At 64.1% G+C, this 57671-nt stretch carries 50 protein-coding genes (1 of these 50 running past the window's edge); 17 read left to right on the plus strand and 33 right to left on the minus strand.

Annotated features, from left to right (window positions below; translation table 11 throughout):
• Window positions 1–193 precede the first annotated feature (193 nt).
• Window positions 194–1447: an allantoate amidohydrolase gene (locus J7548_RS18240; protein ID WP_290977398.1), complete on the minus strand. Its 1254-nt coding sequence runs from the start codon at window positions 1445–1447 to the stop codon at window positions 194–196.
• A 157-nt stretch (window positions 1448–1604) separates the two neighbouring features.
• Here J7548_RS18240 and J7548_RS18245 point away from each other — a divergent pair, with 157 nt between their 5' ends.
• The 5 genes from J7548_RS18245 to J7548_RS18265 all read left to right on the plus strand — a co-directional run bounded on the left by J7548_RS18245 (window position 1605) and on the right by J7548_RS18265 (window position 6972).
• Window positions 1605–2918, plus strand: a complete 1314-nt coding sequence (locus J7548_RS18245) for a C4-dicarboxylate transporter DctA (RefSeq protein ID WP_290977400.1) — start codon at window positions 1605–1607, stop codon at window positions 2916–2918.
• 95 nt (window positions 2919–3013) lie between these two features.
• Complete coding sequence (locus J7548_RS18250; protein ID WP_290977402.1) at window positions 3014–3700, plus strand: GntR family transcriptional regulator; 687 nt, start codon at window positions 3014–3016, stop codon at window positions 3698–3700.
• 182 nt (window positions 3701–3882) lie between these two features.
• Window positions 3883–5211 (plus strand): MFS transporter, encoded by a 1329-nt coding sequence (locus J7548_RS18255; RefSeq protein ID WP_290977404.1) that lies wholly within the window; start codon window positions 3883–3885, stop codon window positions 5209–5211.
• Window positions 5212–5280: 69 nt separating this feature from the next.
• A complete protein-coding gene (locus J7548_RS18260) occupies window positions 5281–6114 on the plus strand; it encodes an isocitrate lyase/PEP mutase family protein (RefSeq protein WP_290977406.1) in 834 nt (277 codons plus the stop codon).
• Between the two features lie 102 nt (window positions 6115–6216).
• Window positions 6217–6972 (plus strand): hypothetical protein, encoded by a 756-nt coding sequence (locus tag J7548_RS18265; RefSeq protein WP_290977408.1) that lies wholly within the window; start codon window positions 6217–6219, stop codon window positions 6970–6972.
• Between the two features lie 10 nt (window positions 6973–6982).
• On the opposite strand, the gene J7548_RS18270 is transcribed toward J7548_RS18265, so the two are convergent.
• The 14 genes from J7548_RS18270 to J7548_RS18335 all read right to left on the minus strand — a co-directional run bounded on the left by J7548_RS18270 (window position 6983) and on the right by J7548_RS18335 (window position 22920).
• Window positions 6983–7756 carry a DeoR/GlpR family DNA-binding transcription regulator gene (locus tag J7548_RS18270; protein WP_290977410.1) on the minus strand — a complete coding sequence of 258 codons (774 nt, stop codon included), beginning with the start codon at window positions 7754–7756 and terminating at the stop codon, window positions 6983–6985.
• Between the two features lie 120 nt (window positions 7757–7876).
• Complete coding sequence (locus J7548_RS18275) at window positions 7877–8329, minus strand: DUF4440 domain-containing protein (RefSeq protein ID WP_290977412.1); 453 nt, start codon at window positions 8327–8329, stop codon at window positions 7877–7879.
• A 39-nt stretch (window positions 8330–8368) separates the two neighbouring features.
• Entirely contained in the window at window positions 8369–9574 is a 1206-nt protein-coding gene (locus J7548_RS18280; protein ID WP_290977414.1) for an exo-alpha-sialidase, read from the minus strand.
• A 48-nt stretch (window positions 9575–9622) separates the two neighbouring features.
• A complete protein-coding gene (locus tag J7548_RS18285; protein WP_290977416.1) occupies window positions 9623–11053 on the minus strand; it encodes a sodium:solute symporter family protein in 1431 nt (476 codons plus the stop codon).
• A 101-nt stretch (window positions 11054–11154) separates the two neighbouring features.
• Window positions 11155–13485 carry a 4-hydroxythreonine-4-phosphate dehydrogenase PdxA gene (pdxA, locus tag J7548_RS18290; RefSeq protein WP_290977418.1) on the minus strand — a complete coding sequence of 777 codons (2331 nt, stop codon included), beginning with the start codon at window positions 13483–13485 and terminating at the stop codon, window positions 11155–11157.
• Window positions 13482–14651 carry an iron-containing alcohol dehydrogenase gene (locus tag J7548_RS18295; RefSeq protein ID WP_290977420.1) on the minus strand — a complete coding sequence of 390 codons (1170 nt, stop codon included), beginning with the start codon at window positions 14649–14651 and terminating at the stop codon, window positions 13482–13484. The genes pdxA and J7548_RS18295 overlap by 4 nt, the downstream gene beginning before the upstream one ends.
• Before the next feature lie 40 nt (window positions 14652–14691).
• Window positions 14692–15579 (minus strand): 4-hydroxy-tetrahydrodipicolinate synthase, encoded by an 888-nt coding sequence (gene dapA, locus J7548_RS18300; protein WP_290977422.1) that lies wholly within the window; start codon window positions 15577–15579, stop codon window positions 14692–14694.
• Between the two features lie 462 nt (window positions 15580–16041).
• Window positions 16042–16908 (minus strand): SMP-30/gluconolactonase/LRE family protein, encoded by an 867-nt coding sequence (locus tag J7548_RS18305; protein ID WP_290977424.1) that lies wholly within the window; start codon window positions 16906–16908, stop codon window positions 16042–16044.
• A gap of 129 nt (window positions 16909–17037) precedes the next feature.
• On the minus strand, window positions 17038–18060 hold the full coding sequence (locus J7548_RS18310; protein WP_290977426.1) for an ABC transporter substrate-binding protein: 1023 nt from the start codon (window positions 18058–18060) through the stop codon (window positions 17038–17040).
• Window positions 18061–18089: 29 nt separating this feature from the next.
• Window positions 18090–18881: an ABC transporter permease gene (locus J7548_RS18315; RefSeq protein WP_290977428.1), complete on the minus strand. Its 792-nt coding sequence runs from the start codon at window positions 18879–18881 to the stop codon at window positions 18090–18092.
• A complete protein-coding gene (locus tag J7548_RS18320) occupies window positions 18871–19710 on the minus strand; it encodes an ABC transporter ATP-binding protein (RefSeq protein ID WP_290977430.1) in 840 nt (279 codons plus the stop codon). The genes J7548_RS18315 and J7548_RS18320 overlap by 11 nt, the downstream gene beginning before the upstream one ends.
• Window positions 19711–19789: 79 nt before the next feature.
• The gene (locus tag J7548_RS18325; RefSeq protein WP_290977432.1) at window positions 19790–20971 is read right to left on the minus strand and encodes a CaiB/BaiF CoA-transferase family protein; all 1182 of its coding nucleotides are present in this window, start codon (window positions 20969–20971) and stop codon (window positions 19790–19792) included.
• A complete protein-coding gene (locus tag J7548_RS18330) occupies window positions 20968–21894 on the minus strand; it encodes a hydroxymethylglutaryl-CoA lyase (protein WP_290977434.1) in 927 nt (308 codons plus the stop codon). The genes J7548_RS18325 and J7548_RS18330 overlap by 4 nt, the downstream gene beginning before the upstream one ends.
• A 294-nt stretch (window positions 21895–22188) precedes the next feature.
• Window positions 22189–22920 (minus strand): IclR family transcriptional regulator, encoded by a 732-nt coding sequence (locus tag J7548_RS18335; RefSeq protein ID WP_290977436.1) that lies wholly within the window; start codon window positions 22918–22920, stop codon window positions 22189–22191.
• A gap of 284 nt (window positions 22921–23204) precedes the next feature.
• On the opposite strand from J7548_RS18335, the gene J7548_RS18340 reads away from it, so the two are divergent.
• Together J7548_RS18340 and J7548_RS18345 are read left to right on the plus strand one after the other, a co-directional pair.
• A complete protein-coding gene (locus J7548_RS18340; RefSeq protein WP_290977438.1) occupies window positions 23205–24050 on the plus strand; it encodes an ureidoglycolate lyase in 846 nt (281 codons plus the stop codon).
• Between the two features lie 115 nt (window positions 24051–24165).
• Complete coding sequence (locus J7548_RS18345) at window positions 24166–24918, plus strand: SDR family NAD(P)-dependent oxidoreductase (RefSeq protein WP_290977440.1); 753 nt, start codon at window positions 24166–24168, stop codon at window positions 24916–24918.
• Window positions 24919–25019: 101 nt separating this feature from the next.
• On the opposite strand, the gene J7548_RS18350 is transcribed toward J7548_RS18345, so the two are convergent.
• The 8 genes from J7548_RS18350 to pstS all read right to left on the minus strand — a co-directional run bounded on the left by J7548_RS18350 (window position 25020) and on the right by pstS (window position 34010).
• A complete protein-coding gene (locus tag J7548_RS18350) occupies window positions 25020–26654 on the minus strand; it encodes a methyl-accepting chemotaxis protein (RefSeq protein WP_290977442.1) in 1635 nt (544 codons plus the stop codon).
• Between the two features lie 339 nt (window positions 26655–26993).
• Window positions 26994–28304 carry a phosphate regulon sensor histidine kinase PhoR gene (gene phoR, locus J7548_RS18355; RefSeq protein ID WP_290977444.1) on the minus strand — a complete coding sequence of 437 codons (1311 nt, stop codon included), beginning with the start codon at window positions 28302–28304 and terminating at the stop codon, window positions 26994–26996.
• 80 nt (window positions 28305–28384) lie between these two features.
• Window positions 28385–29062: a response regulator gene (locus tag J7548_RS18360; RefSeq protein WP_290977446.1), complete on the minus strand. Its 678-nt coding sequence runs from the start codon at window positions 29060–29062 to the stop codon at window positions 28385–28387.
• A 114-nt stretch (window positions 29063–29176) separates the two neighbouring features.
• Complete coding sequence (gene phoU / locus J7548_RS18365) at window positions 29177–29893, minus strand: phosphate signaling complex protein PhoU (RefSeq protein WP_290977448.1); 717 nt, start codon at window positions 29891–29893, stop codon at window positions 29177–29179.
• A 130-nt stretch (window positions 29894–30023) separates the two neighbouring features.
• Complete coding sequence (gene pstB / locus J7548_RS18370; RefSeq protein WP_290977450.1) at window positions 30024–30824, minus strand: phosphate ABC transporter ATP-binding protein PstB; 801 nt, start codon at window positions 30822–30824, stop codon at window positions 30024–30026.
• Between the two features lie 32 nt (window positions 30825–30856).
• On the minus strand, window positions 30857–31756 hold the full coding sequence (pstA, locus tag J7548_RS18375) for a phosphate ABC transporter permease PstA (RefSeq protein WP_290977452.1): 900 nt from the start codon (window positions 31754–31756) through the stop codon (window positions 30857–30859).
• Window positions 31753–32763, minus strand: a complete 1011-nt coding sequence (gene pstC, locus J7548_RS18380) for a phosphate ABC transporter permease subunit PstC (RefSeq protein ID WP_290977570.1) — start codon at window positions 32761–32763, stop codon at window positions 31753–31755. Before pstC ends, pstA begins: the two co-directional genes overlap by 4 nt.
• Before the next feature lie 197 nt (window positions 32764–32960).
• The gene (gene pstS, locus J7548_RS18385) at window positions 32961–34010 is read right to left on the minus strand and encodes a phosphate ABC transporter substrate-binding protein PstS (protein ID WP_290977454.1); all 1050 of its coding nucleotides are present in this window, start codon (window positions 34008–34010) and stop codon (window positions 32961–32963) included.
• A gap of 415 nt (window positions 34011–34425) precedes the next feature.
• Between pstS and ppk1 the strand changes: the two genes are divergently transcribed.
• Window positions 34426–36537 (plus strand): polyphosphate kinase 1, encoded by a 2112-nt coding sequence (gene ppk1, locus J7548_RS18390; protein WP_290977456.1) that lies wholly within the window; start codon window positions 34426–34428, stop codon window positions 36535–36537.
• A 48-nt stretch (window positions 36538–36585) separates the two neighbouring features.
• Complete coding sequence (locus J7548_RS18395) at window positions 36586–37065, plus strand: histidine phosphatase family protein (RefSeq protein WP_290977458.1); 480 nt, start codon at window positions 36586–36588, stop codon at window positions 37063–37065.
• A 114-nt stretch (window positions 37066–37179) separates the two neighbouring features.
• On the opposite strand, the gene J7548_RS18400 is transcribed toward J7548_RS18395, so the two are convergent.
• From J7548_RS18400 to J7548_RS18420, 5 genes are all read right to left on the minus strand, one after another.
• Window positions 37180–38925 (minus strand): methyl-accepting chemotaxis protein, encoded by a 1746-nt coding sequence (locus J7548_RS18400; RefSeq protein ID WP_290977460.1) that lies wholly within the window; start codon window positions 38923–38925, stop codon window positions 37180–37182.
• Window positions 38926–39273: 348 nt separating this feature from the next.
• A complete protein-coding gene (locus J7548_RS18405; RefSeq protein WP_290977461.1) occupies window positions 39274–40995 on the minus strand; it encodes a methyl-accepting chemotaxis protein in 1722 nt (573 codons plus the stop codon).
• 456 nt (window positions 40996–41451) lie between these two features.
• Entirely contained in the window at window positions 41452–42501 is a 1050-nt protein-coding gene (locus J7548_RS18410) for a glycosyltransferase family 1 protein (protein ID WP_290977463.1), read from the minus strand.
• A 28-nt stretch (window positions 42502–42529) separates the two neighbouring features.
• The gene (locus J7548_RS18415; RefSeq protein ID WP_290977465.1) at window positions 42530–43408 is read right to left on the minus strand and encodes a UDP-2,3-diacylglucosamine diphosphatase; all 879 of its coding nucleotides are present in this window, start codon (window positions 43406–43408) and stop codon (window positions 42530–42532) included.
• Window positions 43405–44172 carry a GNAT family N-acyltransferase gene (locus tag J7548_RS18420; protein WP_290977467.1) on the minus strand — a complete coding sequence of 256 codons (768 nt, stop codon included), beginning with the start codon at window positions 44170–44172 and terminating at the stop codon, window positions 43405–43407. Before J7548_RS18420 ends, J7548_RS18415 begins: the two co-directional genes overlap by 4 nt.
• A gap of 230 nt (window positions 44173–44402) precedes the next feature.
• Here J7548_RS18420 and J7548_RS18425 point away from each other — a divergent pair, with 230 nt between their 5' ends.
• Together J7548_RS18425 and J7548_RS18430 are read left to right on the plus strand one after the other, a co-directional pair.
• On the plus strand, window positions 44403–45185 hold the full coding sequence (locus J7548_RS18425) for a 3-hydroxybutyrate dehydrogenase (protein ID WP_290977469.1): 783 nt from the start codon (window positions 44403–44405) through the stop codon (window positions 45183–45185).
• A gap of 129 nt (window positions 45186–45314) precedes the next feature.
• Window positions 45315–46070 carry an AraC family transcriptional regulator gene (locus J7548_RS18430; RefSeq protein ID WP_290977471.1) on the plus strand — a complete coding sequence of 252 codons (756 nt, stop codon included), beginning with the start codon at window positions 45315–45317 and terminating at the stop codon, window positions 46068–46070.
• Window positions 46071–46149: 79 nt separating this feature from the next.
• Here the strand turns inward: J7548_RS18430 and katG are convergent, their stop codons facing one another.
• A complete protein-coding gene (gene katG, locus J7548_RS18435) occupies window positions 46150–48330 on the minus strand; it encodes a catalase/peroxidase HPI (RefSeq protein WP_290977473.1) in 2181 nt (726 codons plus the stop codon).
• Between the two features lie 165 nt (window positions 48331–48495).
• Here katG and J7548_RS18440 point away from each other — a divergent pair, with 165 nt between their 5' ends.
• From J7548_RS18440 to J7548_RS18465, 6 genes are all read left to right on the plus strand, one after another.
• Entirely contained in the window at window positions 48496–49716 is a 1221-nt protein-coding gene (locus tag J7548_RS18440) for a helix-turn-helix domain-containing protein (RefSeq protein WP_290977475.1), read from the plus strand.
• A gap of 59 nt (window positions 49717–49775) precedes the next feature.
• Entirely contained in the window at window positions 49776–50426 is a 651-nt protein-coding gene (locus tag J7548_RS18445; RefSeq protein ID WP_290977477.1) for a hypothetical protein, read from the plus strand.
• 84 nt (window positions 50427–50510) lie between these two features.
• The gene (locus tag J7548_RS18450; protein WP_290977478.1) at window positions 50511–51269 is read left to right on the plus strand and encodes a thioredoxin family protein; all 759 of its coding nucleotides are present in this window, start codon (window positions 50511–50513) and stop codon (window positions 51267–51269) included.
• 27 nt (window positions 51270–51296) lie between these two features.
• A complete protein-coding gene (locus tag J7548_RS18455; protein ID WP_290977480.1) occupies window positions 51297–51833 on the plus strand; it encodes a hypothetical protein in 537 nt (178 codons plus the stop codon).
• Between the two features lie 73 nt (window positions 51834–51906).
• Window positions 51907–52464 (plus strand): DUF4337 domain-containing protein, encoded by a 558-nt coding sequence (locus J7548_RS18460; RefSeq protein ID WP_290977482.1) that lies wholly within the window; start codon window positions 51907–51909, stop codon window positions 52462–52464.
• A gap of 164 nt (window positions 52465–52628) precedes the next feature.
• Complete coding sequence (locus tag J7548_RS18465; protein WP_290977484.1) at window positions 52629–53573, plus strand: DMT family transporter; 945 nt, start codon at window positions 52629–52631, stop codon at window positions 53571–53573.
• A 71-nt stretch (window positions 53574–53644) separates the two neighbouring features.
• On the opposite strand, the gene tcdA is transcribed toward J7548_RS18465, so the two are convergent.
• From tcdA to yajC, 4 genes are all read right to left on the minus strand, one after another.
• Window positions 53645–54523 carry a tRNA cyclic N6-threonylcarbamoyladenosine(37) synthase TcdA gene (gene tcdA, locus J7548_RS18470; protein WP_290977486.1) on the minus strand — a complete coding sequence of 293 codons (879 nt, stop codon included), beginning with the start codon at window positions 54521–54523 and terminating at the stop codon, window positions 53645–53647.
• An 82-nt stretch (window positions 54524–54605) separates the two neighbouring features.
• On the minus strand, window positions 54606–55550 hold the full coding sequence (gene secF, locus J7548_RS18475) for a protein translocase subunit SecF (protein WP_290977488.1): 945 nt from the start codon (window positions 55548–55550) through the stop codon (window positions 54606–54608).
• A 65-nt stretch (window positions 55551–55615) separates the two neighbouring features.
• Complete coding sequence (gene secD, locus J7548_RS18480) at window positions 55616–57520, minus strand: protein translocase subunit SecD (protein ID WP_290977490.1); 1905 nt, start codon at window positions 57518–57520, stop codon at window positions 55616–55618.
• Window positions 57521–57640: 120 nt separating this feature from the next.
• A protein-coding gene (gene yajC / locus J7548_RS18485) for a preprotein translocase subunit YajC (RefSeq protein WP_290977492.1) crosses the window boundary here: on the minus strand, window positions 57641–57671 show its 3' portion. The gene runs 302 nt beyond the window's last position; 31 of the gene's 333 nt are visible here — the last part of the coding sequence; its start codon lies beyond the right edge, outside the window; the stop codon is at window positions 57641–57643.

Raw genomic sequence — 57671 nt, forward strand, 5'->3', positions numbered from 1 at the left:
ATCCAGGTGCTTTCGATGTAGTCGCGGCTTTCCTTGAGCGCGGCGCGCGAGGAGTCCGCCAGCGCCACTTTGAGGTGCGGTGCGCGCGCCACATTGATGACTTGCTGCGCGGTCAGGTTTAAGCCGTCGATGGTGATGGTTTGCATGCGTATTCCTTTTGAGGTGATGTTCTTGTGAAGTACGGGCCGGCGCCTCAGGCGCCGAAGTTCTCGACGAAGCGGCTGAACACCTGGGCGGCGACCGCGGCGTCGTCTTCGGTCATGGTTTCGTCCGGATGGTGGCTGATGCCGCCGTTGCCGCAGCGGACGAACAGCATGGCGACGTCGGCGATGGCTGCCATCGCCATGGCGTCGTGTCCGGCTCCCGACGGCAGGAGGCGCACCGGCAAGCCGCTGGCTTCGATGGCGTGCGCCAGCCCGACCTGCAGATGCGGCGCGCACGGCACGCTGGATGCCTCATGGGTTTTGCGCAAGCGGATATCGACGTTGCGGCGCACGGCGATGCGCTCGATCTCGGCCACCACGTCCGCCACCGCGGAAACGCGATCGGCGTCCTGCTCGGCACGGATGTCGATCGAGAAGCCGGCATTGCCCGGCACCACGTTGGCGGCGGCGTTGGCCACTTCCAGGATGCCCATGGTGCCCACCAGCCCCGGCTTGATGCCGCAGCGGCGTTCGATGAACAGGCCGACCTCGGCCGCCGCCATCGCCGCATCGCGCCGCATGTGCATGGGCACCGTGCCGGCATGCCCAGCCAGGCCGCACACCTCGGCCATGAAACGGGTCGCGCCGGAAATGGCGGTCACCACGCCGACCGGGATCCCTTCATTGAGCAACAGCGGCCCCTGTTCGATATGCACCTCGACGAAAGCCGCCACCGATTCGCGCGGCCAGGCCGAACCGGCGATGCCGGCGCCGCTGAATCCGGCCGCCTGCAATGCCTCGCGCATGCTGATGCCGGCGGCGTCGCGGTTCTCCAGCACCGACTGGTCGAAGGTCCCGGCGACGGCCCGGCTGCCCAGCAGCGTCGCCTTGAAGCGCACGCCCTCTTCTTCCGAAAATCCGATCACGTCGATCGGGAAGGCAAAGCGCCGGCCCTGGCGGTGCCACTCGGCGATGCATGCCAGCGGCAGCAGGATCCCGAGGTTACCGTCGTATTTGCCGGCATTGCGGACCGTATCGAAATGGGAGCCGGTCACCAGCGCCGGCGCATCTTCCGCACCGGGTTGCGCGGCATAGCGGCCGATGACGTTGCCGGCGTGGTCGCGCCGCACCGTCATGCCGGCCTGCAGCATCCACCCCATCAGTTGTTCCGCCGCCGCCTGGTGTTCCTTCGTCAGGTAAGTGCGGGTGAGCATGTCCGGCGATTCGCTGTGCAGGGCCAGCTGGTCGGCCCACTGCATGCTTTGCCGGCCACAGCGCCGGAATTGCTCCTGGGCATCTTTCATTGTTGTCTCCTTCAAACAAAGCGGTAGGGGTGGATTATTTTTGTATATTTTTATTGTATTCAAAAATTGTATGCAATATATTGGACTTGTTCCAGCGCCTAATCAAAATATTCCCCGCCGCTGCAACACTTCATGAAAACAACATCAGGAGACCGTGGTGAGCAAACTATTCAAGTCCTTGTTCGGGCAAGTGGTACTTGCCCTCGTCGTCGGCATCGTGATCGGGCTGGCGTGGCCCGACTTCGGCCAAAGCCTCAAGCCGCTGGGCGACGGCTTCATCAAGCTGATCAAGATGATCATCCCGGTCATCGTGTTCTGCGTCGTGGTGCAAGGCATCTGCGGCGCGCGCGACCTGAAGAAGGTCGGCAGCGTCGGCGTCAAGGCCATCATCTATTTCGAAGTGGTGACCACCATCGCCCTGCTGCTGGGGCTGGTGCTGGCCCTGGTGTTCCAGCCCGGCGCCGGCATGAACATCGACCCGCATAACCTGGACGCCAGCAGCCTGGGCAGCTACGTGGCCAATGCCGGCAAGGTGAAGGAAACCGGCTTCGCCGAATTCGTGATGAAGCTGATCCCGGCCACCGCGGTCAGCGCATTTACTTCCGGCGACGTGCTGCAGGTGCTGCTGATCTCGGTCACCTTCGGTTGCGCGCTGTTGCTGATAGGTGAAAAAGGCGCGCCGGCGGCGGCGCTGATTTCCTCGCTGTCGGATGCCTTCTTCAAGTGCATGTCCTTCTTCATCCGCCTGGCGCCGCTGGGCGTGCTGGGCGCCATCGCCTTCACCGTCGGCAAGTACGGCGTGGGTTCGCTCAAGCAGCTGGCCCTGCTGGTGCTGCTGTTCTACGGCGCGGTGATCTTCTTCGTGCTGGTGGTGCTGGGCGGCATCCTGCGCTGCTCCGGCCTGAGCATCTTCAAGCTGATCCGCTACCTGCGCGAGGAGCTGATCGTGGTGCTGGCCACGACCTCGTCGGACAGCGTGCTGCCGCAGATCATGAAGAAGCTGGAACACATGGGCATCAAGAAGTCGACCGTGGGCCTGGTGATCCCCACCGGCTACTCCTTCAACCTGGATGCCTTCTCGATCTACCTGACCATGGCGGCCCTGTTCATCGCCCAGGCCACCAATACGCCGATCTCCATGGGCGACCTGCTGGCCATCCTGGCGATCGCGCTGGTCACCTCCAAGGGCGCGCACGGCGTGCCGGGTTCGGCCATCGTGATCCTGGCGGCGACACTGACCACTATCCCGGCCATTCCGGTGGTGGGCCTGGTGCTGGTGCTGTCGATCGACTGGTTCATCGGCATCGCGCGCGCACTGGGCAACCTGCTGGGCAACTGCGTGGCCACCGTCGTCATCGCCAGCTGGGAAAAAGACATCGACAAGGCCCGCGCCCGCGCCGTGCTCAACGGCGAGCAATTGGCGCCGCTGGCCGGCGCCCTCCCCATCGGCGGCCAACAGGCCGAGGGGTAAGCCGGAATGGAGACGGGAATGGATGACGCGCGCACCAGTGGTTACCATTTACAATTGGCTCAACCGCACCACGATTTGACAGCCAGTCCATTCCCATGACCGAACCAGTGCCCGCCCCCGACAGCTCCGAAGCCATCGCGAGCGATATCGCCGCCAACATCGCCGAACAGCGGCTTCCTCCCGGCGCCAAACTGCCCGAGGAAGCGCTGGCGCGCGTCTACAAGGTCAGCCGCACCAAGATCCGCTCGGCGCTGGTCATGCTGGCCAAGGACAAGCTGGTCGACCTGATTCCCGACAAGGGCGCCTTCGTCAGCAAGCCGACGGTAGAGGAAACGCGCAACCTGTTCTTCGTGCGCCGCACGCTCGAAATGGCCATGGTCAAGGAATTCGTGGCGCGCGCGACGCCGCAGGATTATGAGCGGCTGGAAGCCCACCTGCAGGCCGAACACCAGGCCATCAAGGACAACAATATGCAGATGCGCTCCGCCCTGCTGAGCGATTTCCACATCCTGCTGGCCCGCGTCGTCGGCAACGACGTGCTCACCGACATCCTGGAAAAACTGGCCGGCCGCAGCGCGCTGATCACCATGCTGTACCAGTCCACCCGCGACGCCGCCTGCTCGACCGAAGAGCACAGCGCCTTCATCGCCGCCGCGCGCGCCGGCGACGTCGCGCGCGCGGTGGAGTTGATGGAGCACCATCTGCTGCATGTGGAACAGGCGTTGATGTTCGAACCGCCTTCCGGCCCGCGCAAGGACTTGCTGCGAGAACTCCTGCTGTAAAGCCCCGCCTGCGGCATGCGTGCCGCTTTTTTCTTGCCCCGATGACTGGTAAGACCTTGTTACCTCTCAAGTGATCACCGTATAATCCCTTGCCCGGCGCATCCCCAGCAACAGCGCCGACACAGGCAGGACCGCGCTGGCGACGTCTGCCTGACAACAATCATCAAAAACAAGGAGACAACATGTCCTACGCCAATCCGGCTGCCGTCGCGCAGCCGCTGGACGGCGAATCGGCCATCGGCCGCCGCGTCATCGGCAAGCTGCACCGCAAGATCGTCTGGTATTGCTTCTTCCTCTTCATGATCAATTACCTGGACCGGGTCAACGTCGGCTTCGCCGCGCTGACGATGAACGCCGATCTCGGGCTGTCGGCCAAGGTCTACGGGCTGGGCGCGGGGATCTTCTTCCTCGGCTACATCGCCTTCGAGATTCCCAGCAACATGATCCTGCACCGGGTCGGTCCGCGCATCTGGATCGCCCGCATCATGATCACCTGGGGCCTGGTGGGCTGCGCCATGGCCATGATCCAGGGCGCCTGGAGCTTCTATGCGCTGCGCTTTTTGCTGGGCCTGGCCGAAGCCGGCTTCGCGCCCGGCGTGCTGCTGTACATGACCTACTGGTTCCCGAAGAAGGAGCGCGGCAAGGCGGTCGCCGGCTTCATGCTCGCCACCGTGCTGTCGTCGGTGGTCGGCGCGCCGCTGTCGGGCTGGCTGCTCAGTTCCACCCACGGCTGGGCCGGGCTGGCCGGCTGGCAATGGATGTTCATCCTGGAAGGCCTGCCGGCGGTGATCATGGGTGTGGTCACGCTGTTCTACCTGGTGGATCGTCCGGAACAAGGCAAGTGGCTGGATGCCGAAGAGCGCCGCTGGCTCACCGCCACCCTGGCGGCCGAGCAGGAAAGCAACGCCTCGCATGCCCAGCATGATTTCGCCGCCATCTTCCGCGACCCGCGCATGTGGATCCTGACGCTGATCTACATGTTCAACGCCGTGGCCATCTATGGCGTGGTGCTGTGGCTGCCGCAGATCGTCAAGAGCCTGGGCGGCCTGAACAACTTCCAGACCGGCCTGGTCGCCGCCATTCCCTTCCTGTGCGCAGCCGCCGGCCTGATCCTGGTGGCGCGCAGCTCGGACCGCACCGGCGAACGCAAGATGCACACCGCCTGCGCCGGTCTGTGCGGCGGCGTATTCTTGGCCGCCAGCGCGCTGGCGCCCTCGCCGCTGCTGGGCCTGGTGCTGCTGTGCATCGCCGCCATGGGGCTGTGGGCCACGCTGGGCGTGTTCTGGACGCTGCCCACCCAGTTCCTGGCCGGCGCCGCCGCGGCCGGCGGCATCGCCATGATCAACGGCTTCGCCCAGGTCGGCGGCTTCGTCGGCCCCTACCTGGTCGGCTGGATCCGCGAAAGCACGCAAAGCTTCTCGGCCGCCCTGCTGGTGCTGGCGATGAGCCCGATCATCGGCTTCTTCCTGTGCCTGACGCTGAAGATGCGCAACGACAAGACCGGGAATTAAGCGATACGATCCCCTCCCGGGCGCCGCTCGCATGCCGACCGGCGCCTTTTCATTTTCGACGGAGACGACATGACAACCCCCACCCTGGCCCAGCGCCTGCGCCAGCCCGGCATCGTGGTGGCCCCCGGCTGCCACGACGCGCTGGGCGCGCGCATCTACCAGCAAGCCGGCTTCGAAGCCGTGTACATGACCGGCAACGGCCTCTCGGCCAGCCTGCTGGGCGCGCCCGACATCGGCCTCTTGGGCATGAGCGAGATGGTCGAGCGCGGCCGCGCCTTCGCCGCCGCGGTCGACGTGCCGGTGATCGCCGACGCCGACACCGGCTACGGCAACCTCAACAACGTGGTACGCACGGTGCAAAGCTATGAAGCCGCCGGCGTGCAGGCGATCCACCTGGAAGACCAGGTCACGCCCAAGAAATGCGGCGCCATGAAAGGCCTGGCGCTGGTGTCGAAGGAAGAGCATGCGGAGAAGATCCGCATCGCGGTGGCCACGCGCAAAAGCGCCGACTTCCTGATCATCGGCCGCAGCGATGCCCGCATCCCGCTCGGCCTGGACGAAGCCATCGCCCGTGGCCAGGCCTATGCCGCCGCCGGCGCCGACCTGGTGCTGCTGGAGATGCTGCAGTCGGAAGATGAAATGCGCCGCGCCCTGTCGGCCATCGACGCGCCCCTGATGTTCAACGCGGTGGACGGCAAGACGCCGCCGCTCAACGCCGCGCAATTCGAGCGGCTGGGCTTTCGCCTGCTCAGCTTCCCGATCTCGGCCACGCTGGCCTATACCCACATGATGCAGCGCATGGCCGAACACATCCGCGCCACCGGCAGCGCCTTCGGCTTGCCGTCCGGCTCGACGACGATTGCTGATTACGAAGCGGTGCTGGGGCTGGAACGCTACCGGTAAACAACGGCAGCGGCTGAAGCCGGGAGCTTGCGCCTAAGTTTCAGCTAATTCGGATTTCGTATGGTCGATGCTCCACGCGCATTTTTACCTTGAAAGGCGACCATGACTGCTGAGAAACCCGCCCTTGTAAAAGTCCCGGAAGTCACTTTGCTGTTCTGGCTGATCAAGATCGCGGCCACCACCCTGGGAGAGACCGGGGGCGACGCCGTCTCCATGTCGATGCAGCTCGGCTATCTGGTCGGCACCGGCATCTTCGCCGTCGTTTTCCTGGCGGCAGTGATTACCCAGATCAAGGCCAAGACCTTCCACCCGCTGCTTTACTGGACGACGATTGTCGCCACCACCACCGTCGGCACCACCCTCGCCGACTTCTGCACCCGCTCGCTGGGCATCGGCTATGCCGGCGGCTCCTGCCTGCTGTTGCTGCTGCTCCTGGCCTCGCTGTTCGTCTGGAAACGTTCGCTGGGCAGCGTCTCGGTCGCCACCATCAGCACGCCCGGGGCCGAGCTGTTCTATTGGGTCACCATCATGTTTTCGCAGACCCTGGGCACGGCCCTGGGCGATTGGACGGCCGACACGGCCGGGCTGGGCTACACCGGGGCGGCGCTGCTGTTCGGCGCGCTGCTCGTGGCCATCGTCATTGCGCACTACGCCAGCGAGATCTCATCCACCGTGCTGTTCTGGCTGGCCTTCATCCTGACCCGGCCGCTGGGCGCCGTCGTCGGCGATTTCCTGGACAAACCGCATGCCCAGGGCGGGCTCGCGCTCAGCCGCTATTCGGCTTCGGCCGCCTTGCTGGCGTTCATGGCCCTGTGCATCATCATGTTCAGGCAACGGCCTGCAGAAGCCCGCCATTGAAACCTCCTGGCTATGGCCGGGCTGCATCTACCGATTCGATCGTCACGCCGGGAGTGTTCTCGAAAACCTGCCGGCCGGCGTGGCCCGGCATGGCGTCGGTGATCAATCGCCAGTTTTTTTCAACCGGCGTCCAGTGCTGCTGGCTGTCGCGGTTCAGCTTATCCGATGTCACCAGCACAAATACCTGGGCGGCCTGGCGGATGATGCATTCTTTCAGGTAAGCCTGCTCCGCCGTGGCCTCGCACAAGCCACGGCCTGGCACCACGCCGTCAGCCCCCAGGAAAGCCTTGTCGAAAGTAAAGCGGGAGAGGCCCAATTGGGCAATGGGGCCGAAGGTGCCCATGCTCGATTCGCGCACATCGCCGCCGATCATGGTCACGGCGACGTGGCTGCCGGCCAAGGCCTGCACCACCAGCAGGTTATTGGTGATGACCTTGATGTCCTGCCGGTCGGCCAGCGCTTTGGCCAATGCGGCCGTGGTCGTGCCGGCGTCAAGGAAGACCGTGTCGCCGACCGCCACATGGGCGGCCGCGGCTACGCCGATGGCATCCTTCTCCGCCTGGAAACTATGGCTGCGCTGTTCCAGCGATTCTTCCGGCGCATGTGCGCTGACCGAAGCGGCGCCGCCGTAGGTGCGCAGGATCAGGCCTTCGTCGGCCAATGCGCGCAGGTCGCGGCGAACGGTGACTTCCGAAATGCCGAAGTGGCCGCACAAGGCAGCCACTTCGGTCATGCCCGACAAAACGGCCTGCACCATGGCCTCGCGGCGGCGGGTAACTTTCATAGTCGATGGGACGGAAAAAGGGTTGTCAATGCCGCGCACGCACAGGTGCTTCGGCGATCACCGAGTATACCTATTTCCGGCCCTGGCGCCGCTGATCAGGAGAGCTGGAAAAACACCCGCTCACACCGGCGCATTGGTGCCGCTGCGCGCCAGCAGCTTCCACGACTTGTCGGCCAGCGTCCAGCACAGGAGCACCTTGATATGGCTGGTGCTCTTTTGCTCGTTGTTGTTGACGACGTCATAGGTGTGGCGCACGATGCCGATGTCGCCCTGCACATCGACGGTTTGCTCGGAGGTGGCAATGCTCAGGTAGCGCTTCTTGCCGGCGATGTTGTCCAGCAGGACTTCCTTGCTCCAGACGCGCCCGTCCGAGTGCGAATAAGTCAGGCGGTCGTGCAGGATCGCCGCCAGGACTTTCCCGTCGCCGTCTTCCAGCGCCCTGCGCAAAGCCTCCACTACCGCTTCCAGCGAAGCGGTTTCAGCAGCTGTGGCTTGACCTGCCAAGCCGGCTGCGGCGATTCCTGTTCCCAGTGCCACCAATGCCTCCCTACGGGTGATTCCATTCTTTTCCATGTCGTCTCCGTTGCGTTGTTTTGATGCATGCGCCTGCGTTCAGGCCGCAGCCGCGACACCCTGCGTCACCCAAGCTTCCTCCACGCTGACGTACTTGATGTTCTGGCGGAAGTAGGTATAGGCGATATGCAGCTTGCCATCCGCCGATTGCACAATCGACGGATAGGAAAACTCGCGGTTGAGCTTGTCGGTGGAATTGTTGGTCATGCAGTAGCCGTCGCCGATTTCCAGATTGCGCATCGCCGGCCAGGTCTTGCCGCCGTCGTAGGAAATGGCCAGCGTCATCGGTGCGCGCGGTGCGCCCCAGAAGGCGGTGCCGCGCTGCGATGCCGGCTGCGCAACCAGTTCGCCGCTGTCTTCGGAATCCTCGATGTCGTCATACAGTGAAGCGCGGCGCCCGGTGCTGTTGGCCGCGCTGCTATTGTTGAACACCAGGCCCAGGTGGCCGTTGGCCAATGCCAGGAACTGGATCGAGGAATTGTTGTTGGGCAGATCCAATGGACGCGGCTCGCTCCAGTCGACGCCATCCCCGGAACGACTGCTGTAGATGTGGTCGGCCCAACGGCTGCGGTACAGCGCGAGGAAACCGCCATCCTTCAGCGGCTGGATATTCATGTGCACGCAACCCACGCTGCCGGGCACCTCATGCGCGGTCCAGCTGCGGCCGGCGTCGGTCGAGCGCATCACCACGCTGATGTCGTCATTGCCGGACCAGCGTTCACCCGCGGCCACGCGGCACATGAAGACCGGGCACAGCCAGGCGCCGTCGCGCGCCACCACGATGGGTTGGCGCACGAAGGTGCCGGGCGTGTCGAACAAGGTTTCGATCTCTCCCCAGGTATGCCCCAGGTCTTCCGAGATGCGGCGGCGGACGATGGAAGTGTTCTGGTGGCCCGACAGCTGCGCGGTATAGATCAGCCACAGCTTGCCGTCCGGCGTTTCGAACAGCACCGGATTCTGCTCCGAACGGGTGGCGTCTTCCGACAGGCGCACCGGCTCCGACCAGGTATCACCGCCGGCAGGCAGGCGCGACATATAGATGGAAATGTCGGGAATCCCTTCCTGGGTGCCGCCGAACCATGCGCACAGCAAGTCGCCATTGGACAGCACGGCCAGATTCGCCGCGTGGTTCTGCACGGTCAGCGCCGGCAGGTGGGCATCGCGGCGGGCGTCGTCGCCGGCAGCCCTGGCGACTCGCCCGGATACGGACTGGCCGGAAGCTTGAGGGGTGGTGGTACTGGTCATTTTTTCATCCTCGCGTTTTGCTTGTTTCGTTGCTGGGCGCCGTTGCCTTCAGTGATGCTGCCGCGCCGGCCGCGCCATCTCCCCCGGATCGCCTTCGGAGGCAACCGGCTTGGCGGGGAACAGCATCCGCTCGACCACCATCACGATGGCCGGCGCGATCAGCGCGATATACATATTGTCGATCCCCCACGGGTTGTCCATCAGATACCAGGCGGTGGTGGCGACGGTGGCCAGCACCAGCGCCGAGATGGCGCCGCGGCTGCTGTTGAAGAACGGCAGGTAGATGCCCATCAGCGCAACCACGGTCACGGTCAGGCGCAAGGCGCGGGTGAAGAAGGACAATGCCAGGATCTGCGGCACGAACAGCACGAAGATCAGCGGCACGAAACCGACCAGCAGCGAAATCCAGCGCGTGGCGCTCAGTTCGCGCTCCGGCGTCGGGTTGTAACGCGGCACATAGAAATCCTTGACGATCAGCGAGGCGATCGCCAGCGCGACGGTACTGACGCTGACGAAGATCGACGCCACCAGCGACACGGTCACGATGCCCGACAGCAGCGGGTTCATGTGCTGCAGGAAGATCGGCAGCGCGTACAGGCCCTTGATATCGGGGAACAGGAACTTGGCGGCCACGCCCAGCAAGCCCAGCGCCAGTGCGATCGGCACGCACAGGGCGGCGGCGATCAGGGTCGACTTGCGCGCGTCCTCGCCGGAGCGGGCACCCGAAATGGCCTGGATGATGAACTGGGTGGAGAAGATGGCGCCGGCGGTGCCGATGATCCAGGCGCCGATGGTGCCGCCGCTCAGCGCGCCGTTCCAGGTGAAATAGTGCTCCGGCATGGCGCTGACCATCGGCGCGATGCCGCCGGTCATCGTCAGCGCGACCCACACCAGGATGCCGATGCCCAGTATCTTCACGGCGCTGTGGAAGATGGTGACGTAGAGCACGCTCTTCAGGCCGCCGTAGGCGAAGTAGATGGTGCTGACGATGGCGGTGATCACCGCCGCGGTCGGCAGGTTGACCTTGAGCACGGTGGAGATCGCCGCCGCGCCGCTGACGTAGTTGCCGACGTTGACGATGAACAGCGCGTAGATCATCACCGCCGACACCACCAGCTTGGCGGTCTTGCCATATTTCTGGGCGACGAAACCGGAGATGGTGAATTCGCCGGATTTATAGAGGCGCTTGGCCATGAACAGACCGAACAGCAGGAAACCGATGGAAGCAGCGATCACCGACCAGGAGGCGGCGATGCCGACCTTGAAGGCTTCCTGCGAAGTGCCGATGGTGGATTTGGCGCCGATGAATTCCGACATCAAAAGGATGGCGATCACCAAGGCCGGCGCCGAACGCCCCGCCACCATGAATTCGCCGGTGTTCTTGCTGCGCAGGCGCACGCTCATCCAGGAGGTGGCCAAGATATAGACGACAACCATCGTGACGATGATGGTCGTGTCCAGTGCTCCAAACTGGTTCATTGCGTTCTCCTCTCGATCCTCTAAGATCGGATTAAGTTTTGATTTATATGGCGTTCCCGCTGGCGCCACCCGGATCAGTCCGTCGCGGCGCCCGGAGAACTTCAGGCTGCCAGCGCAGCGCGGCGCGTAGCCAGGTCTTGTGCCTGCTTGAGCGCTTCCAACATGCTTCCTTCGTCTGCGATGCCTTTGCCGGCGATATCGAACGCGGTGCCGTGGTCGACCGAGGTGCGGATGACCGGCAGGCCCACGGTGACGTTCACGCCCGCTTCCAGGCCCATCACCTTGACCGGGCCGTGGCCCTGGTCGTGGTACATCGCCACCACCACATCGAAATCGCCGCGGCCTGCGCGGTAGAACAGGGTGTCGGCCGGCAGTGGGCCTTCCACGTCCCAGCCGCGCGCGCGCAGGATATCGATGGCCGGGATGATCTTTTTCTCTTCCTCGCCGTAGCCGAACAGGCCGTTTTCGCCGGCGTGCGGATTGATGCCGCAGACGCCGATGCGCGGCGACGAGATGCCGGCGCGCACCAGGGTGTCGTGGGCGCGTTCGATCGTGCGCTGCACGAGGCCTGGTTCGATACGGTTGATGGCGTCGATCAGGCCGATGTGGGTGGTCACATGGATCACCCGCAGCTTGGGCGCCACCAGCATCATCGAGACTTCGGGGATGCCGGTCAGGTGCGCCAGGATTTCGGTATGGCCGGGGAAGATGTGGCCGCCGGCGTGCAGCGCTTCCTTGTTCAGCGGCGCGGTGCAGATCGCATCCAGCTCGCCGGCCGAGGTCAGTTCGACGGTGCGCGCGATGTATTGGAAGGCGGCGTTGCCGGCCACGGCCGACAGCTTGCCGTAGGGCAGCCCTTCCGGAATCAGGCCGAGGTCGATGCAGTCGATCTCGCCGAAGGTGAAGCGCGCCTCGGCCGGGTTCGAAATGGCGCGCACCTTCAGCGGCACGCCGGTGATGCGACCGGCATCGGCCAGCCGTTTGGCATCGCCGATCACGAGCGGCCGGCAGCCGTCGTAGACCGAGCGCTGCGCCAGGCTCTTCATGATGATTTCCGGCCCCACGCCGGTGGCATCGCCCATCGTGATGCCGATAACCGGACGATATGTCATAGCTTCCTCTCCGTTGGATGTGAACGGCGCTTGCGCGTCCGCCTGACGCATGGCGATCAGTCTTTGCCATGCGCGGTATAAGGTGTCCGGATGGCCGAAGCCGCCGGCTTTGGTCACGACCGGCAATGTGCGCCCCTGATACCCGGCGACCATCAGCGGCACGCCGGTGTCGATTTCCGCGACGATCTTCAGGGTATCCACGCCCATGTTCGAGAGCATGGCGCGCGCGGTCTCGCCGCCGGTGGCGACCAGCCCCGCCGCATGCTGCGCGACCGGGCCCAGATGCGCGGCCAGTTGGCGCGCCAGGCGGGCGCCGTCGCTGACGCCGGCACGCTGCGACTGGCTCAACACCACCAATGCGCTGCGTCCGCCTTGCAGCGTTTGCGATACTTGCGCCGCGAGCTCGCGCGCCTTGGCCGATAACGGATCGAGCAGCGCCGGGGCGCCGATTTCGAACAGGACGATGTCCCTACCTGCGTTCTTTTGCAGCGCCAGCGCCTGTGCCTGCGATACGCTGGACATGCTGCCGACGATGGCCAGCACGCCCCCGGGCGCAACTGCAGCAACAGGTGCTGCGGCCGCTATGCCAGGTGCGCGGGGCGACGCGCCCTCTTCCAATGTACGGATCAGCGGCGTGGCCAATCCGGCGGAGCCGACCCAGAACAATCCTGGCAAGGCGGCTGAGGCGGCGGCGATGCATTCCAGGTCGGCATCGGTTTCGCTGTCGCACACCAAGGCCTGGAAACCTTCGGCCTGGCAGGCGACGATGCTGGCGCGCACCGGCCCATGGCCTTGCCGCACCGTGTCCAGGCCGACCAGTGCGACCTTCAATCCCGCATTGGCCAGCATGCCGACCAGATCGGCGCGGCCGGCGATATGTTCATTACGCCACACCTCGGACTGCTCGACCGGCTCACCGAAAACGTATTGACGCCCGTCCCGCGTCGTGCGGCCGGCCTTGGGAAAGGCCGGCGCGACGATGGCCATGCCGGCGTCGGCCAAGGCCGCGATCTCGGCGGCGACGTTGCCGCGCAGGGTCGAGTCGATCTTCTTGTACAGCTTGCGGTCGGACGCGTGGGTGCGCCAGGCGTCGGCATTGCGTCGCGCGGCATCGGCGCCGGCAAGCTGGCGCGAATCGGTATCCAGCGCCAGCACATCGACGGCCAGCGCCGTCTCGCCTGCTCCTGCTTCCGCTTCCGCGCCCAGCAAAACCATGCTGTCGAGGCCGACATTGGCGCAGGTCACCGCGCAGTCGGCGGTGCCGGACAAGTCGTCGCCGATGATCAGCAGGCGGGTGTGCCGGACCGGGCGGGCATTCATGGCAGCAGCCTCTTGTAGATGGACTTGATGTCATCCAGGCTCAGCGGCTTGGGATTGTTGCCCAACAGGCGCTTGACCTTGGAGGCGGCCACTGCCAGCGCATCCAGGTGCTCTTCCGAGACGCCGAAGCTGCGCAGGTCTTGCGGAATTTCCAATGCCGCAGTCCATTCGCGCAGACGCTCAAGCAACTTTTCAGCGGCCGCCTGCTCGCTGTCGTCGTGGCGCGCAATGTCGAGCGCGTGCGCCACCTTGGCCAGACGGCCGACGATGGCGTCCAGGTTGAATTCCATGACATGCGGCAGCAACATCGAATTGGCCACGCCGTGGGTGATGTTGAACATGCCGCCCAGCGGATAGGCCAGCGCGTGCACGGCGGCGGTGCCGGCCGCGGTCAGCGCCAGGCCGCCGTACATCGAGCCGATCAGCATGCCTTCGCGCGCCGGCAGCGAGCGGCCGTTGCGATAGGCTTCGACCAGGTTGGCGCCGATCAGGCGCATCGACTCCATCGCGAACATGTCGCTGACCGGATTGGCCTTGGTCGAGATATACGATTCCAGCGCATGGATGAAGGCATCCATGCCGGTGGCGGCGGTAATCGGCTTGGGCAGGTCCAGCGTCAGCGTGGCATCCAGGATCACCAGTTGCGGCAGCAGGTGGCGGCTGACGATGCCGACCTTCAGTTCCTCGTCGGGCAGCGTGACGATGGCGTTGGGCGTGACTTCGGAACCGGTGCCGGAAGTGGTCGGCACCAGTACCAGCGGCACGCCGGGCGCCGGGATTAGGTCCACGCCCAGCCATTCGCGCAACGGCTGGCGGTTGGTCAGACGCACCGCGAACAGCTTGGCGGCATCCAGCACGCTGCCGCCGCCGATGGACAGCACGGCATCGGGCGCGAACGGTTCGATCTGCTCGCGGAACACGGTCTCGACGTTTTCGATGGTCGGTTCGGGCTGCACATCGCGCACCACCAGGGCCTGCACATCCTTTTGCCGCAGCGCCTCGACCACGCGCGCCACGACCCCATTCCCTTCCATGACAGGCTGGGTGATCAGGGCGATGCGGCGCACCGGGCGGTCGAGCAGGACCAGCTTGTCGGCCAGCAGGTCGAGGCTGTTGGGGCCGTGCACGATGTGCTTGACGGTCTGGAAATGGTAGATGGAACTCATGTCGGGATCGGTTGCGGTGATAGAGAAAGCGCGTTGCATATCAGGACACGCGCGGATAGGCGGCCAGCGCCTTGAGCAGGCGTTCGCGCGCGGCATCGTCCAGCGGCAGCACCGGCGAGCGGGCCGGACCGGCAGGCATGCCCAGGATTGCGGCGGCGGTCTTGAGCACCACCGGCAGCGTGCCGAGCGCGAAGGCGTCGCGCAACGGGCGCAGCGCCTCCTGTGCCTTGCGGGCGGCGGCGATGTCGCCCTTCTGGAAGTTGTTCCAGATCGACATCACCACGCTGGGCACGGCATTGGTGGTCGCCGCCACCGCGCCGTCGCCGCCGGCCATCAGCGTCCACAGGATCATGGAGTCGGTGCCGGTGAAGACGGCGAAATCGTCGCGGCGCAGATTGATCAATTGCAGCAAACGGTCGAAATCGCCGCCGCTGTCCTTGATGCCGCGGATATTCGGAATTTCCGACAGGCGGCGCACGGTATCGATATTGAGCGTGACGCCGGTCTTGGCCGGGATCGTGTACAGCATCACCGGCAGCGAGGTCGACTGCGCGATGCGCTCATAGTGCTTGAACAGTTCAGGCTGGGTGGCGCCATTGAAATACGGCGTGATGACGGAGACGGCATCGACGCCCTGGTCCTGCATCTTCTTGTTCAGCTCGACCACTTCGCGCGTGGCGTAAGCGCCGGTGCCGGCGATCACCGGCACACGGCCGCGCGACTGCTCGACGGCAATGCGGGCGATGCGCAGCTTTTCCTGTTCAGAGAGCGAGATGAATTCGCCGTTCGTGCCCAGCACGAACAAGCCATGCACACCCGCATCGATCAAGCGATCGACCAGCGTGCGCAGGCCGGCTTCGTCGATCTCCTCATCCTGGGTCATCGGGGTGATGAGTGCAGGGACGATACCCTTGAAAGCGATAGACATATCCTGATCTCCAATATTCCTGTAATGACCGGTTCGATCCGGCTTGTTTTATAAAACTGATCGATTACATCAAAACGATTATTTCGATCAAATAACTCATAAAAATCTTTTTCATTCTTAATTTTTCGATTATTTCGATCACAATATACCGAAATATTTGATGAATCAAGGGGTGGGAAATAAATTATTAGATCGAAACAATCATTGAAATGATCATTTTTATCAAAACCATGCGGATGGATCCGCAGAAGCACGCAATGCTTCTCGACCGCCCTGCCGGTGCCGGCAATGGTCCCGATCCGCCGCAGCGACGCCCGCATCCCGCTCGGCCTGGACGAAGCCATCGAGCGCGGCCATGCCTATGCCGCCGGCGCCGACCTGGTGCTGTTGGAGATACTGCAATCGGGAGATGAAATGCGGTGCGTCGCCAAGGCGACGCACCAAGCGGAAGGTTACCCCGGCTCAGAGGCGGGGCTGGGGGAATCCGGGAACGTCCATATCCGCGACCAATACGCTGCCGGTCGACGATTCGGTGATGAACAGTTGCTTTCCACCCGGCCCGCCATAGGCGACGTTGGTACAGGTAGGACCCGCGGCCGAGCGCACGCGGGCAATCAGTTCGCCGTTCGGCGCGAAGAGGAAGACCTGCCCCAGCGAAGCATGCGCGACAGCGATATTGCCGTCATTGTCCAGCGCCACGCCGTCGGGGCCGCTGGTGCCGAACATGGAGCAGAAACGGCCGACCTTGGCGGTTCCGCCTTGCGACGTCAGCGGCATGCGCCAGACAGCGTTATCGCGCGTCATCGCAACGAACAGGACCGACCCGGTCTTGTCCAGGGTCAGCCCATTGGGCGAGATGCCGGTGTCGAGCAGGCAGTGCAGCTCGCCGTTGGCTTTGAGCCGATACACCCTGCCGCTCTGGTCCTGCAGGCCGGTCTGCCCTTGGTCCGTGAAATAGATATCGCCGTTGGAAGCGATGTTCAGGTCATTGATGCCTTTGAACGATTCGCCGTTTCGGCCAGGCAGGACACAAGTGACATTGCCGCTCCCGGGGTCGAGCTCCATCAGGCCGTTGGCGTAGTCAGCAATCAGGATACGGCCGTCGGGATGGAACTTCAGCCCGTTCGGCTGGCCGTCGTATTCGGCAACCTGGGTCCACTTGCGCTCAGGGGAAATCCTGAAAATGCGGCCGTATGGAATGTCGACGATGTAGAGGTTGCCATCCTTGTCGAAAGACGGCCCCTCGATGAAGCAGTCGACCGGATGCCCGCCCTTGTTGGCCTTCGCCCACGCCGGCGAAATGCCGCGCCTGCGGAACTCTTCAGGCATGGAAGTGTGGACACGGCTTGCGATTACACGCGGGGGCGTATCAAGATACATCATGGCAAACCCGACGGATAACAATGTCAAAGGGAACGGGCAGCGGCTGGCGCCGCCCACTTACCGCACTTGCTACACTTACTTGACCTGCTGGGCGGCCGCCTCGGCGAAGCGATTGGTATAGGTCTTCTTCAAGTCCACCTTGGCCGCGGCAACCGCGGGATCATACTGGCTCAGCACGGACAACGGGGTCTTCACGGCATCTTCCGGGAACACGCCGGTCTTCGAGAACATGGCCTTGGAGGACGCCCAGATTTCCTCATTGAGGCCGGGGTCGCCAATCTTGAAGTTGCCCGGCAAGGTTTCCACGATCTTGCTCGGCGTATTGGCGTCGATCCAGCGCACGGTACGCAGGAATGCGTTCGCCACGCGCTGGACAGTTTCCGGATTCTTGTCGAGGAAGGCACGGGTCACGTACACGCAGGCAAACGGATAAGCGCCGCCGAATGCCGCCTTCGAACCTTCCACAGTACGGGCATCGAACAGTTGCACGGCGAGCTTCTTGCGGGACAGCTGCGTCACGACCGGGTCATAGGCCAGCAGCACGTCGACGTTCTTGGCTTCGAAGGCCACCATACCGGGAGCGCCCGAACCCACCCCGATGAATTTGACGTCGCGCTCGGACAGGCCTGCCCGCGTCACGTAGTAGCGCGCAATCATATCGGTCGAGGAACCCGGCGTCGTGATGCCGATACGCATCCCCTTCAGGTCCTTCGGCGACTTGATCTTGTCGGCCAGATCGCTGCGCACATTGAACACGATGCCGGGCACTTCGTTCAGCAGGAAGACGCCTACGATTTCCTTGCCCTTGGCCTGCATTTGGATCGTATGGTCATAGGAGCCCACGACCATGTCGACGGAGCCGCCGATCAGCGCCTGCAAGGCCTTGCTGCCGCCGGCCTGGAAGTTCTCCAGGGTGACGTCCAGCCCCTCTTTCTTGAAGAAGCCGAGGGTGCTCGTCAATGGCGCCGGCGCGTAACCCAGGATCGAGGAACCGACCGCGATCTTCAGTTCGGGCTTTTCCGGCGCCGCGGCCAGGGCGGCAGCGGCCAGGGCGAATGCAGATACGGCGATGGCCAGTTTCTTCAGGTTCTTCAGCATGTCTCTCTCCTCACTCGTTGGAATCGGCATCAGCGTGCCGACAGTTCGGCTTCTTCATGGTCTTGGTTCGGGCGCCATACCAGCAGGCGTTTTTCCATCTTGTCCACCAGGGCATCGAGCGCCACGACGAAGGCGGACAGCAGCACCAGGCCGGCGAACACGCCAGTGGCATCCATGACGCCTTCGGCCTGGGCGATCATATGCCCCAGTCCCATCGACGAGCCGAGGTATTCGGCGACCACCGCGCCCAGCACCGCCAGGCCAACCGACACACGCAGGCTGGACAGAATCCAGCTGGTGGCCGACGGCAAGTAGACATGGCGCAGCAATGCCGCCTGGCTTGCCTTGAGCAGACGGGCATTGGCCAGCACCACCGGATTGACTTCGCGTACCCCCTGCAGGGTGTTGAAGAAAGCGACGAAAAACACCAGCGTCAGACCCAGGGCGACCTTCGAGGTCAGGCCGAGGCCGAACCACAGGACATAAATGGGCGCCAGGAGCACGCGCGGGATCGCGTTGAACACCTTGATGAACGGGTTCAGGACGGCGCGCGCGAACGGCGCCAGGCCCAGCCAGATCCCCAGAACGATGCCCCCCGTGATGCCGAACACGAAAGACAGGACCGTTTCGAGGAGCGTCACGCCCAGGTCGAGCCAGATGTCTGCCGACGAGAACCACTCGGCCAGACGGCCGAGGATGGCGCTCGGCGCGGGGAAGAAGAACGGGTCGATCCAGCCCGAGCGGGAGCCGAACTCCCACAATGAAAGCACGCCCACCAGCAGCACGAGCTGGGTCGCCTTGATTTTGGATTTACGCCGCATGTTGCACCTCCCTGGATTCTGTTTTTTCGATGCTGATCTCTTGGTTCCCGTAGCTCTTCTCGACTTCCGCGCCCAGCAGGGCCCATAGCTCGCGGTACAGCTTCAGGTATTCGTTGGTCGTGGCCAGCTCGCTGACGTCGCGGGGACGCGGCAGGGTGATCTTCACCTCGCCCACCACGCGCGAGCCGGGTCCGGCCGACATCACCACCACCCGGTCGGCCAGGGCGATGGCCTCCTCCAGGTCGTGCGTGATGAAAATCAGCGAACGCTTGTCTTCCTGCCAGAGATTGAGGAGGATGCGATGCATCAGGCGGCGGGTATGCACATCCAGCGCGGAGAACGGTTCGTCCATCAGGACGATTTTCGGCGACATGATCAATGTCTGCGCCATGGCCACGCGCTTGCGCTGGCCGCCGGACAACTGGTGGATGTAGCGGTGCTCGAAGCCCTTCAGGCCCACCTTGGCCAGCCAGGGCGCCGCGCGCTTGCGCGCCTCCTCCACCGAAAGCCCCTGGAACACCAGCCCCAGGCCGACGTTGTCCAAGGCCGTCTTCCACGGCAGCAGCGCTTCCTGCTGGAGCATGTAGCCGGCGACATCGTTCAGCCCGGACAGTTTCTTGCCGAATATGTTGACGGTGCCGGCTGCCGCGGGGAGCAGGCCGGTCACCAGATTCAGGATGGTCGACTTGCCGCAGCCGGTGGGACCGACCACCGCCACGAATTCACCATCCTTGACCTCGAGGTTCACCTCTTTGACGGCGGTGAAATCGCCAAACCTGACGGCGACCTCCCGCAGCTCAACGGCGTTGCCGAGCGGTTTGTTTTCCATGAATTGTCTCCATTTTTTTCATCATTCGTTCGTGAGAAAGGACTGGGCCGAAGGCTAATGCGCCAAGGCGCTCAGCGGTTCAGCGGACGCCGGCCAGTCCGTGATTGCCGGTGTAGGCCACACCGGCCTGCTCGGCCAGTTCGTCTGTATGGCTACCGATGTCCGGCACGTCCAGGCGGGTTCCGAAACGCCGGCCCCCCATTTCCAGCGGCAGCGCCGGGATATCGATCTTCTGGCCGTTCTGGATGGTCACCGGCGTCAAGCCGCCCGAATTCAGGAGATGCTCATCGTCGAACAGCTCCACCGGCTTCTTGATGGGCGCGAACGGCAATCCCGTCTTTTCGCACAGCGCCATCAATTCGGCCTTGCTCATCGTCGCGAACTTCTCGCGCAGGTATGGCATGAACCGGTCGCGGGCCTTGACGCGCTGGTTGTTCAGGGCCAGGCTGCTGTCGTTGGCGAGGTCGGCCAGGCCGAACCCTTCGCAGAACTGCTGCCATTGGGTATCGCTGACAACGCCGATGAACACTTGCTCATCGTCTTTTGCGGTGAAGACATCGTAGACGGCCCAGGCGGAAACGCGATTGGGCATCGGCGCCACCGCCTTCCCGGTGATGCGCTCCTGCGCCATGTGCTGCCCGACCAGGAAAACCGAGTTCTCATACAGCCCGGAACGGATCAATTGGCCCTTGCCGGTGCGGCCGCGCTCGATGATGGCCGAGAGGATGCCGATGGCGGCGAACATGCCGCCCATCACGTCGTTCACCGATGCGCCGGCGCGCAGCGGCCGCCCTTCCGGGCCTGTCATGTAGGCCAGGCCGGACATCATCTGCACCACCTCGTCCAGCGCGGCCCGGTTTTCGTAGGGACCGGGCAGGAAGCCTTTCATGGAGCAGTAAATCAGGTCCGGCTTCACCGCCTTCAGCGATTCATAGTCCAGGCCGATCTTCTCCATCGCCCCGGGACGGAAGTTTTCGGTGACCACATCGGCCGATGCGATCAGCTTCTTGACCAGCGCCAGGCCGCTTTCCGACTTCAGATCCACCGCGACGCTCTTCTTGTTGCGGTTATAGGTGACCCAGTAACCGGCGCCGGAACCCATCAGGCGGCGCGTGTTATCGCCAGACTCCGGTTCGATCTTGATGACCTCGGCGCCCAGATCGGCCAACACCAGGCCGCAAGTCGGCCCCATCACCATATGCACGAACTCGATTACGCGCACGCCCTGCAACGGCAGGTTGGTATTTTTTTCATCGCTCATGCCGGCACCGCTCCATATTCAAATCCCTTGGGAAGACCTACGTTCGAAACGAACCCATACAACTCTTCGCCCGGCAGGCCGCCAAGCAAGATTGCGCGTGCGGCGACCAGCCTTGCGATGTCGATGCCGGTCTTGATGCCCATAGCCTCCAGCAGGAACACCAGATCCTCCGTGACAATGTTGCCGCTTGCGCCTGGCGCGTAAGGACATCCCCCGATCCCGCCCTGGCTGGCATCGAAGGTAGCGACCCCGACTTCCAGCGCCGCGACCACGTTCGCAAGACCCAATCCCAGCGTGTTGTGGAAATGCGCGCCGCCGGCCTTCGAACCCACGGCGCTTTGCAAGCGCGGGAACAGGCGGCGGACTTGCGCCGGATTGGCATAGCCGGCGGTATCGGAGAGGCCGATCTCGTCGACGCCGCACTCGGCCATCACCTCGCACAAACGGATCACATCGTCTTCCGGCACCGTGCCCTGGATCGTGCAACCGAACGCGGTCGACATTCCCGCTTCGACCTGGATATCCGGATATTGGGCATTGCGCAACGCCATCACCGCGCGCACCTCCTCGATGATTTGCGCATGCGTCTTACGGATATTCGCCAGGGAATGGGGCTCGCTCACGGAAACCGGCAATGTGACTTTGTGCACGCCGGCGGCAAATGCCTTCTCCGCGCCTTTCAGGTTGGGCGCCAGGACCGCCACGCGCAAGCCGGGAATTGCCAGCGCGCCGGCGACAACTTCACCGATATCGGCCATTTGCGGCAGAAGCTTCGCGGGCACGAAGGAGCCTACTTCGATCTCCGTCAGGCCCGCTTCCGCCAAAGCGCGAATCCACTGCAGCTTGGACTGGGTGGGCATGACGCGCGATACCGATTGCAAGCCATCGCGCGGGCCTACTTCGCTTATCAGGATATTGCCCATCTCTCGCTCGTCCCTTCATTTATGTTCTATTAGACAGAACATCGTTCTGTTTTAAGAATGATTATGGGAGCGAGGAAAAGCGATGTCAATCCATTTCAAGGCAGTATTCATGCCGCAAAGCAGCATAAAAATGCCGGACGGCAGTCAGGATTTGAGGACGGTAGAAGGGAAATCAGGAAAAGAAAGCGCAGGTGCGCAGCAGCAAAAAACGGTCGTTCGCCAGTTTGCCGCGGTGTGGCTTCAGGACGTCAATCGGCCGGAGAACCCCGGCCGGAAAGGAATGGTTGCCCGCCGCTATTCAGCGTACAGGCCGGGAGAGCCGCCAAGGCCCCGGGTCATCTCGATGGCCGCGTTACGGACTGCGGATTTATGGCCTTCCTGGTACCGGATCGATGGCATGGTCAGCGTAATGGCCCCCGCCACTCGCCCCGATGCGTCGAATACGGGGCAGGAAATGCCCGCGACTCCCTCGGAGCGGTCCCCCACCGACGACATCATTTTCTCTTTGCGGATCCGGTCGTAGATCTCGCCCGGCTCGCCGCCGAACGCCAGCAAAACGCGGCCGCCGCTTCCCCGCTCCAGGGGCAGCACGTCGCCGGCGCGGATGTGATCCCGGATTGGCTGGGGAGAGTCGACGCGGTAGAGGCATAACCGCTGGTTCCCCTGCCGCACATGGAATGAAGCGCTTTCCCGGGTAATCTCGACCAGGCGGGACATCGCCGGCAGCACCACATCGGAAAGCGCGAAGGAATGCGAATAGGCGGAATAAAGACGCGCCACCTCGGGCCCGAGCGAATAGCGCCCGTCGGCTAGTTTCCGGACCAGCCGGCCATGCTCCAGGGAAGCCAGCAGGCGCAGTACCGTGCTCTTGTACATGCCGGTCGCTTCGGCGATTTGGACCAAGGCCATCGGCTCCGAACCGACGCTGAAGGCCGCGAGAATGGAAATGGCGCGATCGACCGCCGCCGCGCCGCCGGGGGCGGCATCCATGTCTGCTACAGATTGTTTGGCAGGCTTCCTTGGCATATTTCGCTAGACTCCATTGATCCGGCAGGGATTCTACCGAGTATTCAGGCGCCGTGAAGAGGCATTGCAGCGGCCGGCCGCGCATCGGTATATTGCACAAAGACTATTTTTCCAGACATGCCGATCACCCGATAACCGAAACTTATCCCATTTAGCATATTGGTCTTACCAATAAACTGGTATTATCCACTTCGTAGAACGACAAGGCCCGCGATGCCTGCCCAGACCCGGGCGGCACACTGCTGGCGCCGATTTGAGACAACTCATTTTCCAAAGGAAACAAGATGAAATTACTCCGCTACGGCCCGGTTGGGCAAGAAAAGCCCGGCATCCTGGACCAAGCCGGAAAGATCCGCGACCTGTCGGCCCACATCAAGGACGTCAACGGCGCTGCCCTGGATGACGCGTCGCTGGCCAAGATCCGCGCGCTCGACATCAACAGCCTGCCCGTGGTGGACGGCAATCCGCGCATCGGCGCCTGTGTCGGCAATATCGGCAAATTCATCTGCATCGGCCTGAACTACGCCGACCACGCCGCCGAATCCAACCTGCCGATCCCGGCCGAGCCGGTGGTGTTCAACAAGTGGACCTCGGCCGTGATCGGCCCCAACGACAACGTCAAGATCCCGCGCGGCTCCAAGAAGACCGACTGGGAAGTTGAACTGGGCGTGGTCATCGGCAAGGGCGGCGCCTATATCGACGAGAAGGATGCGCTGTCGCACGTGGCCGGCTATTGCGTGGTCAACGACGTCTCCGAGCGCGAATACCAGATCGAGCGCGGCGGCACCTGGGACAAGGGCAAGGGTTGCGACACCTTCGGCCCGATCGGCCCGTGGCTGGTCACCCGCGACGAAGTCCCCGATCCGCAGAAGCTGGGCATGTGGCTGGAAGTGGACGGCAAGCGCTACCAGAACGGCAACACCAGCACCATGATCTTCGGCGTGGCGCACATCGTGGCCTACCTGTCCAAGTTCATGAGCCTGCAGCCGGGCGACGTCATCTCCACCGGCACGCCGCCGGGCGTGGGCATGGGCGTCAAGCCGCAAGCGGTGTTCTTGCGCGCCGGCCAGACCATGCGCCTGGGCATCGACGGCCTGGGCGAGCAGCAGCAGAAGACCATCGACGCTTAATTCAATTCAAGCGCCTGCCGGCGCCGCGCCGGCAACTCCCCAGAATAAGAACGATGCGCGCCGGCCGGCCGGCTTGCGCGCCGACCCCAGACCAGATCACGAGAAGGAGAAGACAATGAATCATTACGACTTCCAGGGCCGCAGCGCCATCATCACCGGCGGCGCCCAGGGCTTCGGCTACGCAGTGGCGGAACGCCTGCTGCAAGGCAAGGCCAAGGTCGTACTGTGGGACATGGACGAGAAGGCGCTGGCCGACGCGCGCGCCAAGCTGGAAGCGCTGGGCAATGTCGAGACCGTCAAGGTCGACATCGGCAACCAGGCCGATGTGCAGCGCGCCATGGAAGCCACCGAGAAGGTCACCCAGTCGATCGACATCCTGGTGCATAGCGCCGGCATCGCCGGTCCCAACAGCCTGGTGGCCGATTATCCGCCGGAAGAATGGAACCGCGTGGTCCAGATCGACCTGAATGGCGCGTTCTACGTCAACCAGGCGGTGGTCCAGCGTATGGTGGCCCAGAACTACGGCCGCATCGTCAACATCGCCTCGATCGCCGGCAAGGAAGGCAATCCGACCGCCTCCGCCTACAGCGCCGCCAAGGCCGGCCTGATCGCCCTGACCAAGAGCCTGGGCAAGGAAACCGCGACCAAGAACATCGCCGTCAACGCCATCACCCCGGCCGCCGCGCAAACCCGCATCCTGGAGCAATGCACCCAGGCGCACATCGACTACATGCTGTCGAAGATCCCGCGCGCGCGTTTCCTGAAGGTGGAAGAGCTGGCCGCGATGGTGGCCTGGCTGGTGTCGGAAGAAAACTCCTTCACCACCGCGTCGGTGTTTGACCTGTCGGGCGGCCGCGCGACCTACTGACCGGTTTCCTGCGGTTGGTGCAGTCCGCAACATGAAAAACCCGCCTCATCAGGCGGGTTTTTCATTTTCGTTTGCAGGAATGAAGAGCCGAAGCGCGCCGCTCACTGCTCCAGGACCGGGCGCCCGGGCGTAATGTCGCGCGGCGGGCGCGCTGCAAGCGGAGCGTGCGGCTCATGCCCCGCGGCCAGCTTGAACTGGCTGACGACTTCGGACAGGCGCACCGCCTGCTCCTGCATCGCTTCGGCTGCGGCGGCGGCCTGTTCGACCAGGGCGGCGTTCTGCTGCGTGGCCTGGTCCATCTCTGTGATGGCCTGGTTGACCTGGCTGATGCCATCGCTTTGCTCGCCGCTGGCGGCAGTGATCTCGCCGACGATGTCGGCCACGTGGCGCACGCTGGAAACCACCTCATCCATCGTGCTGCCGGCCTTGCCCACCAGCTGGCTGCCGATGCCGACCTTGGCCACGGAGTCGTCGATCAGGCCCTTGATCTCCTTGGCGGCGGCCGCCGAACGCTGCGCCAGCGAACGCACTTCCGAGGCCACCACCGCGAAGCCGCGGCCCTGCTCCCCGGCGCGGGCCGCTTCCACCGCCGCGTTCAAGGCCAGGATATTGGTCTGGAAGGCGATGCCGTCGATCACGCCGATGATGTCGACGATCTTGCGCGAAGACTCGTTGATCGAACCCATGGTCGAGACCACCTGCGACACCACTTCCCCGCCCTGCTGCGCCACCTCCGAGGCCGAGGCCGCCAGCTGGTTGGCCTGGCGCGCGTTGTCGGCGTTCTGGTGCACGGTGGAGGTCAGCTCTTCCATCGCCGAGGCGGTTTCTTCCAGCGAGCCCGCCTGGCGTTCGGTGCGCGCCGACAGGTCGAGGTTGCCGCTGGCGATTTCGCGCGAGGCGGTGGAAATGGCATCGGTGCCGCTGCGCACCTGGCCGACGATACGCGCCAGGTTGCCGGTCATGGCCTGCAGGGCATGCAGCAGCTTGCCGGTCTCATCGCCGCGCGCGGCCATCCGGGCATCCACTTGCATGGTCAGGTCGCCGGCCGCCACGGTCTCGGCCACATCGACCGCCCGCTCCAGCGGGCGGGTGATGCCCAGCGCCAGGCGCCAGGCGAACAGCCAGCCCAGCACGAACAGCAAGACGCCCAACGCCAGCATCAGGTTGCGGCTCTGTTCGTAGATCCCCTGGATGTCCCTGGCGATCTGGTCGATCCCGCTGCGCTGCACATCCAGCAATTGCTGCAACAGGTCGAGGTAGCCCTTGGCCGCCGCATCGTAAGGGCCGGTCAGGATCTTCGTCACCTCGTCGGCCTGGCCATCGGCCTTGGCCTTGGAGATGGCGTCGCGATATTTGATGTAGTCCTTGCGCACCGCCGAGAGCTTGTCGAACACGGCTTTCTCCGCCTCCGAACTCAGCAAGGCCTCGATCGCCTTTTGCTGGGTGGTCGACAGCTTCGTGGCGGCAGCCGCATCCTCGGCGAAAAAGGCCGCCAGGCTGGGATCGCTGCTCTTGGCGATCGCCGTGGTGCGGCGCACGCTGGTGTGGATGGTGCGGTACCAGTCCGACACCAGCCGCTCCTTGGTCAGCGGCTGCTCCATCATGGCAGCGGTGGCGGCGGCGATGCCATGCAAGCGCCAGATGGAAAGCGCCACCACCACACAGGCGGCAATCAGGATGACGGCGAAGCCCAGGGCCAGGCGCTTGCCTATCTTCATGTTGGCGAAGTAGCTCATGTTTCCTCTTGTGCGGAATAATTGACTTTTGATTGGGGGAGAGGAAACCTGCCGGCGGTTCGATATTGTTGCCGCGCAGCGATGGCGGACCGGAAACGTCGTTCCGATCGTCTTGCCATTGGCGGCCAATCTCGTCTCCCCTTACGAAACCACCGTCGGCACAACTAATATTATGTCCAACCAGGACGACTTGCGAATATTCGTATTTCTACCTAAAAACCATTTCCGGAAAGCAAACAGACTCGCATTTCAGGAAGCTGGCCGCGATACGGCAATCCTTCCGTATCCGGCCATCCGGGCATAAAAAAAGGATGCCTTGGCATCCTTTTCTGCAGCTTTTCATTTGGCCTGGACAAAATCCCCAATCGTCTGGCTGGCCGGGAAATTCGCGGTGAAAGTGCTGCCCCGGTCCGGCACCGACTGGATATCCAGCGCCGCACGGTGGCGCAACAGGACATGGCGCACGATCGCCAGCCCCAGGCCGGTGCCCTGGGTTTCGCGCGAGCGGCTCTTGTCGACGCGATAGAAGCGCTCGGTCAGGCGCGAAATATGCTCGGGGCTGATGCCGATGCCGGTGTCCTGTACCGAGAAATGCGCGCCCTTCTCGTCGCTCTCCCAGCGCAGCATGATGCGTCCCGCCGGCGGGGTGTAGCGCACGGCATTGGTCACCAGGTTGGTGAAGGCGCTGCGCAGTTCGTCGACGTTGCCCTTGAGGTCCGGGCCGTTCACCTCCAGCGTGATCTCATGCTTGCCGGCCGACAGCGCGCGCGCCTCTTCGGCGATGCCTTCGAGCAGCGGCTGCACCCGCACCACTTCCGAACGCAGCGGATAGTCGATCGACTCCAGCCGGGTCAGCGTCAGCATGTCGTCGATCAGGTTTTGCATGCGCTGCCCCTGCTCGGTCATCAGCTTCAGGTGCGCGGTGCGGGTCTCGGGATCGAGCTTGGGCTGGGCCAGGGCGATTTCGAGGAAGCCGTTGATGACCGTCAGCGGCGTGCGCAGTTCATGCGAGGCATTGGCGACGAAGTCGCGCCGCATCATGTCGATGCGCTCGGACTCGGTGACGTCATGGGTCACCAGGATCTGGCGGCGGTTCTCGAAGGGGATGATCTGCACGATCAGCTTGCGCTCCTGCAGCTCCAGCGTCAGCGGCTGCTCGTAGCGGCCCAGGATGATGTAGTCGATGAAGGCGGGATTGCGGATCAGGTTGGTCACGCGCATGCCCTTGTCGCGCTCCAGTTGCAGCCCCAGGTGCCGCTGCGCGGCCGGATTGCACCATTCCAGGAACAGCACATCGTCCATGATCACCACGCCATCGGGCAACAGGCTCATGGCCTGGCGGAAACGCGCCAGCCACTCGGCCAGTTCGCTCTGGTTCTTTTCGTCGTCGCGGCGCATGCGGTACAGGCGGGCATAGACGTCGGTCCACGCGCCCCAGCCGTCCGGCAGGCGCGTCTGGCCCGACTCGTCCAGCCAGCTGGACAGGCGGAACAGGTAATGCAGGTGGGTCACCATCATCGCGCCCACGCCCAGCACGGCGACGGTCAGGCCGGCGATGGGGCCGAAGAAGAAACCGACGACTCCCGCTCCGGCCAGGCACAACACCAGGCGCAGGACGGCGGGAATCCAGAACAGCAGTTGTGGACTCATTTGTATCGAAAAAGGAAGGCGTGGGGCGCTGCGCGCTTATTATCCGGGCCGGGTTGTTGTAATAATGCCCTATTCTCGCTCTATTTTGCCGACAGCATGTAACCGACGCTGCGCACGGTCTTGATCAGGTATTCCGCTTCGCGCAAGGCCTTGCGCAAGCGCAGCACATGGACATCCACCGTCCGCTCTTCGATCACCACATGGTCGCCCCACACCCTGTCCAGCAACTGGCTGCGCGAGAACACCCGGTCCGGATGGGCGAGGAAGAACTTGAGGAGCTTGTACTCGGCATGGCCGATGTCGATCTTGCCGCCCGACAAGGTCACCGAGCAGCTGGCCGGATCGAGCGTGATGGGGCCGGCCGACATGGCTTCCTGCGCATGTTCGGGGCTCTTGCGGCGCAGCAGCGCCTTGATGCGGGCGGTCAGCTCGCGTGGGGAAAACGGCTTGGTGATGTAATCGTCGGCGCCATTGTCGAGGCCGGCGATCTTGTCCTCTTCCATGCTCTTGGCGGTAAGCATGATGACCGACAACTGCTGCAACTGGCGGTCGGCGCGGATGCGCGAGAGCAGGTGCAGGCCGCTGCGGTCGGGCAGCATCCAGTCCAGCAAAACCAGTTGCGGCGCGCGGTGCTGGACGAAGTCCCAGGCCGCGGCGGCATTGGACACGACAAAGCTGGACCAGCCGGCCTCCTTGAGCGTGAAGGCAATCAGCTCGGCAATCGACGGTTCGTCTTCGACGATCAGGATAGTGGTCATTGGATCAACGTCTTTTCAAGTTGGCGGGTCTCCACCGCACTGCGCATCTCCGCGCGGGCCGGCTTGGCCGGGACCGGCTGCCGTTTTCTCCGCGCGGGACCGATGCCGCCTTCCTCAGTCGGCGGCTTCCTCTTCTTCAGCCACCCTGGCCGCGCCGACATCGGTATGGCGGATATCGACGCCGCCCACCACGTACACCACGTATTCGGCGATGTTCTTGGCATGGTCGCCGATACGTTCGATGGCCTTGGCCACCCACAGGGTGTCGATGGAACCGGAGATGGTGCGCGGGTCTTCCATCATGAAAGTGATCAGGCTGCGGGTGATGCCGCGGAAGCCGTGGTCGATGCTGGCGTCCTGCTTGATCAGTTCCAGCGCCTGCTTGTCGTCCAGGCGGGCGAAGGCATCCAGCGCGCTGCGCAGGATGTCGCCGGCCTGCTCGGCGATCAGGCTGACCGTCTCGTAGTGGCTGATCAGGCCGATGCCGCGCTTGTGCAGGTGGATCGCGGTACGCGCGATCTTGGTCGCCTCGTCGCCCACGCGCTCGAGGTCGGTGATGATCTTGATGGTCGCCATCACGGTGCGCAGGTCGTTGGCGGTCGGCTGGCGGCGCACGATCAGGTGGCTGCAGGCGTCGTCCAGTTCGACTTCCAGGCGGTTCACCGCCTCGTCGTCCTTCATCACGCGCTTGGCCACTTCAAGATTGCCGGTACGGAAAGCCGAGATCGCATCCTGGAACTGATGCTCAACCAGCCCGCCCATGGCGAGCACCTTGGAACGGATAGCTTCCAGATCGCTGTCGTATTGCTTGGAGGAGTGATCGCCTGTCATGTGACGTCCCTAAAAATGAATACTTGAAAAATAAGTGCCCTGGCTACGTATCGGGGTACGGCGCAAGCATCGCGGACGATCCCGGCATCTGCGGAAGAACCGCAGGGTTCGGGATGCGCAGTAGCTTGCATCAGCCGAAACGGCCTGTAATGTAGTCCTGGGTTTCCTTGCGCACCGGGTTCATGAAGATCTGGTCCGTCTCGCCGAACTCCACCAGCTCGCCCAGGTACATGTAGGCGGTGTAATCCGAGCAGCGCGCGGCCTGCTGCATGTTGTGGGTGACGATGGCGATGGTGTAGTCGTTCTTCAGCTCGCCGATCAGTTCTTCCACCTTGGCGGTCGAAATCGGGTCCAGCGCCGAGGTCGGCTCGTCCAGCAGCAGCACTTCGGGCTTGACCGCCACGCCGCGCGCGATGCACAGGCGCTGCTGCTGGCCGCCGGAGAGCGACAGGCCGCTCTTGTGCAGCTTGTCCTTGACTTCGCCCCACAGCGCCGCCTTGTTCAGCGCCCATTCGACGCGCTCGTCCATTTCGCCCTTGGGCAGGTTCTCGTACAGGCGGATGCCGAAGGCGATGTTGTCGTAGACCGACATCGGGAACGGGGTCGGCTTCTGGAACACCATGCCGACCTTGGCGCGCAGCATGTTCAGGTCCTGGCCCGGTTCGAGGATGTTCTTGCCGGCATACACGATCTTGCCCTCGGCGCGCTGGCCGGGATACAGGTCGTACATGCGGTTGAAGGTACGCAGCAGGGTCGACTTGCCGCAGCCCGAGGGGCCGATGAACGCGGTGACCTTGCCTTCGTAGATGTTCAGGTTGATGTTCTTCAGGCCCTGGAATCCGCCGTAATAGAAATTCAGTTGCGAAATTTCGAGCGTGGCCTTCCTGGCCGCAGCGGCGTTGGCGGATGCGGTCGAAGCAGAGTTTGCCATGTGAGCAGTAGTCATTTCGGTCACTTAAAAAATTAGCCGGGGATTTGTTGCTTGAACAGGGTGCGGGACAGCACGTTGAGCAGCAGCACGCTGAAGGTGATCAGCAGCGCCCCGCCCCAGGCCAGCGAAACCCAGTTGTCGTACGGGCTCATCGCGAACTGGTTGATCACCACCGGAAGGTTGGCGATCGGACGGTTCATGTTGGTGCTGAAGAACTGGTTGTTCAGCGCGGTGAACAGCAGCGGCGCGGTCTCGCCCGAGATGCGGGCCACCGCCAGCAGCACGCCGGTCACGACGCCGGCCTTCACCGCGCGCAGGCGCACGATCATGGCGACCTTCCAGCGCGGCGCGCCCAGTGCGAAGGCGGCTTCGCGCAAGCCGTTGGGCACCAGCTTGAGCATGTTGTCGGTAGTGCGCACCACCACCGGAATGGCGATCAGCGAGATGGCGAAGGTGCCGGCCCAGCCGGAGAAGTGGCCGACGTTGGCGACGTAGATCGCGTAGATGAACAGGCCGATCACGATCGACGGCGCCGACAGCATGATGTCGGTGACGAAGCGGGTGATCTGGGCCAGCTTGCTTTCCTCGCCATACTCGGCCAGGTAGATGCCGGCCAGGATGCCGATCGGCGTGCTGATCAGGGTGCTGATGCCGACCATCAGCAGGCTGCCGACGATGGGATTGAGCAAGCCGCCGCCCTCGCCGCCGGGGCCGGGGGTGTTTTCGGTCAGCAGGCCGAGGTTCAGCGCGGCCACGCCCTTGAACACCAGCGTCAGCAGGATCCAGGCCAGCACGAACAGGCCCAGGCCCATCGCCAGGAACGAGAACAGCATGCCGATGCGGTGCTGGAACAGGCGGCGGCGGTACACCGGGTTCATCGAGGCCGGCTTTTCCAGGTTGCCGGCAGCGGAGATTTGGTTGGTTTGGCTCATTTGGCACCTTCCTTGCGGGCCATGCCCATCAGCATGATCTTGGCGGCGGACAGGACGATGAATGTGATGACGAACAGGATCAGGCCCAGCGCGAACAGCGAGGAGACGTGCAGCTTGCTCGACGCTTCGGCGATTTCGTTGGCCAGGGTGGAGGCGATCGAATTGCCGGCCGAGAACAGCGACCACGACAGGCGGTGCGAGTTGCCGATCACGAAGGTGACCGCCATCGTCTCGCCCAGCGCGCGGCCCAGGCCCAGCATCACGCCGCCGACCACGCCGGTCTTGGTGTACGGCAGCACCACCTTGCGCACCACTTCCCAGCGGGTGCAGCCCAGGCCGTAGGCCGATTCCTTGAGCACGGCCGGCACCACTTCGAACACGTCGCGCATGACCGAGGAGATGAAGGGGATGATCATCACCGACAGGATCAGGCCAGCGGTCAGGATGCCGATGCCCATGGTGGGGCCGGAGAACAGCACGCCGATGCCGGGAATCTGGCCCAGCGTCGCCTTCAGGAAGGGCTGGCCGTATTCCGAGAACAGCGGCGCGAACACGAACAGGCCCCACATGCCGTAGATGATCGACGGCACGCCGGCCAGCAGCTCGACCGCGGTGCCCAGCGGGCGGCGCAGCTTGGCGGGGCAGATTTCGGTGAGGAACAGGGCGATGCCGAAGCTCACCGGGAAAGCGATCAGGAGCGCGATGATCGAAGTCGACAGCGTGCCGACGATGGCGATCATGGCGCCGTACTGGTCATTGGTCGGGTCCCATTCGACGCGCGTGATGAAGCCCGGGCCGAACTCCTTGAAGGCGGGCCAGGCGCCGATGAACAGGGAAACGATGATGCCGCCCAGCATCAGCAGCACGGTCAGTGCGAAGATGAGCGTCACCTTGTGGAACAGGAAATCTTGCAGCCGTTGCCTGCGCATGACTGCCAACAGCCTCTCGTGCGCGGCTTGCGCACTTTCAGTATCTGTCGCGGATTGTTTTACTTCGGAATTCGACATAGCCGTGGCGGAGTAATTTGCGCTCATTTTGAATTCACCATTAAAACGGGCCATCGCTGCGAATGCTCTGCTGCCCAGAGTTGCTCGTTTTCGCTGCGCTGGCCCGTATCCTTCGTGGAAGGAAGCTTTCTTGTCAGCCTTGCCGGGAGGCCCTACGGCTCCCCTGCAAGGCTTGCTTGACTAAGCGATATCCGCAATTACCAGATCGCCTTGCCGGAGCTGTCCTTCAGGTTGGCTTTCCAGGAATCTTCCACCAGCTTGGTGACCGAACCCGGCAGCGGAACGTAGTCCAGATCCGCAGCAGCCTTGGCGCCGTTCTTGTAGGCCCAGTCGAAGAACTTCAGGACTTCCTTGCCCTTGGCGCCGTCGCCAGCCTGCTCCTTGTGCAGCAGGATGAAGGTGGCGCTGGAGATCGGCCACGAAGCCTTGCCGGCCGCGTCGGTGAAGTCGACGGCGAAGCCCGGGGTCTTGGCCCAGTCGCCGGCGGCGGTAGCGGCCTTGAAGGATTCGTCGTCAGGCGACACGAAAGCGCCGTCCTTGTTCTTCAGTTGGGTGAAGTTCAGCTTGTTCTTCTTCACGTAGGCGTATTCGACGTAGCCGATCGCGCCCTTGACCTTCTGCACGTTGGCGGCGACGCCTTCGTTACCCTTGCCGCCCACGCCGGTCGGCCACTTCACCGCGGTGCCGGCGCCGATCTTGCTCTTGAAGTCGGCGTTGGCCTTGGACAGGTAGGAGGTGAACACGTACGAAGTGCCCGATGCGTCGGAACGGTAGACCACGGTGATGTCTTCGGCCGGCAGCTTCACGCCCGGGTTCAGGGCGGCGATTTCAGCGGCGTTCCACTTGGTGATCTTGCCGGCGTAGATGTCGCCCAGCACCTGGCCCGACAGCTTGACCTGGCCCGGGGTGATGCCGTCCAGATTGATGACCGGCACCACGCCGCCGACCACGGCCGGGAATTGGGTCAGGCCGGCTTCAGCCAGTTCTTCCTGCTTCAGGGGAGCATCCGATGCGCCGAAATCGACGGTCTTGGCCTTGATCTGCTTGATGCCGCCGCCCGAGCCGATCGACTGGTAGTTCAGGCTGTTGCCGGTGGCTGCCTTGTACAGCTCGGCCCACTTGGCGTAGATCGGGTACGGGAAGGACGCGCCGGCGCCGGTGATTTCTGCCGCATGCACTGCGCCGCTGAACACGAAGGTGCCGGCGACGGCGACTGCAACAGACTTAATCAGTTGGTTGAATCCCATTTCTGATACTCCTATGTTTTGAGAGATTGGGTGTCACTGAGACATCGCGATTGGAAGGATGCACTTCTTGGACAGGGCGAACTTTAACCAGCAAATGTGACGAGTTTATGACGGGGTCTTGTCATGCGGCCCGGGATGAAAATTTGTGCAAACCCGGGGATGACGGCGCCATTGCGGCGGCCTGAAACCGGCTGGAAAAGGCATTCCGGCAGTCGGAACAAGGTCTGTAGCCCAGCGCAGGCTTGACTGGAGAAGATAATAAAAAGACATTTCCCATTGGAAATAACACTACGGCAACAGATGCCGCCGCCCCCTCCCTGTAAATTCTGTGACAAATAGCCGGGAAAGTTGTCATAAACTCGTCATACATCCTAAATACACTGCCCGGAAAACAAGGATGGACAGGGAACATTGAATGACCAGAAAAGCAAAACCGGAAACCAGAGACCTGCCTGAACTTCCTCCGCATACGATCTACCTCAATCGCGAACTGTCGCAGTTGGCGTTCAACCGCCGCGTGCTGGCCCAGGCCGAAGACGCCACCGTGCCGCTGCTGGAACGGCTGCGTTACTTGTGCATCTGCAGCAGCAACCTCGACGAATTCTTCGAAGTGCGCATCGCCAGCCTGCTGGCCAACCGGATCGAGGGCGAGAACATCGACCCGCCCGAACTGCGCGCCGCGCTGGAACACACCAGCGCCGAATGCCACCGCATCGTGTCGCGCCAGTACCAGGTGCTCAACGAAGAGATCCTGCCGCAACTGGCCGCCAACGGCATCCACCTGCTGCGCCACGAAGACCGCAACGAAGCCCAGCGCGCCTGGGTCAAGGGCTATTTCGAACAGAACGTGCGCCCGCTGCTCACGCCGATCGGCCTCGACCCGGCGCACCCGTTCCCGCAGGTGGTCAACAAGAGCCTGAACTTCATCATCGAACTGTCCGGCAAGGACGCCTTCGGGCGCGGCACCGGCGTGGTCATCGTCAAGGCGCCGCGCGTGCTGCCGCGCGTGATCCGGCTGCCGGACCACTTGTCGCCCAAGGGCGCGGCGTCGTTCTGCCTGCTCTCCTCGGTCATCCACGCCCATATTTCCGAACTGTTCCCGGGGCGCGAAATCACCGCGTATTCGCAATTCCGCGTCACCCGCAACAGCGACCTGTGGGTCGACGAAGAGGAAGTGAAGAACCTGCGCCAGGCGCTGGAGACGGAATTGCAAAGCCGCCAGTTCGGCGTGGCCGTGCGGCTGGAAGTGGCCAGCAACTGCCCCGAGCACCTGGCCCAGTTCCTGCTGAACCAGTTCAACATCGAGCGCAACCGCCTGTACGCGGTCGAAGGGCCGGTGAACATGGTGCGCCTGGGCGAGATCGTCAACCTGGTGGGCAAGCCGGAACTGCGCTTCCCGCCCTTCTCGCCCACCCTGCCGCACCTGCTGATCAGCGAAAACATCTTCCGGGTGCTGGACAAGAAGGACGTGCTGCTGCACCACCCCTTCCAGTCGTTCCAGCCGGTGGTGGACTTCATCCGCACCGCCGCGCACGACCAGGACGTGGTGGCGATCAAGCAGACCATCTACCGCACCGGCATGAACTCGGACCTGATGGAGGCCCTGATCTACGCCGCCCAGCACGGCAAGGAAGTGACCGTGATCGTGGAACTGATGGCGCGCTTCGACGAAGAGGCCAACATTAACTGGGCGGTCAAGCTGGAACAGGCCGGCGCCCAGGTGGTATACGGCGTGGTCGGCCTGAAGACGCACGCCAAGCTGGCGCTGGTGATCCGCCGCGAGGAGCGCGGCCTGCGCTTCTACGCCCACCTCGGCACCGGCAACTACCATCCCAACACCACCAAGTTCTACACCGACTTCGGCCTGCTGACCTCGCACCGGGAAATCACCGCCGAGGTCAACGAGGTGTTCATCCACCTGACCAGCCTGACCAAACCGCGCAGCCTGTCGCGCCTGTGGCTGGCGCCGTTCTCGCTGCAAAAGGAAATCATCCGCGCCATCCGCAACGAGGCGCAGATCGCCCGCGAAGGCCGCCCTGCGCGCATCATCGCCAAGATGAACGCGCTGCTGGACGAGTCGGTGATCCGCGCGCTGTATGCGGCCTCCAGCGACGGCGTGAAGATCGACCTGATCGTGCGCGGCGCCTGCGCGCTGCGCCCGGGCGTGCCGGGACTGTCGGAAAACATCAAGGTACGCTCCATCATCGGCCGCTACCTGGAACACTCGCGCATCTATTACTTCCGCAACGACCTGGCGCACGATGTGTACCTGGCCAGCGCCGACTGGATGAACCGCAATCTGTTCCGCCGCATCGAAGTCGCCTTCCCGGTGCTGGACAAGGCGCTGAAGAAACGCGTGATCGCCGAGGGGCTCAACCCCTACCTCAAAGACAACACCAACTCCTGGCATCTCGACGCCAACGGCGCCTACACCCTGAAGAAGGCGCGCAACAAGCACCACACCTTCAGCGCCCAGCAGCACCTGATGACTACCCTCGGCATTCCCGCCGCACTACCGGAAGAATGACATCCCCGATCTTGCGCAGGGCATGCGCCAAACCGACAGGAGCCTGACATGGATTTGATTTTGTGGCGGCACGCGGAAGCGGAACTGGGCGAGCCCGACGAAGGCCGCGCCCTGACGCCGAAAGGACACAAGCAGGCCGGCAAGATCGCCGACTGGCTCGACCGCAACCTGCCGGAAAGCTGCCGCATCCTGGTCAGCCCGGCCACCCGCACGCTGCAGACGGTCGAAGCGCTGGGCCGCAAGTACAAGGTGCATCCCGAACTGGCGCCCGACAAATCGGCCGCGGACCTGCTGCGCGCGGCCAACTGGCCCGACAGCCGGGAACCGGTGCTCATCATCGGCCACCAGCCGACCCTGGGCCTGGTGGCTTCGCAACTGATCTGCGGCCAGCCGCAGGAATGGTCGCTGCGCAAGGCCAACGTCTGGTGGATCGCCCAGCGCGAACGCGGCGACATCACCACCAACTACCTCAAGGCCGTCATCGCGCCGGAACTGATCGCCAGTTCCGGCAAGCACCCTCCGCGCTGATACTGGCACTGACTCTGACGCTACGCCAGCCTGCAAATAAAACGGCCCGGTCATTCACTGACCGGGCCGTTTCGCATGATGGGCTGATTGCCCGGCGTGACCTTGAACAAGCTTTTAGAAGGTTTCCCATTCGTCGCCATCGTCCGACGGCGGCACTTTGCGCGGCGCAGGCTTGGCGGGCGCCGCATCGGCCTTCGGCGCCGGCTTGTGCGCCAGCTTGGGCGCCGGGGCGGCGGCCGCCCGCACCGGTTGCGGCTTGACTACCACGGGGGCTGCCGCAAGCGGCGGCGCTGCATAGGTGCGCAACGCTTCGGCATCGCCGATGCGGAAGATCGACACTTCCTGCATCAGGTTCTGCGCCTGCTGTTCCAGCGCCTTGGCGGCGGCGCTGGCCTGCTCCACCAGCGCGGCGTTCTGCTGGGTGGCCTCATCCATCTGCGTGACCGCGCGCGACACCTGGTCGATGCCGGCGCTCTGCTCGCTGGAGGCGGAGGAGATCTCGCCCATGATGTCGGTCACGCGCTGCACCGCGTTGATCACCTCGCTCATGGTGGCGCCGGCCTGGCCGGCCAGCTCGGAGCCGGCTTGCACCCGGTCCACCGACAGCATGATCAGGTCCTTGATCTCCTTGGCGGCGCTGGAAGAGCGTTGCGCCAGTGCGCGCACTTCCGAAGCCACCACCGCGAAGCCGCGGCCCTGCTCGCCGGCGCGGGCCGCTTCCACCGCCGCGTTCAGCGCCAGGATGTTGGTCTGGAACGCGATGCCGTCGATGATGCTGACGATGTCGGTGATCTTGGTGGAGCTCTCGCGGATTTCTTCCATGGTCTGCACCACGCGGCCGACCACGGCATTGCCGTCGGACGCGATGGTCGAGGCGTTGACCGCCAGCGTCGAGGCCTGGCGGGCGTTGTCGGCATTGTGCTTGACGGTGCTGGTCAGCTCTTCCATGCTGGAAGCGGTCTCTTCCAGCGAGGCCGCCTGCTGTTCGGTGCGCGAAGACAGGTCGAGGTTGCCCGCGGCGATCTCGCGGGTGGCGGTGGCGATCGCATCGCTGCCGCTGCGCACCGCGCGCACGGTGCGCGACAGGTTTTCCTGCATATGCGACAGCCCATCGAGCAGCTGCCCCATCTCGTTTTTCGAATGCACATGCACCGGCTGGGTCAGGTCGCCGGCGGCGATCGCCTCGAAATGCTTGAGCGCGCGGCGCATCGGCTCGGCGATGGCGCGCCGCAGCGACAGCCAGCTATACAGCGCCAGCAACAGCCCCAGCACGATCGCCGCGATGGAGAAAGTGCGCGAGGCCTCATAACGGCCGCTGGATGCGGCCAGGCTGGCGGCAGCCTGCTCGCTTTCATATTTGCTCAGCGCCTGGCCGTCACCCTGCATGGCGGTGTAGATGGTGCCGACCACGCGCGCCTGGTCGCCGATGGCCTTGCGGTCACCGGTCTTGATGACCTCGGCGAACTTGGCCAGCGCCTCCTCGGTCTTGTCGATGCCCTCCGAGACCTTCTTCACCAGCGCCCGGCCTTCTTCGGTCCGCTGCGGCAATGCGGTGTACTTGCTCCACCAGTTCAGCGCTTCCTTGCGGCTGTTGGCATCCATGCCGTACATGCGCTCGGCCCAGGCCGGATCGTCGGTCAGCGCGGCCTGGTCCAGCGAGGTGCGCTGGCGGCCGATCCAGATCAGGACATTGTCGGCGGCGACGGTCTTGGGAAGGCGCTCCTCGCCCAGTTGCTGGTTGATGCCGACGGCGGCCGACATGCCGAGCAGACCCGATAGCCCGATGGCGACCAGCAGCAGCGAAAGGATGAGGATGGCGATGGCGAGTCGCGCTTTGATGGATATATTTTTGAAGGACATAAGGCTGTGTTCCGGTGGATGAGCTCAGGGCGTGGCGCGGAAATCGCCAGGGCAGCCCCATCGCCATCCCGCGCACCCGCTTCTCTGTGGCGGGTTGCTCCCGGAACGGATATGGACAAGTCCTGGCCAGGCGCGCTCTTCGCATACGGCATCGATGGCAAGAGGCGCTCCCGACGACTATATCTTAACGGCAACATTTGAAGAATCTTCAGCTCGCTGGCAAAAACGGCCGGAATAAAAAAGCGCTGCGGCCGAAGGCTTGCAGCGCTTTCAATATTCGTTGACTGCGAGTCAACTTTCACATCTTCGCGGGCATGCCGCGGCTTGTTTTTTTGCCATCAAGGAGGATCAGAACTCCTCAAACTCGTCGTCGCTGGCCATCTGCTTCGATTTGCGGGCCGATGCGGCAGCCGGCAAGCCGGCAACCGGCTGGACGACCGGCCTGGCCGCCACATCGATCGCCGCCGGCGTATTGATCGTACGCGCCGGCATGGACGCCAGCGGCGCCGCGGCGGCTTCCGGGGCGCCCAGCTTCAGCTTGAACACGGAGACCGCGCGGGCCAGCGCGTCGGACTGCTCCTGCAGGCTCTCGGCCGCCGCTGCCGCCTGCTCCACCAGGGCGGCGTTCTGCTGGGTGATCTCGTCGATCTGCGTGATCGCATTGTTGACCTCGGCGATGCCCGCGCTCTGCTCCTGGCTGGCGGCGGTGATTTCGCCCATGATGTCGGCCACATGCTTGACCGAGGTGACGATCTCGTTCATGGTCGCGCCGGCCTCGTCGACCAGCTTGCCGCCGGCATCGACCTTGCCCACCGAATCGTCGATCAGGACCTTGATCTCCTTGGCCGCGGTCGCCGAACGCTGGGCCAGCGAACGCACTTCCGACGCCACCACCGCGAAGCCGCGGCCCTGCTCGCCGGCGCGCGCGGCTTCCACCGCCGCATTCAACGCCAGGATGTTGGTCTGGAAGGCGATGCCGTCGATCACGCCGATGATGTCGACGATCTTGCGCGAGCTCTCCTTGATCGAGCCCATGGTATCGACCACATCGCCCACCACGCGCCCGCCCTTGGTGGCGAAGTCCGAGGCCGACAGCACCAGCTGGTTAGCCTGGCGCGCGTTCTCGGCGTTTTGCTGCACGGTCGAGGTCAGCTGCTCCATCGAGCTGGCGGTTTCCTCCAGGCTGGAAGCCTGCGACTCGGTACGGTTGGACAGGTCGACGTTGCCGCGCGCGATCTCATGCGAGGCCACGGCGATGATGGCCGCGCTTTCCTTGACTTCGTTCAGGGTGGCGGCCAGGTTGGACTGCATCGCCCCCAGCGCATTGACCAGCGTGGCCGCCTCGTCGCGGCCGTCGTCATGGAAGTCTTGCGTCAGGTCGCCGCCGGAGATGGTCTCGGCGATGTTGCCGGCGCGCCGCAACGGGTTGATGATCGAGCGGGTGATCACGAACGTGAAGAACACCCCCAGGCCCAGCGTCAGTACGCCGATCACCAGCATGCCGATCTGCGCCTTGCGGTAGCTTTCCTTGGCGTCGGCATGGGCGGCGTTCATGTCATCCTTCTGGTAGACCGCCAGCGCGGCCACGCTGGCCATCCATTTTTCATGGGCCGGCAGGAAATCGCTCTTGAGCAGTTGCGCCGCGTCGAAATAATTGCCGCTGCCGACCTGCCCGCGGATGGTTTCGACGATCGGGAACAGCTTCTTGCGCTCGGCCACCGCCGCATCCAGCAGCTCCTTGCCGCGGCCGCTGCTCGACAGCGCCGTCAGTTGCCCTTCGAAACCGTTATAGGCTTGCAGGATCTTGCCCAGGCGCTCGTTCTCGGCCGTACCTTCGGCGGCGTCGGTGGGCGTGACCACCTTGCGCAGCGCCAGCGCCAGTTCGCTGCCGGCCTCGCGCATGTTCATCGCGGTGGTCATGCCGGCCACCTTCTTGTCGATCACGTATTCGCTGCTGGCTTCCAGTTCGGCCATGCGCCACAGGCCGATCAGGAGAACCGCCGTCGCGCACAAAAGGATGAGGCAAAAGCCGAAGGCCAGGCGCGTGCCAATCTTGAGATTCTGGATCATGAATGTGTTCTTCCCTGTTAGAACAGCAACTGTATTTCAGACATCGGCCCGGCGCTGACACGCCGGCGCGCCCTTATATCTATTTATTACCCCATACATGCCGACCAGCATGATTCATGCCTGCGCCCCGCCATCGCGCGTGCGGCATGAACCAAGGCATGCGACAACAGGCGGCAAACCGTAAACCGGCGGCCGCGCAGCGAGCATCTTGTTTTTGTCTGATTGATTTAGCCGGAACACAGCCTCGTGGCGATGTGCGCCGTTGCCAACGGCAAACGGCATGTTCTTATGGTGAACCGACGTGCCGCATCTTAGAAGAGGCGCCGACAGCCAGCAAATGCTTTGTCGGCATGCGGTCATGTGACTTTTGCATAGTTTGCGCACTGCGGAAAACGTGCCCCGTATGAGGGCACGCCGCTTCCCATCACGGCTCCTGGCGAGCCGCGATGGGGCAGTTCAGTGCGATTCGCGCACCGGCTTGATGGCCGCCACCTTGCGCTGCCCCGGAAGATGCACATGGTGCAGGTGCTGCAGGAACTGCTGCGTGGCCGACTCCCACGAGCGGCGCTCGGCGTGCGAGCGCACCACTTCCTTGTCGAGCTTGAGCGCCTGCAGGCAGGCCTGCTTCAGGTCGTTCTTGAGCACCCCGGAAACGCCGTTGTCGACCACGTCGATCGGTCCCTCCACCGGATAGGCCGCGACCGGGATGCCGCATGCCATCGCCTCCAGCAGCACCAGGCCGAAGGTATCGGTCTTGCTGGGGAAGACGAAGGCATCGGCGCAATTGTAGTAGGCCGGCAGTTCGTCATGCCCCTTGGCGCCGAGGAAACGCACCTTGGGGTAGCGCTGCGACAGCTCTTCATACTGCGGGCCGTCGCCCACCACCCACTTGGTGCCGGGCAGGTCGAGCTTGAGGAAGGCTTCGATGTTCTTTTCCACCGCCACCCGGCCGACATACAGGAACAGCGGGCGCTCGATGCAGGCATGGTCTTCTGCCGCCGGCCGGAAGTGCGCCGTATCGACGCCGCGCCCCCACAGCACGACATTGCGGAAGCCCTGCTCCTCCAGCGCCAGCTTCATCGCCGGGGTAGGCACCATCACCGCCTGCGAACGGCCGTGGAACCAGCGCAGCAGGCGATAGGTGATGGCCCGCGGCAGCAGCTTGCGGGCCGCCAGGTATTCCGGGAAACGGGTGTGGTAGGCGGTGGTGAAGTTGAGCTTGCGGCGTATGCAATAGCGCCGCGCCGCCAACCCCATCGGCCCCTCGGTGGCGATGTGGATGCAATCGGGCTGGAAGCTTTCCAGCGCCTCGGCGATGCGCGCATAAGGCTGGTAGGCCAGGCGGATTTCCGGGTAGGTGGGGCAAGCGAAGGTACGGAAGTCGCGCGGCGAGAGCAGCAGCACTTCATGCCCGGCCGCGCGCAGGCAGCGCACGGTGGATCGCAGGGTGTTGACGACGCCGTTGACCTGGGGTTCGCCGGCGTCGCTGATGATGGCAATGCGCATAAAACTTGATACGTGTGAAAGGTGCTGTTCAGGCAAGGGCCAGATCCCTGGCCGCGGCCTTGGCTTTGCCGGCTTTCTTGAGCTGCATGATTTCCTGCCACGACACCAGGCGCAGCTCGCCGCTGGGCTCTTCGACCAGCGCCGACAGGCTTTCCACCCAGTCGCCGTCGTTGCAGTAAGTCACGCCGCCGATGTCGCGGATCTCCGGCTTGTGGATGTGGCCGCAGATGACGCCGTCCAGGCCCTTCTTCTTGGCCTCGTCGGCCAGCGCGTCTTCGAACGAGGAAATGTAGTTGACCGCGTTCTTGACCTTGGACTTCAGGTATTGCGAGAGCGACCAGTACGGCAGGCCTGCCCGCGCGCGCCAGCTGTTGAACCACTGGTTGAACTTGAGGATCATGGTGTAGAGCGAATCGCCCACATACGCCAGCCACTTGGCGCAGGCGATGACGCCGTCGAAGCGGTCGCCGTGCAGCACCAGCATGCGGCGGCCGTCGGCGGTGACGTGCACCAGCTCGTCGCGGATCTTGATGCCGCCGAAGTCGAGGTCGATGAACTGGCGGATCACTTCGTCATGGTTGCCCGGCACGAAGATGACGTTGGTACCCTTCTTGGCTTTCTTGAGCACGGTCTGCACCACGTTGTTGTGGCTCTGCTCCCAGTACCAGCGGCGCTTCAGTTGCCAGCCGTCGATGATGTCGCCGACCAGGTAGAGCGTCTCGGATTCGGTGGCGCGCAGGAACTCCAGCAGGCGCTCGGCCTGGCAACCGGTGGTGCCGAGGTGGATGTCGGAAATCCAGATGGTGCGAAAGCGCAGCGGATCGCGCTTTTCGTCGCCGTCTGCCACATCGCCGGTATTTCCAAACAGGCCGTGGGCATCGTCCATGAACTGTTCGCGTGGCTTCATGCGGTCCTCGTTTCCTTCAGGTAGTGGCGGGCGTAGCGGTTGTCCAGCTTGGACAGCGGCAGCAGCAGGAAGAAATCGGCCGAGTGGAAATCGGGATCCCATGCCGGTTCGCCGCACACCCATGCGCCGCTGCGCAGGTAGCCCTTCAACAGCGGCGGCACTTGCGGCTCGTGGCCCGGCTCGCGGTCTTGCAGCGGGAACGGCAGGTGCGGCGCGACGCGGTAGTCGGGCGGCGCCATGTTCTTTTCGGCGAACGCGTGGTACAGCGCGGCGGCGTTGTGGCCGCCGTCGGCCAGGCTGACGCTGGCGCAGCCCATCAGGTATTCGCAGCGCTCCTTGCGCATGTAGGCGGCCAGGCCGGCCCACAGCATCATGATCACGCCGCCGCTGCGGTAGTCGGGGTGGATGCAGGCGCGGCCGGCTTCGGCGATCACGCCGCGGATGTTGTCCAGGCGCGAGAGATCGAACTCCTGCTCCGAATAGAACTTGCCGGCGCGGCGCGCGCCGTGCGGGCTGAGCACGCGGTAGGTGCCGACCACGCTCAGGGTCTTGGTATCGCGCACGATCAGGTGATCGCAGTAGTTGTCGAACTCATCCTTGTCGAGGCCTTCGGCATTGGCCAGCGCCGACAGGTTCATCGCTTCGATGAAGACTTTGTAACGCAAGCGCTGCACTTCACGCACTTCTTCCGGGGTGCTCGCGAGGCTCAAGCTCAGCTTGGAAAAACTCGGATTGGCATCGGCAGGAATGGTAAGCAGTCTCATGCATCGTCCTTTATTAAGTCATGGGATAACGCTGCACAGACTAACGATGGATTATTTCAGCCACATGACGTTTGCGGCGACTTTGGCGGCGCAACAACATCGCCGCGCACGGCGTTACAATTGGCGGGTTCAGGCCTGCCGGCAGCCGTTTCGAAGGCGCTGCCCAGGTTGTCAGTACGATGTCAGTTTCGCTTCGCCATACCATCAACTTGAACCACCAAAGGAAACCTATGCAACTCAAGGATAAAGTCGCCCTGATCACCGGTTCGGCCAGCGGCATCGGCAAGGAAATCGCCCAGGAATACGCCCGCCAGGGCGCCAAGGTGGTGATCGCCGACCTCGCGCTGGATGCGGCCCGCGCCGCCGCCGATGAAATCACCAAGGCCGGCGGCACCGCCATGGCCGTGGCCATGAACGTGACCGACGAAGCGCAGGTCGACCAGGGCGTGGCCGACGCCGTCGCCGCCTACGGCGGGCTGGATGTGCTGATCAGCAATGCCGGCATCCAGATCATCAGCCCGGTGGTCGAGCTCTCGCTGGAGAACTGGCGCAAGATGCTGGCGATCCACCTGGACGGCGCCTTCCTGACCACGCGCGCGGCGATGAAGGCGATGATCAAGCAAGGCCGCGGCGGCTCCATCATCTACATGGGTTCGGTGCACTCGCACCTGGCCTCGCCGCTGAAGGCGCCCTACGTCACCGCCAAGCACGGCCTGCTGGGCCTGGCCAAGGTGGTGGCCAAGGAAGGCGCCAAGGACAAGATCCGCTCCAACGTCATCTGCCCCGGCTTCGTGCGTACTCCGCTGGTGGAAAAGCAGATCCCCGAGCAGGCCAAGGAATTCGGCATCAGCGAAGACGACGTGATCAAGAAGATCATGCTCAAGGACACCGTCGACGGCGAGTTCACCACCACCCAGGACGTGGCCCAGACCGCCGTGTTCCTGGCCGCCTTCCCGACCAATGCGCTGACCGGCCAGTCGGTGGTGGTCAGCCACGGCTGGCATATGCAATAAGCCGGCAGGCATCCTCCGCACCGGCAAGCCGCCCCATGTGGGCGGCTTTGTCTTTGCGCGATCGGCTATCATGGCTGCTGCTTGTCCCTTGCCACCGCTCCCGCTTGTTGACGAATTGCCATGCCCGCAATGTCATCCGATCACCTTCATGCTTTCCGGCCACAGGCCGAACTGCACCTGCGCAGCTACCGCGCGGAAACGCTCACGCACAGCCATGATTTTCCGCAAATGGTGCTGCCGGTGGCGGGACGGATCGAACTCGACATCGCCGGACGCCAGGGCATGGCCGACGCCGCCAACGGCGCCTTCGTCGAGCCCCATGCCCGGCATGCCACCAGCGCTCCCTGCGACAACAGCGTGATCATCCTCGACCTGGCGCCATCGATGGTAAGCGCCGAACTGATGGAGCGCCTGGCGCGGCGCCCTTTCATCCCGCTATCGAGGGCAGCCGGCAAGCTGGTCGATTTCATGGCGCTGACGATGGCGCAGCAGACAATCCCGGCGCCATTGCAGCATTGGCTGCCATTGCTGCTCGATACGTTGGCCAATACTGCGCCGCGCCCGCATTCGCGGCTGCATGTCTTGATGGCGAAGATCGAAGCCGAACCCGGCCTGGCATGGTCGGTGGCCGACATGGCGGCGGCCGCGGCGATCAGCCCGAGCCGCCTGCATGAATGGTTCCAGCAGGAAGCCGGCGCCTCGCCCCGCGCCTGGCTGGCCGAAGTGCGCATGCGGCGCGCCTGCGAACTGCTGCGCGCGAGCGCCCTGCCCCTGGCCGAGATCGCACAGCGCTGCGGCTACAGCGACCAGAGTGCCCTCACCAACGCCATGCGCAAGCTGCGCGACACCACGCCTGCCGCCTATCGGCGCGCGGCAGCCGCATGAAAAAAGCGGCGCATCTTTGACGATGCGCCGCTTTTTCCATCACGGGGAAACTCCCCCCGTTACCTGACACGCCCTAACATTACTTCAGATCGAAACGATCCAGGTTCATCACCTTGGTCCATGCCGCCACGAAGTCCTGCACGAACTTGGCCTGGGCGTCGGCGCCTGCATAGACTTCGGCCAACGCGCGCAGCACCGAATGCGAACCGAACACCAGGTCGACCCGCGAAGCGCTCCACTTCACCGCGCCGGTCTTGCGGTCGCGCCCTTCGAAGGCGGTGGCCGCCGGCGTTGTCGGTTTCCATTCGGTGGCCATGTCCAGCAGGTTGACGAAGAAGTCATTGCTGAGCACGCCGGGGCGCTGCGTGAAGACGCCGTCCTTGCTGCCGCCGACGTTGGCGCCGAGCACGCGCAGGCCGCCCACCAGCACCGTCATTTCGGGCGCGGTTAATGTCAGCAACTGCGCACGGTCGATCAGCAGGTCTTCGGCGCGCACCGCGAAACTGCTCTTCAGGAAGTTGCGGAAACCGTCATATACCGGCTCCAGCGGTTCGAACGAGGCGACATCGGTCTGCGCTTCGCTGGCGTCGGTGCGGCCGGGCGCGAACGGCACGGTGATGTTCTGCCCCGCATCCTTGGCCGCCTTTTCGACCGCGGCGCTGCCGGCCAGCACGATCAGGTCGGCCAGCGACACCTTCTTGCCGCCGCCCTGGGCGTTGAAATCGGCCTGGATGGCTTCCAGCGCCTTCAGCACCTTGGCCAGTTGCTGCGGCTGGTTCACCGCCCAATCCTTCTGCGGCGCCAGGCGGATGCGGGCGCCGTTGGCGCCGCCGCGCTTGTCGCCACCGCGGAAGGTCGAGGCCGAGGCCCAGGCGGTGGACACCAGTTCCGCCACGCTCAAACCGGAAGCCAATACCTTGGCCTTCAATGCCGCCACGTCCTGCGCGTCGATCTGCGCGTAGTCGGCCTTGGGCAGCGGATCCTGCCAGATCAGTTCTTCGGCCGGCACTTCCGGGCCGAGGTAGCGGGCGCGCGGGCCCATGTCGCGGTGGGTCAGCTTGAACCAGGCGCGGGCGAAGGCGTCGGCGAACTGCTCGGGATGCGCCAGGAAACGGCGCGAGATCTTTTCATACGCCGGGTCGAAGCGCAACGACAGGTCGGTGGTCAGCATGGTCGGCAAACGCTTGCCGTTGCCTTGCGGATCGGGGATGACCGCCGCCGCGTCCTTGGCCACCCACTGGTGGGCGCCGGCCGGGCTCTTGGTCAGTTCCCATTCGTAGTTGAACAGGTTCTCGAAGAAGTAGTTGCTCCACTGCGCCGGGGTCTGGGTCCAGGTCACTTCCAGGCCGCTGGTGATGGCGTCGCGGCCCACGCCGCTGGCGAAGCTGCTGTGCCAGCCCAGGCCCTGCTGCTCCAGGCCCGCGCCTTCCGGTTCGACGCCGACGTGCTTGGCATCGCCCGCGCCGTGGGTCTTGCCGAAGGTGTGACCGCCGGCGATCAGCGCCACGGTCTCTTCGTCGTCCATCGCCATGCGGGCGAAGGTTTCGCGGATGTCATGCGCGGCGGCCAACGGATCAGGATTGCCGTTGGGACCTTCCGGGTTGACGTAGATCAGGCCCATCTGCACCGCGGCCAGCGGGTTTTCCAGGTTGCGGCCAGGAGCCCCCTTGCCGTAGCGGTCGTCGCCGCCCAGCCAGGTGGTCTCGGTACCCCAGTAGACGTCGAGGTCCGGTTCCCACACGTCTTCGCGGCCGCCGGCGAAACCGAAGGTCTTGAAGCCCATGGTTTCCAGGGCGACGTTGCCGGTCAAGATCAGCAGGTCGGCCCAGGAGATCTTGTTGCCGTATTTCTGCTTGATCGGCCACAGCAGGCGGCGCGCCTTGTCCAGGTTGCCGTTGTCGGGCCAACTGTTCAACGGCGCGAAACGCTGCTGGCCGCGCCCGGCGCCGCCGCGGCCGTCACCGATGCGATAGGTGCCGGCGCTGTGCCAGGCCATGCGGATGAACAGCGGGCCATAGTGGCCGAAATCGGCCGGCCACCAGTCCTGCGAATCGGTCATCAATTGGGCCAGGTCTTTCTTGAGCGCGGCCAGGTCGAGGCTCTTGAAGGCTTCGGCGTAATCGAAGCCGGCGTCCATGGGGTTGGACTTCGACGAATGCTGGGCCAGCAGGTCCAGCCGCAACTGCTTGGGCCACCAGTCACGATTGCTGGTGCCGCTGCCGGCGGCGTGGTTGAAAGGGCATTTGGCTTCGTTTGACATTGCGATTCTCTCCTCGTGATAGACCCAACTCGAGTCAGTGGTTCAACATGTCGATTAATATAAATCATCAAAAACTATTTGTTGATTGTCTTTTTAAATCAAAGCATTCGAGTTTCCCAATGCACCGCTGACGACACCTTCCATGCGCAGTGTATTCTGCACGCCATGGATTCGCTAATCTCTGCCGCCGCGCGCGCCCTGGCCATCGGCGATGCGCTGGGTGCATTGCAACATGTCGCCCTGCGCGAAGACCCGCCGGCACTCGCCTTGCGCGGCATCGCCATGGCCCAGCTGGGCGAGCATGGATTGGCCCGCGGCTTGCTGCGCCGGGCCGCGCGCGGCTTCGGCGCCCGCGAGGAACTGGCGCGCGCCCGCTGCATCGTGGCCGAAGCCGAGGTGGCGCTGGCCGAGCGCGACTTTGCCGGTTCGCCGCGCGCGCTCAACAGCGCGCTGGCCACGCTGGAAGCGCATGCCGACCATGCCAACGCGTCGCAGGCGCGGCTGGTGGCCGCCCGCAAGTTGCTGCTGCTGGGCCAGTTGCAGCAGGCCGGGGCCATGCTGGCGCTGCTCCCCGCCGATGGATTGCCGCCGCCGCTGGCGGCGCTGGCGGCCTTGCTCAAGGCCGAACTGGACTTGCGCTCGTGGCGCATTCCGGCCGCGCGCACGGCATTTGCGCAAGCGCGGGAGGCGGCGGCCCGTTCGGGCATCGCCGCGCTGTCGGCCGAGGTCGAAGAAGCGCGCACCGTGCTGGAACATCCGGCCGCCAGGCGGCTGGCCCCGTGGGGAGAGCAGGCATTGCGCATCGATGAAGTCGCCGCCCTGCACGCCTCGGATGCGCTGGTCATCGACGCTTGCCGCCATAGCCTTGGCGCCGGCGCGGCCCGGCAATCGCTGGCGCGCCGCCCGGTACTGTTTGCCCTGGCGCAAGCGCTGGCGGCGGCATGGCCCGGCGACGTTACGCGTGAAGCCCTGATCGAGCGCGCCTTCCGCACCCGCGCGCCGGATGAAACGCACCGCGCCCGCCTGCGGGTAGAAATCGGCCGGTTGCGCGCGCTCGCCAAAGGGCTGGCGCGTATCGATGCGACCCCGCAAGGCTTTGTCCTCAAGCCTGAAGACGGACGCGAACTGGTATTGCTGGCGCCGCCCATCGACGGCGACCAGTCCGAACTGCTGGCACTGCTGGCCGATGGCGCGGCCTGGTCGACCTCGGCCCTGGCGCTTGCCCTCGGCGCCAGCCAGCGCACCGTGCAGCGTGCCCTGGCCGAGCTGGAAGCGCAGCGCCGCGTGCGCTCCATCGGGCGCGCACGCACCCAGCGCTGGCTGGCGCCGCCGCTGGCCGGATTCACGACAATCTTGTTACTCCCTGCCCCGCCGGCCATGGGATAAAGTTCTTTCACGGCGCCGCTATCCGGTGCAGATGAACCAACCGAAAACGAGGAGTGACGATGAACAGCAAGCAAGCATCCGCCGTGCAAGCCGCCGAGATCGTGCGCGAATACGGCCCCTTCCCCGATGTCGACGCCGTGCATGGCGTGACCTGGGACGGCAAGCGCATCTGGGCCGCCAGCGGCGCCGGGCTGGTCGCCATCGATCCCGGCAGCGGCGCACCGGCCAAGGTGCTGCCCTGCCCCTGCGACGCCGGCACCGCCTTCGACGGCACCTATCTCTACCAGATCGCCGAACGGCGCATCGACAAGATCGACCCGACCAGCGGCGCCGTGCTGGCCTCCATTCCCGCCCCCGGCAACGGTTCCGATTCCGGCATGACCTGGGCCGAAGGCAGCCTGTGGGTGGGCCAGTACCGCGACCGCAAGATCCACCGCATCGATCCGCAAACCGGCGCCATCCTGCGCACCATCGAATCCAACCGCTTCGTCACCGGCGTGACCTGGGTCGACGGCCAACTGTGGCACGGCACCTGGGAAGGAGACGACAGCAGCATCCGCCGCATCGATCCCGACAACGGCGCCATGCTGCAAGAGCTGCACATGCCGACCGGCACCGGAGTCAGCGGCCTCGAATCGGACGGCGCCGACCTGTTCTACTGCGGCGGCGGCAGCACCGGCAAGGTACGCGCCGTACGCCGGCCGAAGTAATCACGCGGGCACGCGCCCGCGCATCCCTCCATCCCCCTTTGGACAACGCACTACTTTATGGCCTCACCGGCCAGGGAGCACATCATGCATATCGACCGTCACCCTATCGTCTCTTCCGAACAATGGCTGGCTGCGCGCAAGGCATTGCTGGCCAGGGAAAAAGAAGTCATGCGCCAGGCCGACCAGCTGGCGGCCGAACGCCGCGCGCTGCCGTGGCGGCGCGTGGACAAGGAATACACCTTCGACACCGCCGCCGGCCCGCGCAAGCTGGCCGAACTGTTCGACGGTCGCAGCCAGTTGCTGGTCCAGCATTTCATGCTGGGCCCGGGCTGGGAACAAGGCTGCCCGAGCTGCTCGTTCATGGCCGACCACAGCGACGGCATGAACGTGCACCTGGCCCAGCGCGACATTACCCTGCTCGCCGTCTCGCGCGCGCCGCTGGCCGAGATCGAGCGCTTCCGCCGCCGCATGGGATGGCGCTTCGACTGGGTGTCTTCCTACGGCAGCGATTTCAACGGCGATTTCGGCGTCAGCTTCACGCCGGAAGAACTGGCCACCGGCGAAGTCGAATACAACTACGGCCGCCGCTTCTTCCCGGCCCAGGAAGCGCCCGGCATCAGCGTCTTCGTACGCGACGACGCGGGCCAGGTATTCCATACCTACTCCACCTATGGGCGCGGCGTGGAAGTGATGATGGGCGCCTATCGCATGATGGACCTGACGCCCAAGGGCCGCAGCGAACGCGACGTGCCGCACAAGATGGAATGGGTGCGCCACCACGACCGCTACGACGCCCCGGCAGGCACGAAGGCGGCGGCGTCCTGCTGCCACGCGCACGACTGACGTGGCCGCCACGCCCGGGAGTCCGCCATGTCCGCCTTCTGGTTCTGGATGGCCATCGCCGGCAGCGGCGCGCTGCACGGCCTGAACCCGGCCAGCGGCTGGATATTCGCAGCCGCCGGCCCGGGCGGAAGCCGGCAGGTCGCGCGCAGGCTGCTACCGCTGGCGCTGGGGCACATCGCCGCGCTCGGCCTGGCGGCGGCAGCCTCCACCTACGGACCGATGCCTGGCGGCAAGCTGCTGCAGGGCGCGGCATGCCTGCTGCTGTTGCCGGCCGTGGCCGCGCATCTGCATCCCGGTTGCCGCGCCAAAATGCGAATCCCCGCCGGTTGCATCGGGCTGGCGCTCTGGCCGTTGGCGGTATCGGGCCTGCCCGCATGGATGCCCTTGTGCGGCGGCGCCGGCACGCTGGCCTATGCCTTGGCCGCCGTCCTCCTCCATGCCACCGCGATGCTGGCTTCCGCCGGCGCCGCCGCGTGCCTGGCCTGCCATGGAAAACGGCTGATACGCCATCTGTACGGCACAGGAAGAAATACGAGCCTGCCGGCGCCCTCAGGTCAACCGTAATGCGTCTGGATCGTTGTTGGAACGGCCCCATCCGCCTGATGGGCGCGATTCTTTTCCAAACGACAACACCACCATGACGGAAGCTACCGAAGACCTCGAAAAAGCCGAGCATGCCCATGCCTCCGGCAACAAGAAACTGGCCCTGATCATCGCGATCCTCGCGCTGGTGCTGGCCGTCACCGAAACCCTTTCCAAGTCTTACCAGACCGAAGTGATCCTGAAGCACCAGGAAGCGTCCAACCTGTGGGCGTTCTTCCAGGCCAAGTCGGTGCGCGGCAATGCCGCACAGTTGGCCAAGACGCAATTGAGCCTGTTGGGCAATGCCAAGGACGAACGCATCGCCGCCGCCATCGCCAAGCTCGATGAAGCGGTTGCCCATTACGACGACGATGAAAAATCCGGCGAAGGCAAGAAGCAGCTGTCGCACAAGGCTCGGGAAGCCGAGCACGAAGCCCATGTCTACATGGAGAAATACGAACGCATGGAAATGGCCGCCGGCATGCTGCAAGTGGCCATCGTGCTGGCTTCGGCCACCATCATCACCGGCGTGGGGATGCTGGCTTACCTGTCGGTGGGCATCGGCGTGGTATCGCTGGCCTTCATCGGCGCGGGATTGTTCGCTTCTATCTGACGCCTCCTCCCGAAACCGGCCCAAGCCCTTTCCGGGCATTGGGCCGGTTTCAGCATCGTTGCCGGCGCGACGATTCCCCAAATTCTCCGTAGTCCGCGCCAAGCCATTTCAAGCCTGCCAAGGCATACTGCGAAGCTCGCAGCTTTGATGGCAATGTTTCCCCGATGAGTTCCAATACGATCTTGCGCGGCATCCTGTTCGGCGCGCTGGCCGGCGCCGCCTGGGGGCTGGTGTTCCTGGCGCCCGAACTGACCCGCGAATTCTCGCCCTGGCAATTGTCCGCCGGGCGCTACCTGGCCTACGGCGCGTTCGCCGCGGTGCTGATCGCGCCGCGTCTGCGCAGCGTGGCCGGCCGCCTGGGCTTGCCGGAATGGCGGGCGCTGGTGTGGCTGAGCCTGCTGGGCAATGTGGTCTATTACGTCTTCCTTTCCAGCGCGGTGCAATTGGGCGGCATGGCGATGACCTCGCTGGTGATCGGCTTCCTGCCGGTGGCGGTGACCATCATCGGCAGCCGCGGCCGCGGCGCGGTGCCGATCCGCAAGCTGCTTCCCTCGCTGGCGCTGGGCCTGGCCGGCATCGCCTGCGTGGCATGGCAGTCGCTGGCGGCCGGCCATTCGGCCGGCGGCGGCTCGCAGCAGGTCGTCGGCTTTTTCTGCGCCATCGGCGCGCTGGTGTCGTGGACCACTTACGCCGTGGGCAACAGCCGCTGGCTGGCGCGGCTGCACGATATCTCGGCGCACGACTGGAGCCTGCTGACCGGGCTGGTGACGGGATTGCTGTCGGTGTTCATCGCGCTGCCGGCCTTCACGCTGCTGCTGGAACCGCATTCGCACGCCGAATGGGGGCGCTTCTTCGCCGTCTCGGCGGGCGTGGCGGTCATCGCCTCGCTGTTCGGCAACGCCTGCTGGAACAAGGCCAGCCGCCTGCTGCCGCTGACTATGATCGGGCAGATGATCTTGTTCGAGACGCTGTTCGCGCTGCTTTACGGTTTCCTGTGGGAGCGCCGCCTGCCTACCCTGCTGGAAGCGGCGGCGATGGTGCTGGTGACGGCCAGCGTGCTGCTGTGCGTGTCGGCGCATCGCGTGGTGGATGAAGGCGGCGGGCACTGAGCACTGCCGGCACGTACGAAAAAACGCCTTGCGGTTTGCAGCCGCAAGGCGTTTTTTATGCACCGCAAAACTCAGGCTTTCTGCGCGATCTTCTTCAGCACATGTGCCGCTGCTACCAAGCCGAACGATGCGGTCACCACCATGGCCGAGCCGAAGCCGGCGCAGTTCAGGCCGGTGACGCCGCCTTGCGCGACATCCTCGGCCGCAGCCACATCCGCGGCATCGCCGCCGATATCCATCTCCTCGCCCGCCGGATCGATGACGCAGGCCTCGCCTTCGCCAAGTTCGGGGAAGCGCAAGGGCTCGGTGGAAAACACCGCGTCGATGTGAAATTTGTTCTTGGTTCCGCGCGGAAAACCGTGCTGCGAACGCAAGCGCTTGCGCACCTTGGCCAGCAAGGGTTCCTGCTCGGTGCGGCACAGGTCGCGGATCTCGATCATGGTGGGATCGATCTGGCCGCCGGCGCTGCCGATGGTGACCAGCGGCATGCCGTTCTGGCGGCACCAGGCGATCATCGCCACCTTGGCCGGCACGTTGTCAATGGCGTCGACCACATAGTCGAAGCGGCTGCCGCCAAGCATCTGCGGCACGTTCTGCGGGTCGACGAAATCTTCCACCTCGGTCACCACGCAGGTCGGGTTGATCTGCATGATGCGCTCGTGCAGCGCCGTCACCTTGGCTTTACCCAAGGTATCGGACAAGGCATGGATCTGGCGGTTGACGTTGGACTCGGCCAGGTTGTCGAGGTCGATCATCGTGATGTGACCGATGGCGCTGCGCGCCAGCGCTTCCACGATCCATGAACCGACGCCGCCGACGCCGACCACGCACACATGCGCATCGCGAAAGCGTTGCAAGGCTTGTGCGCCGTACAGGCGGGCCACGCCGCCGAAACGGCGCTCGTAGTCGATGTCGTGCGAGGCGGAGGAAGTATCTGGGGTCGTGCTCATGGAGTAACTCAATAACGATGTGATGAAGACAAAAGGCCGCAACGCGAACGCTGCGGCCTTCCTTGGTCGGTTCCGACGGTGGTTACACCACGGCGCCGCCGTTCTCGTCCTTGACCTTGACCGGCTTGATCAGGTCTTCGCGCTTGACGCCCAGCCACATGGCCAGCGCCGCGGCGACGAACACCGACGAATAGATGCCGAACAAGATACCGATGGTCAGCGCCAGCGCGAAATAATGCAGCGTAGGGCCGCCGAAGAAGAACATCGCCAGCACCATCATTTCGGTGCTGCCGTGGGTGATGATGGTACGCGACATGGTGCTGGTGATCGCGTGGTTCAGCACTTCCGGCGTGGACAGCTTGCCGAAGCGGCGGTCGCGGAAGGCTTCGCGCACCCGGTCGAACACCACCACCGATTCGTTGACCGAGTAGCCCAGCACCGCCAGGACCGCCGCCAGCACGGTCAGCGAGAACTCCCACTGGAAGAAGGCGAAGAAGCCGAGAATGATGATGATGTCGTGCAGGTTGGCGATCACCGCCGCCACCGCGAACTTCCATTCGAAGCGGAAGGCCAGGTAGATCACGATGCCGATCACCACCATCGCCAGCGCCATCAGGCCGTCGTGCGCCAGTTCGTCGCCCACCTGCGGGCCGACGAATTCGACGCGCTGCAGGCGCACTTCAGGGTCGTCGGCCTTGAGCGCCGCGGTCACCTTCTCGCTTTGCTGGCTGGCGTTCACGCCGGGCTGCGCCGGCAGGCGGATCATCACGTCCTGGGCGGTGCCGAAGCTTTGCACCAGGGTATCGCGATAGCCCAGGCCTTCCACCGACTTGCGGATCTTTTCCAGGTCGGCCGGCTTGCTGTAGGCCATTTCCATGACCGTGCCGCCAGTGAATTCGATCGAGAAATGCAGGCCCTTGGTCAGCAGGAAGAACACTGCGGCGACGAAGGTCAGCGCCGAGATCACGTTGAAGATCAACGCATGGCGCATGAAGGGAATGTCTTTTTTGATGCGGAAAAATTCCATCGCTATCCTTTCGGTGCCGGCCGCGGGGTCTTGCCCTGCGGCCCGGCTGAATCACTGCTGTCCTGTTACTTGGCTTCGCGCTTGGCCGAAGCCTTGCCGGAGGTGGTCAGGGTCTCGCCGGCCGGCTTCCAGATCTGGCCGATGGCCAGGCTGGCCAGCTTCTTCTTGCGGCCGTACCAGAAGTTGACCACGCCGCGCGAGAAGAACACCGCCGAGAACATCGAGGTCAGGATGCCCAGGCAGTGCACCACCGCGAAACCGCGGATCGCGCCGGAACCGAAGATCAGCAGCGCCAGGCCGGCGATCAGGGTCGTGACGTTGGAGTCCAGGATGGTCGCCCAGGCGCGGTCGAAGCCGGCCGCAATCGCCGCCTGCGGCGAGTTGCCGGCGCGCAGTTCCTCGCGGATGCGTTCGTTGATCAGCACGTTGGAGTCGATCGCCATGCCCAGCGCCAGCGCGATAGCGGCGATACCGGGCAGGGTCAGCGTGACCTGCAGCGTGGACAGCAACGCCACCAGCAGCAGCACGTTGACCGACAGCGCCAGCGCGCTGAAGAAGCCGAACAGCTGGTAGTAGATCACCATGAAGATGGCCATCGCGGCGAAGCCGTACAGCACCGAGTCGAAGCCCTTCTTGATGTTGTCGGCGCCCAGTTGCGGGCCGATGGTGCGTTCCTCGATGATGTCCATCGGCGCGGCCAGGGAACCGGCGCGCAGCAGCAGCGCCAGGTCGCTGGCGGCTTCGGGCGAACCCATGCCGGTGATCTGGAAGCGCGAGCCCAGTTCGGAGCGGATGGTCGCCACCGTCAGCACTTCGCCCTTGCCCTTTTCGAACAGCACGATGGCCATGGCCTTGCCGACCTTGTCGCGGGTGGCTTCGCGCATCTTGCGGCCGCCGTCGCCGTTGAGGTCGATACTGACCGCCGGCTGGTGGTTTTCATCGAAGCTGGCCGAGGCGTTGGAGATGTAGTCGCCGGTCAGCACCGGTTCCTTGTTCAGCACCACCGGGGCGCCCTTGCCGATCTTGAACAGTTCGGAGCCGAACGGGATGGCGGCGGTCTGCTCGGTGCCGCGCACCACGCTCTCGTCGACCATGCGCACTTCCAGGGTGGCGGTGCGGCCGATGATGTCCTTGGCGCGCGAGACGTCCTGCACGCCCGGCAGCTCGACCACGATGCGGTCGGCGCCCTGGCGCTGGATCAGCGGCTCGGCCACGCCCAGCTCGTTGACGCGCTTGGACAGGGTGGAGATGTTCTGCTTGACGCCGTCTTCCTGGGTCTGCTTCAGCGCCTCGGGGCGCAGCGTGGCGACCAGCTTCAGGTCGTCGCCGGCGCCGGCATCGGCCAGCACCAGTTCCTGCAGTTCGCCCAGCGCGGAGCGGGCCTTGCTGCGGGTGTCGGCATCGCGGAAGGAGATTTCGATGGCGTCGCCATTACGGCTGATGCCGTTGTGGCGGATGTTCTTGTCGCGCAGCAGGCTGCGCACGCTGGCTTGCAGGCCTTGCAGGCGCTTGCTGAGCACCGCCTTGATGTCGACCTGCATCAGGAAGTGCACGCCGCCGCGCAAGTCCAGGCCCAGGTACATCGGGAAGGCGTGCAGGCTTTGCAGCCATTGCGGGGTATTGGGCAGCAGGTTGAAGGCGACGATGTAGGTCGGATCGGTAGGATCGGTATTCAACTGCTGTTCCAGCAGGGCCTTGGCCTTGAACTGGATATCGGTGGTGGCGAAACGCGCGCGCACCGAAGGCTGGGCGCCGCCGTTGTCGAACGCCACGCTCTCTGCGGGCAGGCTGCCTTGTTTCAGGATCTCATCGACGCGGCCGGCTACGGCGGCCTCGACCTTCAAGGTCGACTTGGCGCTGCTGATCTGCACGGCGGGGGATTCGCCGAAGAAGTTCGGAACGGTATAGATCACGCCGAACAGCAGGGCGATGACGATCAGTACGTATTTCCAGAGAGAGTAACGATTCATGGTGTTGTGCTTCTTGCTTCCAGAGAGGGCTGCGGCAAACCCGCAGCCGCTGTTCAGAACCGGGAGGCTCTAACAACATGGGCGCATCACCGATGCGCCCATTGGACCGGTGCGGCCGGATTACAGGGCCTTGATGGTGCCCTTGGGCAGC

Origin of the sequence: Herbaspirillum sp. (assembly GCF_017744395.1) — a bacterium.
Classification (GTDB): domain Bacteria; phylum Pseudomonadota; class Gammaproteobacteria; order Burkholderiales; family Burkholderiaceae_D; genus Herbaspirillum.

Coding starts and splice junctions, on each gene's coding strand:
- J7548_RS18240 (WP_290977398.1), bottom strand. CDS start 1,447: ATGAAAGATGCCCAGGAGCAATTCCGGCGCTGTGGCCGGCAAAGCATG.
- J7548_RS18250 (WP_290977402.1), top strand. CDS start 3,014: ATGACCGAACCAGTGCCCGCCCCCGACAGCTCCGAAGCCATCGCGAGC.
- J7548_RS18255 (WP_290977404.1), top strand. CDS start 3,883: ATGTCCTACGCCAATCCGGCTGCCGTCGCGCAGCCGCTGGACGGCGAA.
- J7548_RS18260 (WP_290977406.1), top strand. CDS start 5,281: ATGACAACCCCCACCCTGGCCCAGCGCCTGCGCCAGCCCGGCATCGTG.
- J7548_RS18265 (WP_290977408.1), top strand. CDS start 6,217: ATGACTGCTGAGAAACCCGCCCTTGTAAAAGTCCCGGAAGTCACTTTG.
- J7548_RS18270 (WP_290977410.1), bottom strand. CDS start 7,756: ATGAAAGTTACCCGCCGCCGCGAGGCCATGGTGCAGGCCGTTTTGTCG.
- J7548_RS18275 (WP_290977412.1), bottom strand. CDS start 8,329: ATGGAAAAGAATGGAATCACCCGTAGGGAGGCATTGGTGGCACTGGGA.
- J7548_RS18280 (WP_290977414.1), bottom strand. CDS start 9,574: ATGACCAGTACCACCACCCCTCAAGCTTCCGGCCAGTCCGTATCCGGG.
- J7548_RS18285 (WP_290977416.1), bottom strand. CDS start 11,053: ATGAACCAGTTTGGAGCACTGGACACGACCATCATCGTCACGATGGTT.
- pdxA (WP_290977418.1), bottom strand. CDS start 13,485: ATGAATGCCCGCCCGGTCCGGCACACCCGCCTGCTGATCATCGGCGAC.
- J7548_RS18295 (WP_290977420.1), bottom strand. CDS start 14,651: ATGAGTTCCATCTACCATTTCCAGACCGTCAAGCACATCGTGCACGGC.
- dapA (WP_290977422.1), bottom strand. CDS start 15,579: ATGTCTATCGCTTTCAAGGGTATCGTCCCTGCACTCATCACCCCGATG.
- J7548_RS18305 (WP_290977424.1), bottom strand. CDS start 16,908: ATGCCTGAAGAGTTCCGCAGGCGCGGCATTTCGCCGGCGTGGGCGAAG.
- J7548_RS18310 (WP_290977426.1), bottom strand. CDS start 18,060: ATGCTGAAGAACCTGAAGAAACTGGCCATCGCCGTATCTGCATTCGCC.
- J7548_RS18315 (WP_290977428.1), bottom strand. CDS start 18,881: ATGCGGCGTAAATCCAAAATCAAGGCGACCCAGCTCGTGCTGCTGGTG.
- J7548_RS18320 (WP_290977430.1), bottom strand. CDS start 19,710: ATGGAAAACAAACCGCTCGGCAACGCCGTTGAGCTGCGGGAGGTCGCC.
- J7548_RS18325 (WP_290977432.1), bottom strand. CDS start 20,971: ATGAGCGATGAAAAAAATACCAACCTGCCGTTGCAGGGCGTGCGCGTA.
- J7548_RS18330 (WP_290977434.1), bottom strand. CDS start 21,894: ATGGGCAATATCCTGATAAGCGAAGTAGGCCCGCGCGATGGCTTGCAA.
- J7548_RS18335 (WP_290977436.1), bottom strand. CDS start 22,920: ATGCCAAGGAAGCCTGCCAAACAATCTGTAGCAGACATGGATGCCGCC.
- J7548_RS18340 (WP_290977438.1), top strand. CDS start 23,205: ATGAAATTACTCCGCTACGGCCCGGTTGGGCAAGAAAAGCCCGGCATC.
- J7548_RS18345 (WP_290977440.1), top strand. CDS start 24,166: ATGAATCATTACGACTTCCAGGGCCGCAGCGCCATCATCACCGGCGGC.
- J7548_RS18350 (WP_290977442.1), bottom strand. CDS start 26,654: ATGAGCTACTTCGCCAACATGAAGATAGGCAAGCGCCTGGCCCTGGGC.
- phoR (WP_290977444.1), bottom strand. CDS start 28,304: ATGAGTCCACAACTGCTGTTCTGGATTCCCGCCGTCCTGCGCCTGGTG.
- J7548_RS18360 (WP_290977446.1), bottom strand. CDS start 29,062: ATGACCACTATCCTGATCGTCGAAGACGAACCGTCGATTGCCGAGCTG.
- phoU (WP_290977448.1), bottom strand. CDS start 29,893: ATGACAGGCGATCACTCCTCCAAGCAATACGACAGCGATCTGGAAGCT.
- pstB (WP_290977450.1), bottom strand. CDS start 30,824: ATGGCAAACTCTGCTTCGACCGCATCCGCCAACGCCGCTGCGGCCAGG.
- pstA (WP_290977452.1), bottom strand. CDS start 31,756: ATGAGCCAAACCAACCAAATCTCCGCTGCCGGCAACCTGGAAAAGCCG.
- pstC (WP_290977570.1), bottom strand. CDS start 32,763: ATGTCGAATTCCGAAGTAAAACAATCCGCGACAGATACTGAAAGTGCG.
- pstS (WP_290977454.1), bottom strand. CDS start 34,010: ATGGGATTCAACCAACTGATTAAGTCTGTTGCAGTCGCCGTCGCCGGC.
- ppk1 (WP_290977456.1), top strand. CDS start 34,426: ATGACCAGAAAAGCAAAACCGGAAACCAGAGACCTGCCTGAACTTCCT.
- J7548_RS18395 (WP_290977458.1), top strand. CDS start 36,586: ATGGATTTGATTTTGTGGCGGCACGCGGAAGCGGAACTGGGCGAGCCC.
- J7548_RS18400 (WP_290977460.1), bottom strand. CDS start 38,925: ATGTCCTTCAAAAATATATCCATCAAAGCGCGACTCGCCATCGCCATC.
- J7548_RS18405 (WP_290977461.1), bottom strand. CDS start 40,995: ATGATCCAGAATCTCAAGATTGGCACGCGCCTGGCCTTCGGCTTTTGC.
- J7548_RS18410 (WP_290977463.1), bottom strand. CDS start 42,501: ATGCGCATTGCCATCATCAGCGACGCCGGCGAACCCCAGGTCAACGGC.
- J7548_RS18415 (WP_290977465.1), bottom strand. CDS start 43,408: ATGAAGCCACGCGAACAGTTCATGGACGATGCCCACGGCCTGTTTGGA.
- J7548_RS18420 (WP_290977467.1), bottom strand. CDS start 44,172: ATGAGACTGCTTACCATTCCTGCCGATGCCAATCCGAGTTTTTCCAAG.
- J7548_RS18425 (WP_290977469.1), top strand. CDS start 44,403: ATGCAACTCAAGGATAAAGTCGCCCTGATCACCGGTTCGGCCAGCGGC.
- J7548_RS18430 (WP_290977471.1), top strand. CDS start 45,315: ATGTCATCCGATCACCTTCATGCTTTCCGGCCACAGGCCGAACTGCAC.
- katG (WP_290977473.1), bottom strand. CDS start 48,330: ATGTCAAACGAAGCCAAATGCCCTTTCAACCACGCCGCCGGCAGCGGC.
- J7548_RS18440 (WP_290977475.1), top strand. CDS start 48,496: ATGGATTCGCTAATCTCTGCCGCCGCGCGCGCCCTGGCCATCGGCGAT.
- J7548_RS18445 (WP_290977477.1), top strand. CDS start 49,776: ATGAACAGCAAGCAAGCATCCGCCGTGCAAGCCGCCGAGATCGTGCGC.
- J7548_RS18450 (WP_290977478.1), top strand. CDS start 50,511: ATGCATATCGACCGTCACCCTATCGTCTCTTCCGAACAATGGCTGGCT.
- J7548_RS18455 (WP_290977480.1), top strand. CDS start 51,297: ATGTCCGCCTTCTGGTTCTGGATGGCCATCGCCGGCAGCGGCGCGCTG.
- J7548_RS18460 (WP_290977482.1), top strand. CDS start 51,907: ATGACGGAAGCTACCGAAGACCTCGAAAAAGCCGAGCATGCCCATGCC.
- J7548_RS18465 (WP_290977484.1), top strand. CDS start 52,629: ATGAGTTCCAATACGATCTTGCGCGGCATCCTGTTCGGCGCGCTGGCC.
- tcdA (WP_290977486.1), bottom strand. CDS start 54,523: ATGAGCACGACCCCAGATACTTCCTCCGCCTCGCACGACATCGACTAC.
- secF (WP_290977488.1), bottom strand. CDS start 55,550: ATGGAATTTTTCCGCATCAAAAAAGACATTCCCTTCATGCGCCATGCG.
- secD (WP_290977490.1), bottom strand. CDS start 57,520: ATGAATCGTTACTCTCTCTGGAAATACGTACTGATCGTCATCGCCCTG.